Source organism: Pseudoalteromonas mucoides (assembly GCF_049257175.1).
GTDB lineage: Bacteria > Pseudomonadota > Gammaproteobacteria > Enterobacterales > Alteromonadaceae > Pseudoalteromonas.
The window spans coordinates 57,672-115,342 of the sequence record NZ_JBMMUC010000015.1; the positions used below are offsets into that span (position 1 = coordinate 57,672).

Genomic DNA, 57,671 nt, shown 5'->3' on the forward strand with positions numbered 1-57,671 from the left:
ATCTTAATTTACTATCTAAAGCCAAATTGAGTAACGCTAATTGCATCAAGTTGTTTTGAATTTCGATTCGAGTGCGAATACGCCAAATCTCTTCCAGCTTGAAAGGACGTTTCACACCAGTAGCATTGTGATTTAGTTCTGGTTTCATAGTGACCTCCTATTTAAAAGTTACTATGAGGATAGCGAATGTATTAATGATTAGGGTTTGGGCAGTTATGAGTTAGGGTCGACGGGCGGTTCGGTGCCATGAGCAGACTGAAGATCTTTAATGTCTGAAATCAAGATTTGGGTGATGCCAATCATACTCATTGCTAGGTCACAAAAAGTGGAACGCCAAGAAAAGCTCGCATGGATAGTCGCCGGTTTGTTTATTAGTTAGTTTTATTTACTCTTATTTATGTTGATTACACCACTTAAGCCTAATCAAAAATAGTAATTTGGTCTTGTTCGCGTGTTAAATTAGGTTTTGATTAATGGCTTTTATAACGGCCTGAGTGCGGTCTTTTACGTCTAATTTGGCAAGAATTTGTGACACATGATTACGAATAGTCCCCTCAGAGTTATCTAATTTTTTGGCAATCACTTTGTTTGGCATACCTAAAGACAAACACTGCAATACGGTTTGTTCTTTGTCCGTTAAGCTGAGCTGAGGGCTTAGTTGCTTTTTGAGTAAAAAATCAGTCACCGCACTTTGCAATACTCGCTCACCTGCAACGACCTGCTTAATAGCGCTAATGAGTTCTTCAAGTTCAATGTTTTTTAGCACATATCCACGAGCACCTAGATTAAGGGCTTTGACTAATACATCACAATCTTCAAATGTGGTGATGATCAGCACAGGGGTTTTATCACCCTTTTCATGCATTTTTTGCAGCACGCCGAGCCCATCTAAATTCGGCATTCTCATATCGAGTAAAGCAATGTCAAAACTATGCTCAGCTAATAGTGTAAGCGCTTGTAAGCCATCTTCAGCTTGGGCTTCGATATTAATGGCGTTATCAAGGTTAAGTAAATTAGCGAGGCCTAAACGAACTAATGTCTGATCTTCAACTAGTAAGCACTTTATCATGGCTTTTTTCTTCTAAGTTTAGTGGTAGTGTCATGGTATTTATCAGTGTTTCTTGCTCAAGGTGTTGTGAAAATTCACCGCCAAATTGTGCCATTCGCTCATTTAATCCTGCTAATCCGTTCCCTTGTTTTGGTAAATGGGTCTCTGGTTGATTGTGATACGCTTTTGCAACTAACAGCAGCTGTTCGTCAACGTGGGTGACATTTACATGCAAAGTAAAATGGTTTGCTTGGGTATGTTTAAGGGTGTTGCTGATCATCTCTTGGGTAAACCGCAATACACAAAGGGCGTAGTCTTGAGGGAGCTGCTCTGTCTCCTTACTTAGTTGGAGATCACAGTGTAAATTAGGTGTTAGTTCGCAAATGGCCTCAAGAGCTTGCTTAAGTATCGTTTTGTTATTGCGTTGAGTGGAAACGATTTCGCGCACCTCAGCCAATACTTCTTGGCTAAGTTGGTGACAAAGAGAGAGGGTTTCAACGGTGGCTTCATTTGCTGCTCTTTTAGCAAAATCTAAATTAATGCTGAGCGCGGTAAGCTTATGGCCGAGTGAGTCATGGAGCTCGCGTGATATATTTTGTCGCTCTTGCGCTGCATGCATCACCCCCATCATGTGTTGGGTGGCTTTTAACTCTTTGTAGTTTTGGCGGGATTGGTAATGTGTATTTAAACTTTCGACAATCCGGCGACTGACAAACCAATTCATCAAGCAAAAGAAAAACCAAATTGTAAACGTGATCCAAGGAATGCCATTTTCCCAGCGCGAATAATGCGTTAAACCATACACCAGCATGGCGGCCACAACGCAAGCCAGTATTTTAGGAAGCGAAAAATGAGGACTAAAAACCGCGGTAAACATCACTAGGTGGATAAAAACTAAGGATGTTGAACTCAGTTGTATCATTGCCAAAATAAGCAGGAAATAGCCAAGTGCTACGCCGTGAACAAATTTGTTAGGCTGTTTTAACACATACAGCAAAATAGCTAAAATGGAACCACTTACTATGATTTGCAAATATAGCGCTAATTCTGAGTTGGCATAATAGGCACACGCCGATGTCACCCCAAGCCACGATGCCAATGTTGAGAAATGCCAATCGGTTGTATGTCGTATAGTTGATTCCATTACTATGGCCATATTTTTTAGCAATTATTGCAGAACTCGCGATGTAAAAACAGTGACATCTGTCATAGCTCGGGCTATGAGCTTTGTGACTAGTGCCATTATGCCTCATTCATTTATGCTTTATTAATAAAAATTAGTTGGGCACATTAATGAATAAAGACAGTCGATTACATTACATTGATAATTTACGCAGCCTCGCGCTATTGCTTGGCATCGTATTTCATGCCGCTTTAGCCTACAGTCCGTTCTTTAGCAATATTTGGTTTACGGCAGACCCAAGCACACGTGATCTATTTGATTATATTACACATACGCTGCACTTATTTCGGATGCCGTTATTTTTTATTATTGCAGGGTTTTGCAGTGCACTTTTAATAGATAAATCGAGCAACGCGCGCTTTTTACATCATCGCAGTAAACATATTCTACTGCCTTTTATTGTATTTTTACCGTTAAGCTTTGCCGTTTACTACCATGCCTTGAGTTTTGGAGCCGGTATAGCTAATCCAATACCGCCGATTTTTGCTGTGTTTAAAGTTATTAAAGAGCCTGTTGTTAGCACTATGCACTTATGGTTTTTGTGGAACTTATTCCAGTTTTGCTTAATTCATTGGTTGTTGAAAACAACTAACTTATTAGGTAATAAATTCGATGGGCTTAGCGTTCACCCTTTATTTATGTGGCTTGTACTTCCCATCGTGTTAACGCTTTCTTTGATGGGGCAATCTATTCCATTCCCAGCTCCCGATAAACTCACGCCACAGTTATGGTCGTATGGTTTTTACGGCAGTTTTTATTGGTTAGGAGTGGGGCTTTATAAAAAACAGCAGCTCATTTGGTCATATCATAAGTACTTATGGCCTCTTATTTTGGGTGTTGCAATATCACTGACTGGTTACTTTTCTTTATTACCAGCTGCGCCAAGCTTAGATGAAGTGATTGCCGCCGCAACAACAGGTTATTTTGCCGCAGCGGGAGAGCTACATGTATTGCATGTTTTATCACAAGGACTGAGTGTTATTTTATTAACCGCCATAACGTTTTTACTTGGGCATCGTTTTTTAAATCACCAAAATAAGCTCAGCCGCAGCATTTCAAACGCGTCATATTGGGTTTACTTGATACATGTGCCGGTGTTGATCTATATTCAGGTTCCATTGATTAATACTAATTTGCCAGTTTTAGTAAAGTTTATAGTTAGCGTGGTGGTAACATTACTTATAGGTCAAATAAGTTATTTATTATTAGTTAAAAATACGTGGTTGGGCGCATTACTTAACGGGAGGCGAACCAAGAAAAGGTAATACAGTCAGCTAAAATGTCGTCACTTGGTAATGACTTAAAAGCGACAAAACTGACACATTAATAGCTACATAAAGGAATATTATTATGCAAGCAATAACAATCAAATCGACAACCGCCACGATTCAACAAGGGGCGATTAAAGCCGACGGCAAATTTTGGCTAACCAACACTGATATTCATTTTGCACCGTTTAATGCACAATTTGGGTTAGGGCCTTATACGTTTTCACGGCGTGAAATTGTAAAAGTGAGTAAGTGCAATGGTAAAGTTGCGGGTATTTTGCCTTATACACATGATGCAATTGAAGTCGTATTAAAAAATGGCAATAAATATCAATTCATTGTGTCAAACGCAGATGAATGGATTAAATTACTTACTCATAGCGCATAGCGCAATCGCTCTGAGCCTTTGCTTGTGTTGCCACTATTACAAAAGCTCGTGCCCATTAGTTTTGAAAAAGCCAACGAGGATCAAATCTTGACTTCAGACATCAAAACTTTTGATTGACTGCTTCGCTCAAAGTCGACCTATAGAGTATTTACGTTAACTCATAAAGGAGCAAAGGCGAGTTATATTTATAACCCGCCTTTGGACACTCTTTAGCTTTGCGCTAATATGAAAGCGGACTTAGAATCCAAACTTATGATGCAATACACAAAAATTAAAAGGAATAATAATGACTCAGGTTTCAGCCCCACAAAATGACGCAGTAGTTCTTTCTACAGTTCGCATTTTAGCGGGTAAAAAGGGAAGTCCATCAAGCTCAGTTGGTACAGGTTTTTTCTATCGAGCTGACAACGGTAATATTACTAATTCAAGAGTAGTTATAATGACCAATAAGCATGTTGTAGAGGGAAGTGATTATATCAACTTTACAATTACAAGCAGTAATAACTTGTACGAAATGGGCAAAGGAGGGCAACCCGCTAACAGAAATGATTTAACTCACCATGTAGATATAATTCGTAATATTTCCCCAGAGATTGATAACTATTTTCCACATCCAAGCGACGAAATCGATTTATGTGCTATTGATATATCGAGTATTTTTATGTCTCGACTACAGAATAGTTCAAAGGTTAGAGCTCATCTAATTGACAGCAACGACTTAATGACAGAGGACGAAGAGGTTACGGTGGCGCATGTTGAACAAATAATGGTTTGCGGATATCCAACAGGTTTATGGGATAGCACCAACAACATGCCAATTAGCCGAGTTGGTCATACAGCAACTAATATGCTGACAGATTTTAACGGTAAGAGAGAGTTTTTGGTGGATATGCCAATTTTTGGCGGTTCTAGTGGTTCGCCAGTTTTTCGTTATGAAGTGCCAATGTATAAAACTTCCGCTTCCAACTTAAGTCTTGGTGGCCGTATAAAACTTGCAGGCATTATTTGGGGTACTTTAAACAAGACTCAATATGGGGAAATAAAAATATTTGAAGTTCCTACCGGTGAAAAACCAATGGCTGCATATCAAACAAACTTGTCGTTAGGTATTGCGCACCCTGCATCAACTATCAAAGAGCTAGCTTCTATAATTGGAAATCGTATTAACGAGGTACAATCATGTGAACCAAACTTAATCAAGAGATAATTTTGTAGAACTAAAAAACAAATATGAAAGCTGTGATTGTTTCTTCCTCGCTCAAACCCATTTTGGACAAATATGAGTTAGAGTCGACGGGCGGTTCTGTATCAATAGCGGAAGTTGGTTACTAAATATAGAAAGACAGCTTTGATTCGAAAGCGGACATAAACATCAATCATTACAATGTTAATCTCGGCCTGATAAATTCAATAAATGCAGTAACCCTTTCTGCAACCGCTGAAGATTTATAGTAAACAGCATTTACTAATTCACGATCAGTACCAAATAGCCTATATGGCTCCAGAAGCGATATTAGCCGACCTGATGCAATATCGGTATTAACCATAAAGCCAGATAAACAAGTGATACCGCTTCCAGATAAAGCTAGCTGGCGAATGGTTTCTCCATTACTCGCTGTTATAGTCGGATTTACATTATTCAAGCCTTTTATAGGCCATTGATTGAGTGATTTGATATTTGAGAAACCGATTAATTTATGACTTTTAAGGTCATCAGGCGCTTTTGGCAAACCATTTTGTGCAATATATTCAGGTGATGCGACAATAAAAAGCGGGCTTTTTCCTAAGGCGCTAGCATGTAGAGTTGAATCTTCTAGTTTGCCAATTCTTATTGCTACATCAGTGCGTTTTTCAATTAAATCAACGATCCCCTCGTTAGAATTTAGTTCAATCTCTATTTCAGGGTAAGCCTTAGTAAACGCACTCATATGGGGTGTTAATTGGTGAAATATAAAAGGACTCACAGCGTCGACACGCAATTTACCTTTTGGCACTTTTCCTTTAATAATAAGGTCTGACTCCGCACTTTGGATTTTTTGTAAACCTATGCTCACAGCATCAATAAATTTTTTCCCTTCATCTGTCAGCATCACTCGCCTAGTTGTTCTAATTAAAATAGCTGTGTTAAGTGCTTTTTCTATTTTAGTCACTGAGCGTGATATGCGAGCTACCTGAATATTAAGTGCATCTGCTGCGGCAGAAAAGCCACCAAATTCAATGACGGCTAATAAAAGTTCTAAGTCATCAGATCTTGTTTTTAAATTCAAATAAACCTCATTTATTACAAAAGTATTTTGTAAATAGCACTATTTATCACAAAAGTTTATCAGTTAATAATGACTTCAACAAATAAAGGAAGCGATTAGATTTTTCGCCTGACTTTATATCGTTTAAATAAACTTATTTGGAGATAATGATGCCTCTTGCATTGATAGCATTAGCGCTTAGCGCTTTTGCCATAGGAACAACAGAATTCGTGATTGTTGGATTACTTCCAACAATGGCACAAGACCTTAATGTATCAATCCCTTCAGCAGGCTTACTAGTGAGTCTTTATGCTTTAGGAGTAGCTATAGGAGCACCTGTGTTAACAGCGTTAACCAGCAGATGGAATAGAAAACATGTATTGCTATCAGTTATGGGTTTGTTTGTTATTGGAAACTTAGTCGCTTGGCAAGCACCGAGCTTTGAAGCACTGGTAATAGCCCGAATTCTAACAGGGTTAGCACATGGTGTTTTCTTTTCAATAGGGTCGACTATTGCGACAGGTTTAGTTCCTAAGGAAAAAGGCGCAAGTGCTATTGCGATTATGTTTACAGGATTAACAGTAGCTTTAGTCACTGGAGTTCCTCTAGGTACTTATATCGGTCAAGTTTTTGGCTGGGAGGCGACTTTTTTAACTGTGTCTATTTTAGGCTTATTAGCCATGATTGGTAGTGCCATATTAGTTCCTAATAATTTAAAACAAGCTAATCCCACTAACATTACAGCACAGTTAAAAGTATTAACTCACCCTCGATTACTATTAGTTTATGCAATTACGGCTATTGGTTACGGTGGAACTTTCATCGCATTTACTTATTTAGCTCCGATCCTAAATGAAGTTAGTGGCTTTGATTCAAGCTCTGTTGCCTTGATACTTTTAGTTTATGGTGTGTCAGTTGCTATTGGTAATATCTGGGGTGGTAAAATGGCTGATAATTTGGGGCCAATTAAAGCTTTAACAATAATTTTCGCAGGTCTTGCTGGTATATTATTTATGTTGAGTTATACCGCTTACCACCCTATTACAGCTGTGTTTACTATTTTGGTTTGGGGAGCATTTGCCTTTGGGAATGTTCCAGGCTTACAGGTATACGTGGTTAAGTTAGCTGAAAAACACACACCAGATGCAGTAGATGTAGCATCAGGATTAAATATCGCTGCCTTTAATGTTGGTATTGCAATTGGTGCATGGGGTGGAGGGAATATTGTCGCTGAACATGGCTTAATGAATACACCTTGGGTAGGCGCTATTGTTGTTTTAGTTGCGCTTGTATTAACACGTTATAGTGGAATGCTTGATAGAAAAGTACGAATTAAAATTTAGTTAAAATCTATCCCCGCTTTCCGTCTAGGTAAGTAACAACAGAGATTATAAAAGCAGGCTTAGTGAAAAAATTAGGTTTGCTTTTGACTTTGAGTTGCCGCTAGTAACTCATAAGCTAATGACAGCTATTGGCTAGTTGCTGCCATCAAAAGCTTAACGGTTAAAGTCCGCACTTCGGCTCTGTATGTCTCAGCTCAAAAGCAAGCTAGAGCGACAGTCTATACTTCACCATCCTAGTCTCTTAACTTTTACCAAAATCATAAAAGCGCTACCTCAGTAGCAGCGCTCATTTAAGTAATCTATATCAATAATAAACAGTGATATTTATACAAGTTATGAAACGGGACGAAACTTGCCTCCACTCCATAAGTAAATACGTTGCGCTGAGCCTTTTTTAACATTTAGTAAAACAGCTACGGCAGTCCCATGCTCTTTTTTGACCACGTTCATTTCAATTCTTGATTTAGCCAAACTTAAATGTGTTTTATCAATACGCCAATTTTGAGCATCGGTGCTTATTGCTGTGGCAAAAGTAGAAAGGCCTTTGGCATCTTTATAAGTAACTGCTGCGGTGTATTGATCTTGCTCTTTACTTAATACTTCAAGCTTCAAAATATTGGTTATAGTGTTGTTTTTACTATCTACCAAGGTTCTGTTTACAGTGCCTGGCATGGGTTGACTGTGTGTCCACTGTCCATTTTTGAACGATGTTATGCGCCATTCTCTGTATTGCTTGGTCCGTGCTTGGTACGCAACTGCAGGCGTGTTATCACCTAACATTATTGGGGTGGTACTAAATGGTGTTTCTTCTCGTTGTGTTGAGTCAAAGGCCAGTGTCTTTTTGTTCGCTTTCGCTAACGTGATAGGTAATGCTAACTTTTCATTTTGCGCGTTATAAAACGTATCTGTTGTGGTATCGAGCTTCATATAATACGAGTTTATACGACCATAATTAGTTTTGTTGTGAACCTCAAGGAAGTTACATTCGTGCCATAATGAGCTAATAGCAATTTCTGTATCCGACACTTTTTTTGGTGTTATATAAAATGTATCGACGTTGATTGGGTTATGCTCTTGCGGTGTCGGCACAGTAATGGTGACCGGTTTATTAAACGTTTGCTTGCCGTGTTCCATTTTATAATAAACCCAAGGCGATTTGTGTGTTCCAACCCGGGTGAACAGGTATATATCGCCATTGGCCATTTTTTCACTGGCAGTATACGATGCAAACGGTGTAATGTCGTTTACATATACAAACTTACTAATGTCATTTGGTTTTTCTGACATAACATGCAGCATTCTCCCACCAGCATGTGGGGTGTCTATCGCAGACGGATTTAAACCGTCTTCACGCTCTCCTCCATGGCCTCCGTAAATGATATGAAAATAGCCTTTACTGTCTTGCTCAATGATTGGCCGACCATGACTATCAATTTTCCTGTCGCCTTTTGAAAGGGTACTTTCTGCCGCTTTATAAGGCCCATCCCATTGATGAGTGTTAAGATCATAACTGGCGATATAAGGGTCGGTTAGATGCCCTTGATAGGTAATAAATACCTTATCGCCGATAACATCATGCCAGCCCGTATGTGGGTTTCCTTGCAAGTTATCTGTAAAGTAGCCCTCTGGGAGTGATGGCAGTGATGAAGGTAATGCTTTTTTCGGCCCTAGGTCTTCAGGTGGGAGCGTGTAAATTTGGTGAAACGTTTTTCCTTGCGTGTATTTATTATAAATGGCTTGGTATTCTGGGTAAGCACCGTATAAGTATTGATCTATTCTCCAGCGCCAATACTCGCTACTCTCTAGATTATTCGGCTCAACTTGATTTTGCAGTGTTGCAAATACCTTATCTGTTGCAGAGTATTTTTCGATAAGCTCTGCCCTTTCATTCATAAACGATTGCTCGCTAGTCGTAACTGAATTAGATGAACAGGCTGTCGTTAAAATACTGGCGGTTAGAGCTAAATTTAAAATTATTGTTTTTTTACTTAGTTTAATCGCTTTGAAGGATGCTGATAATTGCATAATGTGTGTCTCGGTATGTTGTGTAGATAGTGAGTCGCAATGAAAGTATTTGAATCACACTCACTAGCGTTTCATTGAGTGTGATTCGCTATTGTTACTTATACGAACCACACTCTTTTTTAATGACGAATCATCAAGTTGTTATAATTTCAAATAACCTGATCTTTCATACGAGGTATTAAGTGAGTGATTTTTGTATTTCACGCTTTTACCATGACCTATATACATGTCGACAAGTTGGTTTTGCTCATCTGTAGTGATAACAGCAAACTTACCTTGAAAATAAATACCTAACTTTTTGTCTTCGTATTTATCATTTATATTTTCTTGCACAATGATGTATTGCGTTAGTGGTTTATTATTCACTGAGGCACTTACTTTCACGCCTTTAAATACACCTTTAGAGTAGAGTCTTTCAACAGACGTTAACGCATAATCTTCGCCTTCTGTAATCGATTCATATGCAACAGCAAAAGGGTTACTCCACGTTTCACCTTGGTGGCGCATTACAAGTGTAGGGAGTGGCTTTTTATTATAAGGTGCAGACGCGCCATAAGCTTGCGGTGCTTTTACTGTAGTGAGTTCAATATCAAGCCCTGCAGGGATCAATGCTCGCATTGAGATTGATTTATCTGAAAGCTTAGAGGCTGTGAACGTAGCCTCATATTGTTCTGAAGATGCTTTAGCTGTCTTAACATCTTCAAAGTAATGCCATCCAGGATGTTGATAATCTTTATGTTTCACCCAGGGGATTTCGCTAGAAGCTTGGTAACGCTTTGGCTCTGCAACTAAGTCCACGTTTTGGTTTTCTGATGTTACTGTTAATGAATCACCAATGTTGTGATACACATAATCGTGAAACTCATCGTTATAGCTACTTTTTGCTCTGAAAATATCAAGATAATAACCTTTGGTATCAGAAAGTTTAATTAAAGCTAAAGTACGCTGGTGGTCAGCAGGTGCTACCTTATTAAACTCATCATAGAATGATGAGGTATTGAATGAGTATTTATCTGAAACACCTTCTTCGCCTGCTGTAGGCTCCATAGCAATAGATTGCACGCGGTTAATACCTAAATTGATCCAATCACCGCTAGAAGCAGATGCACCATTACTAATTACTGAATTATGCGCTGCAAATAATCGATAATAGTTTTCATGAATTGGGGTTCTGTAAGTGCCTTTACCACCATCAACGCCAAGTACATGACCTTGACCATATAGCTCCATGTCCATACCTGAAGCATGACCATGAATATATGAACCACCGGCAACAAACGCCATCAAGCTATTTTTAACAGGGTTTTGTGTACTGATATTTCGTTGAATATTCATTCCTGCGTACTCTAGACGCTTAGTTCTAGGACGCGGCGGTGCTACATCTACTTTTTGAGTACTTTGAATTTCTTTTACTGACCATAATAGTTGTAATGGTGTGTAGTACGGGCTAGGTCCGTAAGAGCGATTGTGTAAGTGGCCGCGATCATATGCTCCTGCGCTTATACTTGATGCCAAATAGTTACTAAAGTCATCAATCTGCTTTTCATTATTATTTAATTTTGCCAATAACAGTGACATTTCAAGTGCTGAATACTCTGGTTTATAGGTACGGTGGCCATCACCAATATAAGGGTATTCGTTATTTGGGTATTGCAGATCATAATATGACGTAAATGCTGCAGGAATATTGGTGTATTTTTGTCCCAATTTAAGAGTTGGGTCGTAGCGGTCTAGTAAAGTCATTAAATAAACAGAGAAAGCTGCTACATGTTTAGAGTATTGGAAAGATTCTGGCCAAATATCACCTTCATTTTCAAATTTTCTTGCAACAGTATTTAACGAAGCTTGGTGTTTAGTATCTACATGAGTGTAATACGGTAGCTTTTTAGCTATTTCTTTAGGATCATCTAACGCTAAGATATTGTGTACTAGGCTTGATGATTCTAATACCGGCCAATTCGAATCTAGCAGGCCTTTATTTAGTGCTAACCAAACATAAGTTTTAAACACCTGTTGTGCTTGTGTGAAATCAAACGATACGAGGTTATTTGATTGTAAGTCGTAAACTTTACCACCTGATTTTAGGTATGGATAAACAAAATCATAAATAATTGGTAATTGCGCACCAATAACACGGGCTTCGTAAAGATGATCCCCAGGGAACATCCAACTTGAGTTCATTGCACCTTCTTTATGAACTTTCATTAGCGTTAATGCGTTGGTATATGTATTGAGAATATCGGCACCACAGGCTGCGTATTTATCTTCCTGAGTTAAATAATACATGACACCACAATCAACACCGTCTTGAAGAGCTTTAATAACTTGCGTTAATTGTTCTTTGCTACCGCCACCTTTCACTCGAAATAGTGGCAATATTGGTGCCTGAGACTTATCTTCATTCCAAATTAATGGCAACTCTTTCAGTGGTTTTAAGCGCTCTTCTTTATTAAGAGCAGCGATTGGCTCAACACGATGCTTAAGCTCTTTAAATAGTGACTTAGCCCAAGGCTCTGTTTTTATTTTATTTAAAATCTCTGAACGTTCAGATTTCTTAACCCATATAGATGGGCGCTCTATTTCCTTTGCCGACACTCCAAATGTAATAAGCGTCAGTAAAAAAATAAAACAAATAGCGACTACGTTAGAACTCAAGAAATTACGCAATGGTATTTCCCGTTTAATTTTGCTGTCTATTACAAACATTGTCGGGTGTTCCTAAATAATTGTGTGTTTATTGTTGTAAGCGTATTCATAGTTAAATTGTATTTTTACAACGATTGAGTGCTTCTAAGTAGTAATAATCGCCATAATTTAATGCCGCATTAAGTTCTTTACCTGCTGGGTAATGACCCGTTGCCTGCTTTAACAAAAAGTGGCCATTTTCACCTTTGGCGGCTAAATATTCTGGTGAGCTCAGGCTATGTAACATTTTCATTGCGGCTTTGCGATAACGTGTTGCCTCATCTTTTTCTACATAATTTGCTAACTCTAGCAGCCCACTAGCTAGTAAAGATGCTGCTGAAGAATCTCGATAATTAATCACATCAGGATGTTCAGGCGCGTCGTAATCAAAATATGGGACCAAATCCTCAGGCATGTTTTTATGAGTGAGAAGATAATTAACGATATTACGAGCATGATTCAGAAATTTTTCATCTTTTGTATAGCGATAAACCATTGTATAACCATACGCGCCCCATGCTTGGCCGCGTGACCAAGAAGAATCATCTGTTAGGCCTTGAAAGGTTTGTTTTGACTGTGGCAAGCCGGTATCGCGGCTATAATTAACTAAATGATATGAACTGTAATCATCTCGGAAGTGGTGCTTCATTGTTACTGTGGCGTGGCTTACTGCGGCATCGTAATATTTTTTATCGCCAGTCGCTAATGAAGCATTAAATAACAACTCTAAATTCATCATATTATCAATGATCACTGGGAACTCCCACGTCCCCCAACTCCATGAGAAGGTTGCACCAATATCCGGGTTGTAACGCTCCATCAGTGTTTGCGCTGTACTTACTAAAATAGGACTATAATTTTTATTTCCAGTTAATCTTAACCCGTTGCCAAAGCTATTGTTCATAATAAAACCCACGTCATGCGTTTTACGGTTGAACTGCATATCTTCTAACGCGTTAGTCCAGTGAGTCGCTGTATCTAGCCAACTTTTATCTTGACTGTGCTCGTACATATACCAAAAGCTGCCAGCTACAAAGCCACTCGTCCAACCCATAGGAGTAATAAAGTTAACCTTACCATCACTGAACGAAGTCGGTATTTTATTTGGATTTGTATAAGCTTTTCTAAAGTCGTCTAATTGCAATTTTGCTTTATCGAGTGTGGCGCTACAAAACTGAGCACTTTCATTTAAAAGAGCTGCTTGTTTACTATTTTTTTCAACGGCATCACATGCAGGTAGCGCAAGCAAAATAGCCAAAGCCATAGTGCTTTTAGTTATTATTTTATTCATTAATACCTCTTTTAAAGTCAAACACAAACCACAAATTAACGTATGTGGAGCAGTTAAGTAACGTTTGAATAGAACACCTTAATGATTGATATTGACTCATATTGATTGCTAATGTCAAATAATAAATCATTTAGCTACATTTTTATTACAAGGTGAGGTGAAGTTTTGGTGATTTTTGTCGTTTATAGATTCGGAGCAATCTGATTTGATAAAAAACCTAGCGCCGTTCTTAATGACGCTAGGTTGCATCTATTGCCTATATAAGGCTTTGTTAGATTTAAGTGAATTGATTAATGCATTGTTACGCCACTTGCAAAGAGCATAATATCGTCTGTGACTTCGCTTCGCCCAACATAAATTCCCCAGCGAAAACCAATCTCTTCAGTGCGCTCCCACTGACCGTAACCAACTTTTTTATTATCGATGAATACTTCGTAATCCATGCCATTGTCTCTTACACGGACATCAAACCCTTTTCCATTCATATTCTTCGCTACGATATACTTTTTATTCCCAATTTCAGGCTGCTCTTTACGTGGTACATACCAAATATTACCGTGCTCATCTAAGCGGATCATGACAGACCAATGGTCTACGTTATTGCCTTTAGCCTGAAAAATTGAGCACATATGCGGTAATGCGCATCCAGCCGATTTGATAATAGTGAAACGCCCTGCCCACTCTCGCCAAACACCTTGGGCAGGTGCCCATTTATCTTTCGTACTAAAGCTTTCAATACGTGCTGCATTTTCTCGTTTATTACGAAGGTTTTCTTCGCCCTTAAATAACCGAAACACTTGAGTGTTACCGTCTTCTTGGTACCAGCGTGTCCACCGGTCAAATTGGTCGCGACGAATTGAGGCATGACCAACAGTATGAATGGCCAAATTATCTTGAATTATTGGGTTGTTCGCATAAGGGCCAACTTCTACCAAAGCATTATTAACATCAACTTTTGATCCCTTGTAACCTTTAGTTGTATTTGTGTGATGGGGTTTTAACCCTTCACTGTCTTTAACTGTTTGCCAACTAGGATCATCACCAACCTGTGTATATAGCGGAGCAGCTTTAGTTTCTAATTGCACATTTTGTTTTTGCGCATTACAAGCACAGAGTGTTAAGACTGCCGCGATTGGAATTAATACTTTACGGATAACCATTGTTCATTACCTTTATTTTTTGTGTATGAAATTAATCTTCAGGTTTTGTTCTACTAGTAAATACATCTCAGATAGTGACACTTTACGAATTTAAACACTTTAGTAACGGTAACAAGGTTGTGAAAATACATTCACAACGCTTTTATACCGACACCTATCGAGTATGTTAGTAGTAACTAACGTTTAAACTCAAAGGTATATTTACCCGCCTCAAAAAGCCCTTTCGGCTTATCAGGGAGTGTTACGTAAGCACTGCTGTTATTAGGAATTTCAAAGCTCCATTTGATCAGGCCATCTTTTTGAACCCATTTACTTTTGATTTTTCCATAACCCGTTTGATAGCTAACATCAACCCACTCTAGGTTTTTAGGAAATACTGGGCGAAGTTCAAATACTTGATAACCAGGTTCGTCATCTAAAGGTCGGATCCCACCAAGCCCCTCAAAGAACCAGCCATCATATCCACTATGAAATGGATGATTTAATGAACGCCCAGGCGCATTACGACGCTCTGGATCTAAATCTGGGTCTAACACCCCTTTTCGCTCCCATAGGGTGGTCGCATTTAGCTTTTCAAACTGATATGAATAACCAGGGTAACCATCTTCAGTAAAAATATTAAAGGCCGTATCACCATAGCCAAAATCACTTAAAGCTAAGTACAAATAGGTTTGACCTAGTGCACCTACAGAGCCATGACCATTCCAGTCTTCGACAACATCCATATTAAGTGCATCAGCTATTGATTGACGTAAGTGCACTGGCGCAATACCAAAGCGCAAAGCCATAGCATCTGCTGTTTGGCTACCATAGTGTTTAGTTTCAGGGTTATAGAACTCTTTGTTAAATTGCGCGCTTATTGATTTAAATAAACTGGTGTAGTGTTTTGCTTTTTCAGGCTCATTCACTAGCTCTGCAATTTTACTCATTAAGTCTGAACCGTGAGCAAGTAATGCTGAACTTGTTATGGTTGGTGACGTGTGTTGAGGATTACAGCGCTTTCTGCCCATTCCAGGCTCTAATACTGGATCACACCAATCGCCATAACCTATACGCAATAAACCTTTGTCTATTTTACTTTCAGCTAGCTCCATGTATTCAACTAAGCTAGTAAACTGCCCTTCTAAGACTTGTAAATCACCATGATGACGATAATGCTCCCATGCAATGATGATTTCAGCCACAGCCCAGTCAAACTTGTCGCCATGCGTACGCTTACCTGGAACGACGGCAGGCGCTTCAAACGTTGCAGTTTTAAAGTCACCTAAGTATTTTTGCCAAAAGTTGTCCATATTAAAGTTATAGTTACCAGTGATCAGTGCTGCATGCGCATCACCAGTCCACCCAGCACGCTCACGAATAGGACAATCCATAGGAACGGCCATTAAGTTACTTTCGTAGCTCCATAACGCCATATCATGAATACGGTTTAGAAGCTCATTCGAGCTGTCAAAAGTGCCTGCTATTTCTACATCACTTCTGACTAAGTGAGCAGTGATTGCGTCAATACTCGGCGCTTGATCAAGGCCTGTTATTTCTAAATACCTAAAGCCATGCCAAGTAAATTCAGGTGTCCATGTTGATTCATTGTTATCAGCAGCGATATAACCATCTGCCTGTTTTAATAAAGGCGCTCCGCCACCTGTTTTTTGGCTTATATTGCCATCAATATCAGCCCATTCAGCATATCTAAAATACACAGCCTGTCCCTTGCGCAACCCTAACTTATCTAAGTTAAATGTTGGCACGCCAGTAAAGTTTTGCCCAAAATCGAGTACCCATATGTTTGGTTTAGGCTGAAAGATTTTTTGCACTGTCATTTTTTTAATAGGCCGTATAGGCGGTAAAAGTTGTGGTTCAAGCTTTTCAGTGGGCCACTGTGCAAGGGCTTGTACTGGCTTCCAGCCTGAGAGGTTTTCTGAATTTACATTCCAGCGCTTAACTGCTTTATTTGCATCATATAACTCCCCTGAAAAAACCCCTTCCTTTACCACTGGTGAAGGATGACTTACCCAGTTCTCATTTGATGTTACTAACTGCGTGGAGCCATCATTATAGCTAAGCTCTAATTGTGCAATAAATTTAGGTTGGCCATATGACAATGTTTTTGAGGGGCGGCTTTTTGAGGCATCAGGATTTTTCCAGCGGCTAAAAGCAATGCTTTCATCATACCAACCACTACCTAAATGAACAGCTATCGTGTTATTACCCGGTAACAGGAAGTTAGATACCTCATCGGTATTGTAAAGAATACGCTTATCAAAATCTGTTTGTCCTGGGTCCATAATACGGTCTGAGACTCTCTGACCATTAAGGTAAATCTCGTAATAACCAGCGGCTGTGCTGTGAAGCTTAGCTTTAACTATTTTCTTACTATTTTGGGCTTTAAAAGTATGACGAAATAAACTCGCTGTTGGCTGTGCCTTAACTTGCCCAATAACCAGTTCTTGCGTTTTCTTTTTTTGCTTAGTTAAGGTTGGTACATCCTCAGGGTGAAGGCCTGTGGCGTACAGCGCCCATTGATTAACATGCTCAGTAACAGGTGTGATAACTTGTTGTTGTACTTGCAGCCATTTAGCGTGCCAATCACTTTCATTAAGAAGCCCCACTTCCCAAGTGCTAGGTTTACTCCAAGGACTAGCTCTCTCTATACCAGATTGCCAAACTCTCACGCGCCAATGAGCAGTTTCATCGGTATTTAATGTAGCGCCTTGATACATAATATTTATCGATTTTTTTGCTTTAACCTTCCCGCTATCCCAAAGTAGAGAGTTTGAATCAAACTGGCTGTTCCGGCTTACCTGAATCTGATAGTGGGATTGGCTTTTAATATTTGCATGCCATGATAACTTCGGATGACTATTATGAACATTTAACGCTTGCTCTTTACCTTCAACTAATAAATTACTTGGTTGAAAGATCAAACTTTCTTGGTTTTTCTGGGTATTACATGCTGACAATAGTATTACAAAAAAAAGAGGTATGAATATTTTCATTACTGAGTACTCTCAATAGAGCTCTTCACTTTATCTAGGCCATGCGAATAAAAAAATTCCTATTAATAAATATTATTAATAGGAATAAAACTTAACTCTCAGTTGAGGTAAAGTGAAGGGAATCACATTTTTAAGAAGAGCTTAATCTTCCCATTTAACCATTTCGGAAGCAGCTAAAAGGACAGCCCCAACGCCATATAATTGTGAATCAGTCTTTTTAACTGGGTCGGGTGATTTACCAACATGCTGTACCCAATTAACACGACCACTAGGCTCTACTGCCTCTTCAATTGCATGCCACCCTTTTTCAACAATCTCTTTCGATTTTGCATCAGTTAAAATCCCATTGTTAACGCCCCAAGCGAGGCCAAAGGTAATAAAGCCTGTTGCACTGACTTCAGGAGTTTTAACGATATCAGGGTCCAATAATGATGCAGGCCAATAACCATTATCACGTTGTAGCTTCATTAAACCCGCAGCATTCTTTTTATATAGCTCGATATAACGCTCTCTTGAGGGATGACCAGCAGGTAAATCGTCAATAATCAGTGGAATTGCTGCAAATACCCAACCATTACCTCTTCCCCAAAATACAGGTTTACCATTTTCGTTTTTCATATCGAAATAGCGACTGTCTCGGAAAAACAACCCGTATTTATCAGAAAACAAATAATCTGCACTTGCCCAGAATTCCTTATCTGCGTATTCAAAATACTTCGGGTCACCGGTCACATTGCTTAACTTTAACCACGTTCTTGGTGCCATATATAAGGCATCAGCCCAACACCAACGATCTTGGCAATTTCCTTCAAAGTGAGCACCGTTTTGAGTTGTGCTAGTTTCATCCAGCATTTCTAAGCCAACTTTAGGTTGATTAGCTAAAATCTTATCGAATAATTCTTGTGTTGGCTTATAAGCATCTTTATTACCTGTCTGCTCTGTTAACCACAAATAAGTTTGACCTATTGTGTGATCATCAGCATGGTAAGGGCGATCAAGTAGCAACTCATAGTTTTGCTCTTTCGCCATTTCATCAATGTAACGCAGGTAGTCTTTATTGCTCGTTGTTTCAGCCCAACGAGTCAAACCAATATAAAATGATGCTTGAATCCAAAATTTAGGGTTTTCTGACTTTGCACGATGAGATTCAGGTATATAAGATAGATTACCAAGTTGCTCTAATTGCCAATTGGCGGCACGGTCAGCAACATCTCTTGCAGATACAACAATAGAGTCTGCTTTTACACTTGAGTTAGATTCCAATGTAGCTGCAGCCTCTACAGTCTCTTCTGCAGATGAATCCAATTTTGCTTGAGTAGCACTACCAGATTCTCCGCACCCAGTTAATAGTAGACTGACAGTAAGCGGTATCAATGCTAACTTAATCTTTTTATTCATATTAAATCCTAATTATTATTGTGTGTTCATCACGAAAGCTGTCAGCCTTACGTATTGAAGTGTTGATAAGAAATAAGTCATTCATCATGATTTATCTCTGCACTAACCCTTATTAACGTTGAGGGTACTTATTTATAAAAATTTAACTTATTTGCAGCAACAATAAATCAATGTGACTTAAAATGCAATGTTATGAGTGAAAAAGATTGTTTGTAAATTTTGGGTAGGATTATCAGGGTAATATTCTAGAGTTTTGTGCCGTACAAGGTGCTGTACGACACAATAATTTTCAATATAAGATTTTAATTAATTCTTATATTTTTCAAAAAGCTCAAAAAACTCTTTTTTCATCGACTTATACTTTGATGCTAAGTTTTTGGATTCACTTGGATCTTTAATGATGTTGTAAAGCTCGACCTCAGAATCTATACCATAACGTACAGCCTTAAAGTCTCCTTTACGTGCAGCTTGGAATGTATCACCAATAACACCTGAATTTGGATCACCGACTTGTTTAGCAAACTCCCAGTATAAAACTCTTTCAGGTTGCGGCTCTGGAGAATCTTTCAATAACCCTTTGATTGATACGCCATTGGTTTTAACTCTAGGAACCAAATTAAGATCTACACCGCTGATGTCAGCTAAGGTAGGTAATACATCGGCAAATAGCCAAGGTGTTTCATCTACACGTGGCTGTTTAATTTTATCTGGCCATTGGATTAACATTGGAACATGTATGCCACCATCATAAAGATCACGCTTCTGTCCTTTATACGGAGCAGCCGCTTTAAGGGCTTTAGGATCAGCCCCACCTTCATCATGTGGACCATTATCTGATGTGAATACAATCAGTGTATTATCTAAAATCCCTTTTTTCTCCAGAGTTTTTGTTATTTGACCTACGTAATCATCTAAAGCGCTTACCATACCGGCCAAAACAGCATTTGGTTTTTCCACAGGTTCAGGATAATAAGCGGCATACTTGTCACTCGGCTGACCTGTAGACATGCCTGTATATGGTTTTTCTTTGAAAGAATATTGTTTGCTGTATTTTTCTGGTACTGCTAATTCAGCATGTGGAGAAGAGAACGTTAGCATAACAAAAAACGGGTTTTCACGATCTTGCTCTATATATTCGATTGCTTCATTGGCAAATAATTCCTGAGCATAAGCACCTTTTTTACCACCCTCATTTTCAGTTATGCGTAATTTTTTTCCATCACGCCATAAAATTTGTGGGTACTGTCTATGACCTTCTAAAATAGAATACATGCCATACCAAGTATCAAACCCCATTGCTAATGGGTCAGTTACGCCCATCTGAGAACCAATTGAGTACTTACCAAATAATGCAGTGTCATAACCAGCATGCTTTAATACATGCGCAACGGTAATATCGCTTTCGACTAACTGCACAGTATTCGAGTTATTAGTCATATAGCGACCATCACGCCCAGTGAAAAGTGAAACTCGCGAAGGTGAGCAAACAGTATTACCAGCATAGGCCTGATTAAATCGAATACCTTTATTAGCTATATTATCTAAGTTTGGCGTTTTAATAGGAGTGTTACCGTAGGCACCGACCTGATTAAAACCAAGATCATCTGTAAGTATGAATATCACATTAGGCTTTTCGGATGCGATAGCTGGTTTCATTAAACTTAAGAGTAGTAAGCCAAGAGCCCCTGCTACTTTGTGTGTGTTTTTTATCATTTTTTCCTCGACCTGCGTTTGCAAAATAAGAATGTAGATAAAGAAGGAAGTTCCCTATTCTTCTTTTACATTAAAATCAGTACGTTAAACCCTGCAATAACTGAGCTTATTTATTCGAAGCTATCAATAAGCACTAAATCAGTCATAGCGTTACTATCACTCTACAGCTTTAGGTAAATATTCCGAACAGTATATGCATCACTTTTGTAGCTGAATTACGACAAAAGATTATTATTGAGCGATATTGACGATTTTCACACAAATAACACAATAATGACAAGTAATATTAACTAAACGTTCTAATCCTGGTGTGTAAAAACAGGTTAAACCATTTAAAAACAATAAGATAAGATTATGAATAGGATGTAAAAGCTGAACACTTCGTTAGTAGCAATATATATTAATGTTTCTTAAGCAAATCAAGATCTCTGCTCTGCAAACCTAAATCTAACTTAACTTATTAATAATATAGCTAGTTATAGAATTTAAATTGATTTTATCTAGAGCAGTAATTTAATTTAATAAAGATGTTTAATAGCTTCTACTTCCTTTCATGAATAGTTGACTTAGAAACCAATCAAAACTAATCTTATTAGCTCACAACAAATCAAAACGCACAATAAGTAAAAATATGAAACTTACATTAAGAAAAACTCAGCTGAGTGCTTTAGCTCTCTCTTTAGCAACAATCCTAACAGCTTGTAATTCTCAAGTAACAAAGGAACAAGCTCAAAGCACTGAAAATACAAATCAGCCCGCGCACATAGGTAGCTTTGGTGATCAAGGCGATGGTACTTATATAAACCCTATACTAAATGCCGATTACCCAGATTCTGATATTGAGCAAGTTGGCGATACCTATTACATGATCACATCTAAACAGCATATGTCGCCGGGTATGCCAATTTTAAAATCAAAAGACATGGTTAATTGGACAAATGTAGGTCATGCATTTCCCAAGTTATCTTGGGCTCCAGAGTACAACTGGGACCGTATGAACGGTTATTCATTTGGTACTTGGGCTGGTGACATCGCTTACCATGAGGGGAAATGGTATGTGTATCAGATTGATTATCAACATGGGTTAATGGTAACAACTGCAGACAATATTGAAGGCCCATGGAGTGAGCCTATAATGATGCTACCTAAAGCTGATGTTTTAGATGACCCCGCTGTATATTGGGATAAAGAAACTAGAAAAGCTTATGTGATCATCAATACAGGTAAAAAACAAAAGTCTGCTGATAATAAAATTGAAGGTAACGAAAACCGCATTTATGAAATGAGCTGGGATGGTACAAAAATCCTTGATGAAGGAAAGCTAGTTTATACTGGCATGGGAGCAGAAGCTGCAAAGATCTATAAAATTGATGGAACTTGGTACATCTTCATGGCTCAGTGGACGATGGGTGATAAGTCAACCAAGCCAGGGGTTAAAAACCCTAAAAACGATAGAAAGCAGCTTGTCCTTCGTTCTAAAGAAAGCATTTATGGTCCTTATGAAGTAAAAACAGTTTTAGAGAAAGGATCTGAATTTAATAATCGCAGTGCCAGTCAAGGTGGCTTAATGCAAGCTCCTGATGATTCTTGGTGGTATATGCATCAGTTAATTCAAAATGATGATATTCCTTTTCAAGGCAGACCTCAGGTATTGGAACCTGTAACTTGGGTTGATGGTTGGCCAATTATTGGTATTGACGAAGATAATGATGGCATTGGCGAACCTGTTAAGCGCCATAAAAAGCCTATTAACGGCTACCCTATTACGGCACCAAAAAGTGACGATGATTTTTCATCAACTAAATTAGGCCCGCAATGGGAATGGAACCATAACCCTAGAGATACTCATTGGTCTTTAACTGAGCGTCCGGGTTGGTTACGTCTGAAAGCGAGTAAAGTATTGCCAAATAAGGAAGGTCATGGTCCTAAGATCAATGAGTGGACTAATAATGACGGTTCAGATGGTGACTTTTGGAGAGCAAGTAATACTGTTAGTCAAAGAATGATGGGGATCACTACAGGCACTGCTATCGCTAAGTTTGATATCTCAGGAATGAAACCAAATCAACTAGCTGGTTTTGTTCGATATGGTGGGATTTTTAACTTGCTTGGTGTAGAAATGAATGAACAAGGCGAAAAGCACTTGTTTTACATGAATGGCATGAGTGAAAAAACCATAGGGCCAAAGTTAACTGGTGATGAGCTATATGTAAGAACCTCAAATGCTCGGGATCAAGCGACTTATGAATATAGCTTTGACGGCAAGAGCTTTAAAGCATTTGGGCCAACTTTTACAATTGCCTTTGGTAAGTGGACTGGCGATCGATTAGGGTTCTTTTCATGGAATGAAAAAGAAGACGCAGGCTATATTGATGTAGACTGGTTCACCTATGACTATGATGGTCCAAAAGCAGCTTCAACAAAAACACAGTAATATTAACTAGACTACAGCTCCCTTTATTTTTTAAAGGGAGCTTTTTTACTTCTTCATTTCTTATTTTAAATATTCAAAAGTATGTTTTCCACAATGTGGAATGAAGTAATCCCACCCTGATAGTTGTTGATTTTTTACGTGACTTCAATATTTATTAAGCCCCCCCCTATTTTAATCTCGACTAAAAAGTAACTTTCCTTTATATGAACAACATTGCATTTATATGAAATATAGGAGGAAAAATAAAAAATATATATTGTCCACCTAACTGAGTTTTCGAGGTCGAGTTGTGTAGTTGAGAAATTTCTCTCTTCACTATTATCAAGGAAACGTAATGAAAATATATAAGTTTACCCTCTCTTTAGCCGCTGCAGCTGTACTATCAGCCTGTAGCTTTGATGATAATAAAGATGAAATAAATAGCCTAGAGCAGCAAGTTGCACAATTAGAAGAAAGTCTCGCCGCTGTTAATGCTGAAAACTCATTAAGTGATGAACAAGCATCCGATATGTTATCTCAAATTAATTCTTTAACTGCTCAATTAGATGGTTTAACACATCTGCCTGACGAAGAAGTTGAAGCGTTAAAAAATGAGCTAAACTTATTAGCAACTCAATTAAGTGAAAATAATGAGCTAACTCAATTAGAAAGTGAGTTAATACAAAAAAACATTGCTGACCTTACATTAAAGTTAAACAACAGCATTGCAGCGTCAGATGAAGATGTGACTGCATTAAAAGAAGAAATTGCTGCGTTAACAGAGCAACTAAACTCGCTAACAACAGATTCAGGTTCTGACATAGATGCTCTTCAAGCTAAGATTGACTCGTTAACATCAATCATTGAGCAACTAACTAAGCAAAAGCCTGTTTTAGGGCTGAATAGTACTACTGGCGCGAATATCTTACCTGAAGAGAGCGATAAAGTTTGGCGCTTTGCTATTTTTCCAGATACCCAAGGCCGTGATGACGATAATATGAAAGCCTATGTGTGCGTGGACAAAAATGGCAATGATGTTAGCGTAGATGGTAGCCCTATATGTGAATGGCTAGGTGTTGACTTTAACGGTGATGGTTTCTACGACGCTGGAACTGAAAGCCAATCAGACAGTGTTAAGCCCGGTGATTGGGATGAGGATGGCATTAGTTACTTGGTCAATGTAGGAGACCCCCTCCAACCTTACATTGAAACTGACAGTGCTGGAGCACCAATTGTTGTTAGCCCTGAAGAAAGAAAAGACTTTGGACCGGACTGGAAAATACTACCTGTACCATTAGTGGAAGCTGTTGCAGATAAAATGATTGAGCTTGATGTGGACCTTGTTTTGGCAACTGGTGATATCACTGAATACAGAGCAGAGTCAGATTATGTTCAATGGATGGATAAAGTAGCTTCGCCACTGCAAGACGCTGGAATTGACCTATTCCCAGTACGAGGAAATCACGAGATTGTAAACGGACGTAATTGGCCTGCATGGTTCAAAAATTCCCAGGAGTGGGAACGTCAATCTGTAAACAACGTTTACAATGATATCAACCCTTATGAAGGTAAAAACCAAGTAGATTTTGATCAGGGTTATGCTTTATACCAAGCTTATACAGGGAAAATTATACGAGGTCACTTAGAGCAAGGTGTTATAACTGGCTACCCAGGGTTAGAAGATCTGGTTTATTACTTTGTAAAAGATAACACGCTATTTATTGGATTGGACTTTTACTTTGCAGATATCCACAACAGCACTTTCAAAGGTACATGGTTAACTTTATATAAATGGCTACAAGAAGTAATTACAGCAAATGCTGAAAACGTTGATCACATTGTAGCATTTGGCCATGAGCCTCTTTCAACTAAAAAGCGCCCACAAACTTACCAAGTAGAACAATATGAAGCTTATGAAGCGACTGAAAGAGTACTCCAAACGGCTGCAGATCTTGCTCAAGCAAACTATGATGTAGCAGTGGCTAATAATGCAGAAGAAGCAGAATTAACTCGCTTATCAGCAATTTTAGAAGAAGCCGTTAGTGCATTAGAAGAAAACCAAGAACCTAATGTTGACGGTTATGATATTGGACAATTAGGTTACTTGTTACTTCAAGATGACTCTGCACCAGGTTTAGCAAATGATGTATTAACTCTATTTAATGACTATCAAGTGACTTATATTTCAGGGCACGATCACCAATATACGCGTAGCCTTATTCATACAGACAAATCTCATAAAGATACTTCAAATGGTTTTACACAAATTGTCGGTGGCAGCGCCTCATGGAAATCCTATGAAAACCTCTACGGTAGTCAAGATGAATATGAAACAAGCTTATATATTGATAACTTCGTTCGTGAAGATACAGTTCAAAGTTATGTGAATAGTAATGGTTTGAAATATGCTGAGTCTACAAATGGTTTAGCCGCAGGCATCTCTTTTGTTGTCGTTGAAATAAACGGCCGTCAAATGAAGACAACTAACTATTATGCTAATCATAATTTATCTGAAGTAGATATGAACTTAGGCGCTCATTACGATAAGGACACAAATCAATGGTGTCATTATGAGGGTGATTTCATGGTGAAAGGCTCTGTAGAAACCACCAAAGTATGTGAAGACATACAGTGGGTAGCCGTAGATGAAGCCTCATATACAAAAGATGCAACTAAACGCGTTGTAGAGCCTAATGAAAACTACTTTTTACACAGTAAAGCCCCTTCTGAGGAAGGCTATATTGGCACTGAAGCAACTATCATTGATGGCTACAATATGACGTACAATACCTCATATGCTGCAAACATTGACCGTGTTGAAATGTTAAGAGAGCTTGTAACTCTTAGCTGGTTTACTGATACAAGTGACGTCACTTTATCTGATATTTTATATATCAGCGGTAACCAAAACCAGGATGGTACTAAATTTAACGAGTTTGGTACTATCGATTCAGCCGCACCAGAGTCACTTACCTACATTAATCGCAGTGGTTGTGAAGTATTAAACGCTACACACGTCTCTCGTGATGGTGTACTTAATAAAGGCCGTGATCTGGAAGCTTCATTAAGTGGTGATACTAGCAGCAGTGACTATCAAGCTGGCTGTAGTAATAGCGATTCATGGGACAATAGATATAATAACGATAACCTAGATTTTGCAGATGCGATGGCGATCAGTATAGTTGCACCACAAGGTAAAGAGTTAGAAACATTAACTCTTGGCAGATATGACAGTGAAATCAATCAGTGGGTACCGACATTTAGCCCAGAGTGTTACGTTGAAACAGGTTATTCTGACCATTATTCTGTTCACTATAGACTTGCTGAGCAACATCCAGAAGGTAGTTATGCTATTAATGGCTGCCAGCAACGCTACTGGGGATACTCTAAAAATGCTAATGTGATTTGGGGTTTCATCCATACAGATGGTAAGTTTGCCGTAATTGAAAAGTAAAATAATAAAGCCCTGGAGTCAGCTTCAGGGCTTTATTCACTCACCAAAACCGGTTTTATTTGTAAATATACCTAAAGCCTAAATAAACACTTCTTCCACTCGTTGTCGTATTATAAGCGCGGTAATTCGAGTTACTGTATTGTCGAACTTCTTCGTTGGTTAAGTTAAATGCACTAAAATTTATTTCCCAGTTATCAATAAACGAATAACTAAAAAAAGCATTGAAATAAGTCGTTGGTAAAAACCCTGTTTCATCTTCATCTATTAATATTTCGCCAGCTCTTTCTATATAACTACCGCGATAGAGAGAAGATAGCTTAAACAATGTCTTAGGACTGTCATAAAAAATTGTTCCTGATGCCGTTACGTCTGACAAATAAGGAAGTTGCTTTTTAAAAAGCGGTAACCCGGTTGCAGGGTTGTAATATGTTACTTTTCCTTCGTTATAAGAGCCATTTATACTAAAACCCCAATAAGTATTTTGTAGCAAATACTTAAAACTAACCTCACTCCCCCATTGGTAGGCACGCTCTGCATTATCATGCCAAATAAGAGTTTCGGAACTGCTGCTATAGTCCTGCCTGTTATCATCACTTATTAATGTTGTAACAATGTAATCTTTTATATCTTTGTAAAAAAGTGAAATGCCCAATGTTTTATTAGCACCAATTTGTCCGTTAAAAGATATATCTGTGTTATTAGAAATATAAGGCTTAAGATCAGGATTAAACACATACTTTGAATGTTCTGTTAAGTGGGCATTACCATAAAAATCTAAGGATTCTAACGTTGGTTTTGAATAGTTTTTTGAGTAACCTACATAAATCTGCCAATCATCATTGATCGCATAGGCCATATTAACACTTGGTAAAAACACCCCATAAGTTATTGGCGTATCCGGTGCCTTAATGGAAGTTATTTGATCAGATTGGTAACGAAAGCCAACATCGGTCTTCCAGTTTTCCAGTGAAATATTTAACGATGAATATAAGCCTTGGCTGTATTCTGTGACAGCCTCATTTTCATAACTGGTTTGACCTATATTTTGGTCAATGCGGTAAGGGTCAAGCCCAAAAAACTGCAATGTATCATTGGTATGTAGTTTCAACCATTTAAGCTTTTTATGTGGGTTTTGAGTATTAATAAAAGCACTGGGAACTTCATTTAAATTGAAAGGAGAACCTGACTCCCCATCAAACGCAATATCGTTTAATTTTTCATTTGCAACTTTGCTCTTATGTGCAGCCCAATCAGCGCCAAATTGGATCTCATAAGAGTTGTTTACAAGAAAATTGAAATCTACTTGAGCAAAGAAGTATTTATTACTTGAGCTGTATGATTCCAAGTCACCATGGTCGAATACCCACATATCTAATGATTCTAAGTTTTCACTATATTGAATATCTGCGTAATAAGGGTTGCTTCTATAGTCTATAGCAACATCGCTTACCCCTCGGGTATAAACCTTATTGCTATAAGGGATGTTATATTTTGATAACTCAACACCTAAAAGAGCATTCATTTTCAATTTGTTTGTTAAGATTTTACTTATAGAAAGGGTACTTTGTTCATACGTGGTTTCAATTGACTGAGCTCTGTTTTCGGTTGAAACGTTTGCCTGCTCGTAATTAGCATACACAAGCTCGTTATACTCATTTACTTCAACATCGGTGATCACTGATAAATTATTAATAACAGGCGTTGAATTTTCACCTCTAGGGTAAACGTGAAACTCATATCTATTACCTTTCAGATAACCAGTAAGAATATCTAAATCAATATGAGTATCTTCATTAATATATTCTAAGGATAAGTTAGCACCGAGCCGTTCATGGTTTGCCTGCCATACAGAGTAACGGTTGCCTCTAGGAATTATATAATCCCCGTTTAATAAATTATCACTATCATGTTGTGACAACGCTGATAAATCTACATCCTTAAAGGCTATATTTCGCCACCGAAAAGTGTTTGCGCCCTGCTCTTCTGAGCTTCGGTCTGAATAAGTAATGCTTGCGAGCACCCCCCAATTTTCCCATGAGTTAGAGATAATAGAAGAGATATTTTTAGCCAGTTCAGTAGAGTAATCATTAAAACCAATTTGTGGTGCAATAGAGAAATAGAAATCGTCCAAATCAGACGGATTAATCAAATCAAGCTCTATCGTTCCAGAAATACCGCCAGGTAAAGATGGTGCAGAATACGCTTTTTGCACACTCACAGATCTAAACAACTCTGCAGGTAAAATATTTAAATCAAAACTGCGATCTTTTTCTTTTTGGATACGGCTATCCATAGGTGAATCATTATTGGCTAAGACCGGCATACCATTTAATGTAGTTAAACTAAAATCAGGGGTGCCACCACGAATTGATGTTTTTTTGCCTTCACCTAGTTCACGAGTAATTGTAACTCCCGACATCTGCTGTATAGCCTCAGCTAAATTGGTACTAGGGCTTCGCATAATCTCCTTAAATGAAAGGTTTTCAGTAATATTTTTGGGGGCGAGAGTTAATTCTTTACTAATTTGATTAAAGCTACTGGTAACTGTTATTTCTTCAATAAAGGGCTGTACTGATTTGCTAGGTTTTTTATAAAGAATAAAACCACTACTTTTAAGCTCATATGCAATGTTATGTTCAGATAAAATTAGCTTTAGTGACTCTTCTAATGTATAGCGTCCATTTAGCAAAACGTTGGACTTCCCCTTAACCAAAGCGGGAGCGTAACTAAACGAAACTCCATATTTAATAGCAATTTCTTGTAATACTTGATCAAGTTTTCCAGTGGGGATATATATTGATTTGGTGTTTGCATCTGTAGAGTAAGAGATCAGTGCCCACAACAAGAAAAAATAGATCTTACAAAACCCTTTAATTTTATAATCCATTTTCAGTCTCTTAAAGAGCCATTTTATGATGCTTTATGAAGATTTGATGTAAATATGATTATCATCTTCTGACACAGACCAATTATAAGTTGCTGCAACTAATAATATGCTTTCATATGGGGTATCTAGCTTAAATCGTCCACTAACTAGCAATTTATTCAATTGGCTATTAATAATTATTTTTTTAGCACTGTAACTTTGTAGTTTATCAATAAGAGTAGAAAGAGGTTGTTGGTTTAATTCAAACCATCCCGTTCTCCAAGTAGGTAATTGGTTCAATATGAGATTATTTTTTATAATTATTTCACTGCCTTTAACTATGGCCTGCTGTGGGGGAACTAGAGTAATTTCTTTCTCTGCTGTTACCGAAACTTTACCTTCATAAACTGTGATGATGGTAGTTTCATCAGCTTTTTCAACATCAAAAGATGTACCTAATACTTTAATAGTTGCTTTATTTGACTCTATTATGAATGGCCGTTTAGAATCTTTTGCGATATCAAAAAAAACTTGTCCTTTATTAAATTCTACGTATCTCGAGGTTTTTTTTAATGTAACGCTTATGTCACTATCTGCGTTTAGATGTACAAAAGATCCGTCTTCTAATAGTGTTGATTTTCTTTCGCCTAGCTTAGAGTTAACGACAGTACTTTGTTCTATGGTATTTAAAGCTGATACTGATTGATTTTTTAAGGTATGTTGTTCAGGAGTAAGGGATAAATAAGAAATTACTGTTAACGCAGCGACACATGCAGCAAGTCCAATTCTCACAGGTAATGTACTGGATTGTGATTTTAATCTTTTTTTGTTGGTTTTACTTTCCACAGAATAAATATGTAAAGCGTTTTTTATTTCATCATCTCCAAAGACTTTAGCAATTTTATCGAAAGCGATTTTATTATCTTTATTCTGTAACCAAATGGTTAATTCCTGTTTTTCATCATTATCTAATTCATGCAGTCTATCAATCCAGTTAGCTGCTTCTTCTAAATTATTTTTCTTCATCGCTAGAGGTCCATTATGATTCATTGTATGTATGCCTAGCTTAATTATATCTATCAACATGCAATGTAATCAGTGCCATTGCTCTAGTTATATGTTTTTTTATAGCATCTTGGCTTATCTCAAGCTGCTCACTTATTTCATCATAACTTAAGCCTTCAACACGACGTAATATAAATACTTTTCGTCTAAGTTCAGGTAGCGAGTCTAATACACTGTGCAACTGTATAATTTTCTGTTGATTTATTGCAATTAATTCTGGATTTTCATTATTACTAACTAGCAGATCAGTACACTCTATGGTTTCTTGTTCCTTTGTGCGTTCCCAGTTATCACAAATAACTGATTTAGCTACTTGGTTTATATAAGCATTAATGTTTTCAATTTCTGTGGTTTTTTTTCTACTTAATGCTTTAACCATTGTTTCTTGAACAAGGTCCTCAGTATTACTAACATTTGAGCTTTTATGTGTGATGAATCTTTTTATACGATCCATCATGCTCTTATCGATGATTTCTTGAAATGATAGGTTAGAGTTGAATGACATGAAATTTCATTATTTTTATAGTTAGACTAAAATCTACATTATTAATTTTAGCCTTAAAATATGAACTTTTAATGACACTTTAATCTATCCGTTAAGTAACGGTCGGAGAATTAATTAGTATAGTCTTTTTGTTTTTTGGCCTATGTCAGTATTAGCAAAGTAAGATGCTAGCTATATCGAATGAAGTATTTATACGTGGTTAAACCTGAGTGGATGTAGTTACTAACATATCCACACACTCTATAAATTCTATTATTAATATAAAGAACTATAAATAGTATTAGATCTATAGGGTTTATAACGTATTGATTTAAAATAACTTAAACGCCTTTTTAGATCACATTTATGGCGTTGTTGATCACAAAACTAGTGTTTTAGATCATTTTACTGGTCAAGTTGATCATAATGTTGGTGTTATTGATCAGCAAATTGGTATTAAGATAACACCTTTATGGTGTAATTTAATACTCTATATCTTTTGTTAATTGCATTATTGATGCTAACTCGTCTTTAACACCCTTCTCTTCTTCATATTCCTCAAATTCAGGTTCTGATTTTTGAAATGCTTGCAGTGCTTTCTCAACTCTATCAGCTTCTTCATCTTGGCCTAAATACCTATACGCCAACATTAATTGCGTTAACTCAGCTGGTGAAAGCTTTTGTTTGCTGGTCACTTGTTTAGAAATAAGCTCTTTAACTATTTTTAATGCATCATGTGTATTAAGCTCTTCTATAGTTCCCTTGTCTACCCAGCGAACTAAAAACTTAATTTCTGATATTTTTTTACCCTGAGTCCTTAACTCATACCCTACTTCGTTGTTTTCACTATTTAAAAATAAAAACTCTTTTCTGGCTATAGGGTGATTACTCAGTTTTTCAATACTATCTCTAATACAACGTTTCATAAATACGCCGTTATTAGCGAATGAAGCTTTGTTTTTCTTTAATTTACCTTTCTCATCGAGTAGCCCAAACAGTCCCTTAAGCTCTTCAATTTTAATGAAATGCATCTCGTAGCCATCTTTCTTAAAGCGGCTTAGAATCTCATACAGGCGCTTTGCATACTCTTGTTTAATATCCAGGTATGTTTTTGTTGTTATCAATGCAAAGCCTTGTCGATATTCGATATACTCACTTTCCAGCATATCGTTTGGTACCATTGTCAGTAGCCCTTTTTTATACCTAATACGTTTAAATAAGGGTTTGTAATCAAAGTCTTCGTCGCCACCTTCGTTTTCGACTTTAATACCTATCTTATAGCTAGAAAGGCGTTCAGCAGCTGGTGATAGAATCGAACCAACATGCTTTGAATCGATATTGAGCCATTCAGATAACTGACTTGCAGTAAATGTATATTGTGGTGTTGTATTTGCCCAGTCGCCGCTTTTCATTTGAGCCATCATTAACGCAAACAAGTCAGCTTCACGTTGAGATAGATCTTTACGACTAAACACGAGTTTATGGCCCTGTTTGATATGTTTTGGCAGGTTATTTCGTGAAATTGGCTTATTACTTAACTGTTTGGTCATCCGGCTATCACCACAAATCTGTATTCATAATTATTGAGTGTACACAATACTGGTTTTTTTCACCAGAAATATGTAAGCACAAAGCTTATGAATACACTTTTATGGTGTTTTTTATGTTGTGAACACATAAAAGTGGTGATCCACACCATAAATATGTAATGAAACCTTATTTACACCATAAATATGTCATTATACTCGGTTGAGAACATGATTCTAATAAGCAATTTTATTGAGTTAGATAGTTTTAAAGCTCTATTTTTACTGTAGTATATTGTTTTTATTGTGAAATGTAATTATTGTGAGCAACGGCATTCTGGTTTTTATGTTTACATTAAAGTGGTGTTCTATGCCAGTTTTATGTAAATTAAACGCACCTATAAAGCCCTCCTATAACCTTTTTAAGCTAATAGAAGGTAATGTTTATCGAATTAAATATATTAGCGATGACAGATTTATGGTGTTCCAGACCAGAATAGTGTTGTTTATATAGTTGTAATTACATATTTATGGTGTTTTTCATCATTTTACTTGGTTTATTTCCCTATTTCTGACTAGCTTATAATGAAAACCAGCCTTAAATGACACTATTCTGGCTTTTAGGTTGTTTTAGATTACATAAATCTGGTGTGAAATCTTAAGTTCTATTGAGCTTAATGTGCTTTTAATAACACGATTATGGTGTTTACCCTTCTCAGATAACCTTATTCTGGTATTTAAACCAGTTTTATGTCATTTGAATGCAAGTATGTATAGTTTGGAAAGCTATAAATAACACAATTCTGGTTTACTGCTTACTCAAATAACTTAGAACTGGTGTTTTTAAGCTGGATAGACTGTATTGCTCACCTTTAGCTACTCTTTTCTGGTACTTGATAACAGCATTCTGGTATTTTTAATCGTAAATAACTCAAAACTGGTGTTAAACACCAGATTTGAGGTATCTGAAAAGTAAAAATACATAATTATGGTGTTTGATGAGGTTAATCGATGCACTCACTTTAAATTTATAGTTGTAATGTGTTGAATGAATTAGCAGATTTTCTAAGATAACAGTATTCTGGTGTAGCACACCAGAATACTGTTATCTTGAAGCATGGGGAAGTAATTATTAGGCATATTTAGGTTTACATACATTGTCACGCTGCAAATATTTTTTGTACAGAGGCAGTTGAAGCTAAAACCAGTTAAGTGATTCCACAATGTGGAAAGCTTATTTATAGCTCGATAGTTTAGGCCCCCTCCCCTATTTTTAAATTTTACCCATAGAGTGTTATTCAGCTAATGGTTGTTAGTTTCTGCATAGCGCTAATTGTTACAAATTTTAGATTAAGCTAACTGAATTCCACAATGTGGAACAAAGGGCCTCGTTAATAACCTGGGTTTTGTAATTAGTGATGAGTATTAATATAGTCAGGTATTTAATTATTAAAGCGGTTAACTATAAGAGGAATTAATGTAGGTTAATTTAAGCGCCCTACTCTAACTAACTCAATTTAGGCTTTCCCTAGTGTGAATTGTAAATCCAGATGCATTTATATAAGAACTAAGATTGTGAAGTGTAGATTTTAGAGCTCTAGAGTTTTAGATAGAGCCGAAGGTCGCGAGCGAAAAATCAGCAGCCTAGCAAATTCGTTTATGGGCAATTATGAGTTAGTGTCGACGGGCGGCTCTGTGCCATAAACGGTCAATCAAACGTAACTCGTTTCTGCCCCAAAATGAGTTAGATTTTTAGTCTTAAAGTTAACAACCTGCTTAATTTGAGCTAATGTCTGTAGCATGTAATTAGATGTTTATTTATTCCGTCTAGGGGAAGTCATGGAAGAAAGCGTTATAATTGATAATGCAGCTATCAGTATGTTTGAATATAGAGCAGATGAGTTGATTCTTTCAAATAGTCGAGATGAACTTATCGACTTTGTTTTAGCTATCGATAAGCCTCATTTTGTATTCGATGACGGGTTTATTGAAGTAAGATATTTCTACACATTAGCTAACTGTTATTCAACAGCTCATAAATATCATAATACTGATTGGTACTCTGATGATTTAACCAAAGCTATAATTAACTATCGGAAAGCCCTTCATATCATAAAATCTAATCCTTACCCAGATATTAACCATCTAAATCTACGCAGCCGTATCGAGACTAATCTAGCTAACTGGCTTAGCTCTCAGGGGCGTGGCCTGTGCTGTATTCCTCATTGGGACACTGCAATTGAACTTGATAACAACCCCGTTGCACTAACCTGTAAAGCCGAAAACGAGCTTTTTATTGCTCAACACCTCTATGATGAGTCACATGTCTACTATCACTATTTTCAAGCTTATCAGCTCATCTGTTTGGGTTTAAAGAATATTGATTTACTACATGATGAACAAAAAATTGCTTACGCAGAAGATGGTAAGTTCTTGGGTTTTAAAGCTTGGTTTGAATCGAATTTTAAGTTATCTGATTTTGATGGCTATAAAACTTTCAAAGAAGAAACTGAAACACGTAAACAACGTGATTATTTAAAATGGTGTGGTGATAATCGCTTATTTCTTAATGATTTAAATGATGTGTGTACAAACGAAATTGTTTATCAAGACATACTCACAATGCCTAGCTTTGCGCAAATGATTAATCAGTCATTGGCTATGCATGAAGAGCTAATATACCACGGCAACTTTGATGAAATAAAAAATGACTATTGCTATGCTCGTTATTTAATTTTTTCCGCTAAAGACATACCTAATTATCAAGAGCATTTTTTCAATAAAACATATCCACACATTGATGACTCAGCTCATACAATAACCAATTTAAAAGTGAATCATTATAAAAGTGCTTTCAGAATCTTATATTCAATTTTTGATAAAATTGCTTATTTGCTAAATTCATTTTTTAATCTAAATGAAGTTGATGCAAAAATATATTTTCATAATGTTTTTGGTGAATTGAAAAAAGGTAAACTGAAACCACACAAGAAGCTTATTGATAGTCAAAACTGCTTTTTACACGCACTGTTCTATATTCTAAAAGACATTAGAGACTCTAACCAAAAAGATGTGAATTACGATACAGCATCAAGGTGGTTAGATCCTGACGCTAAATCTTTTTCAGAGGTAAGAAATGCAATGGAGCATCGTTCTCTAAAGATCGTTGATGAGTTTGGTCATACCCTCACACAGAGTGATATTGAATTTCATAAACCTCTAGTAGAAGAGCTTAAACATGAAGTTGAACTACTCCAATATAAACTAGAAGAGCTTTATATCGAGATCGCTAAGGCTAAGAGTGTGGATGACACCGTATTAAAAGCTAAACTGGAAAAACAAAAAGAGCACCTAGAAAACAAGCTGGAACGTGTTAGAAATATGCTTAATGAAAAACACAAGCGTTCTAGTTATTCCTTGCTCATTACTGATGCTGAGTTTGAGTCTCGCCTATTCACACTGATAAAACTTGTTAGAAACTCTATCATGTACCTCTCATTTGCAGTTCATCTAGATCAGTGTAACAAATCTAATGACGGAGCTTTGATGATGACAAGGAATGTCCCGTTAAAAGAGGACTGGTAAGAATATCCTTACCAGAAATTACAGTGACACCCATTCTAAATTTGCACCAGATAGAGCTCCTAGATTCTAATTGGAAGTGCAAAATTTAGGATGGGTGTCAATTATCTTTTTGGTTTTGATATGTGTAAACTAATATGCTGTTGAAGATAGTCGTTTCAAAAAAGTCCATTTGCTGATAAATGGGTAATGAGCTAGAAGCATTAGCAATATCTGACAAATGAAGGTCCTGAGCCAAAAATTGAGCATTAAAAGAGATTTACGGATGAAGATGAAAGAAATAATTGATGGTTTATTCAACGAAAATACTAATTATGCAACACCAGATCAAGCGACAAACCAAGCAAGCTCTTTAGTATCTTTATCAACAGATTTATATACGGATTCAAAACGCTTTATCTACGAGCTTTTACAAAATGCAGATGATTCAGCAGAGCCAGGAAATACTGTAAAAGTTTGGATTAGGATATTCGGAGACTCTCTAGTTGTTGCTCACTCAGGTCGAGAGTTTAGTCCTCGCGATATAAGAGGGATTTGTAACGTTAATAATGGAACTAAAAAAGAAGATTCAAGCAAAACGGGCTATAAAGGTATAGGGTTTAAATCAGTTTTTGGACAATCTGATAAAGTTACGATTTTTACAGATAATGAATATTTTAGGTTTGATGCATCCTATCCATTTGATTGGATATGGGATGGTACAAAAGATGAGTGGGAAGCAAAAAGTGATAGGGAGTTTGTTAATCCTTGGCAGATAACTCCTATATACACCAAAGCAAGAGAAGGGATTTTAAAGCCTATAGATCTATACCTAAATACAATAAAAGCTAATGTAGCGACAATTATTGAATTAAATGACAAAGCCGATACTCTTTTGGCTCTTAAAGAGTTGTCAGAAGATGTCAATATGTACCTGTTTCTGAAAAGTATTTCATCAATTAATTTTGACATAGATAATAGAAATCATATAGAAATAGATCGCTCAGAAAGTAACTGTATAGTTTTAAAAGATGGTCAACGCGGTCAAACCAAGTGGTTGTCTAGCTCTATAACCTTGAACGTACCTAGCAGTCTAAAAGTCGCTCTTCAAGATGAAAGGAATATACCCGACAAGCTATTAAATGCAGATACTATTGAGTTAACTCTTGCTGCAAAAACAGGTGCTGATGGAATAATAAAGTTGTCTCCGAATGAAAGACGAATATATTCCTATTTACCTACAGAAGAAACTAAGTACTCACTACCTGTTTTAGTTAATACTAGTTTTCTTACCAACGCAAACCGAGAACAGCTTCATACAGACGCAAAGTGGAATCAATGGCTGTTTAAGTGTATTTCGGTTGAAATATTCAAATGGATTGCACACTTGGTTGAAACAGAATATCAGTATCAAGCTTATAAGTTAATTCCAGATAGAATACACAATGATGAATTGGGAGCACAATTCAATATAGGTAGGCATGAAGCTATCGAAACTGTTGCTTTTGTGCGAGAGAAACCGAATTCATTAGTTAAAATTAAAGACTCAATAGTCGATTTTACCTTCCTATCGAGAAAGTCATTTATCGGTGAGAAAGCGATAAAATCATTCATTGACGGTCCTGAATCAAAAGGGAAAGAAAGTACTAAAGTCTTTGTCGAAAACACTGGATTTGGTAAGGAGTTTAAAGCATTAGGAGCGAGTGCTTTTGAATGGAAATTTTTACCTGAATTCGTTAAATCAAAAGGCTTTATAGATGATCATTCAATAGAAAATAACATTGAGTTAATAAAGCACCTTAAATATCTTTCTGAAAAAGAAACTTTTGAAAGCCTTACTAAGGTACAACTTAGTAAGTTAGCTTTTATTTGGGATCATAAAGAGGCTTTAAACGCACCATATAACATTTATTTTCCAACAAGTGAGGACACGAACTGGGATGTAAAAGATAGTGAATTATCTTTTATTAACCAAAGGCTGCAAGATTGGCTCTCAACTGAAATTGATATCAGGTCGTGGCTCGGGGATCTTGGGGTGGTTGAAAAGACAGATATCAGTTTTATTACTAAAACAATAATCCCTAATGCAGAAAGTTATATTACAGAAGAAAATGCAATTAAAACAATGCAAGACCTCTTTAGCTTATACAAAAAAGGGGAATTAACACCAAGTGTTCTATCAAATTTATCTTGCCTAAAATTATTAACCGCTCAAGGTAGTCTGCTAAAAGCAAATGAATGTTTCTTATCAAATATATATTCACCACGCCTAGAAATAGAAGGAATTCTCAATAAAGATATATTTGTTAGTGAAAAGTACTTAACTACAAAAGAAGATACAGATGAATGGAAGAGGTTTTTTAAGTTTCTTGGCGTTCAAGATGGAATTACTTGTATAACAATTGAAGATAAAACAAGCCGAACAGAGTTGGTGACACAAGGTTATTTAAATGGTTATTTTGATGGGAGTGATAAAAAATTCAGACCCTGGCAAAAAACGTTTACAGCTGATGTTTATAGTAAAATATCTACTCTTCAGTATATTAACGACTCAATTGATAATTACCAATTCTCTGTACAGTTTTGGAGAGATATTATTGAAAATTGCTCTACTACTGATCTAATTTCATTTCCAATAACATTCTGGGGGAACTCTGGTAGGCCTGGTAGAACAAGTGGTGACGAAGTTGCTGGCTATATCTCATGGTTTATTAAAAACCTTAAGTGTATTCCTGTTATTACCAAAGAATGTGAATCATCAGATAAAGTGCTTCTTAATACAGAAGAAATGACGAAAATTGCAGGTAATTACCTACCCATATTTGATGGTGTTCAATTAACACCAAATTGGCTCTCATTCTTTGATTTTAAAACTTCTTTAGAAATTACTGATTATTTGGAAGTTCTCAAAAAAATATCGACCGATGTCACTGAAAAAGGTGTTATAAAAAAGAGCAATATAAAAAGAGTACAGTCTGTTTACAAAGAGTTATTGAGTCAATGTGCTAATTGGGATGAGCAAGAATTAAAACAAGTTGAAGAGTGGGCTAAGAGCTCCCAGTTGCAAAATTCTAATGGCATCCCCGTAAATTGCAATTCTCTAAAGTATTTCTTAGATGGAAATAGTAATGTATTTCATGATGAGTATGATTTTTTAGAATTGAACGCAGAAAACAAAAATAATCCAAATTTAAAATCATTTTTAAATGCACTCAATATCAAGGTATTAAAACAAAGTGATTTTGAGCTCATTGAAACAACTCCTCAAAAATCTAACGACTTAATAACTAAGCTATCAAACATAATTCCATACTTTAAGGTTTGGATTATTAATGAATGTAGTGATGATCCAACTAAAGAAAATATCGCAAAGTTAGATGATAAATTGTTGCAATTAGAAGCTATTGAAGCAGATTCATTGCAAATTAAGTATGGTGATATCAACTTCATAAGAAATGTTAATGTACATTTTGATGAGAACAAACTTTATGTGACAAAGCCGTGGAATGCGAATCGAGTATTAATAGAACTTTCTGATAAGTTATGTAATTATTTTGAGTTTCTCGGTCACGATAAGAAACTAGACTTTCTTCTTAGGTCCGAAAACAGCGAAATAAATGAGCACTTTAAGGAATTGTGCATTGAAATACCTGAGCATGAATTATTTACTAATGAGAAAATGTCGGTATCAGATGAAACTATTCAAAAATCATTGGCCAGTAAAACTATTCGCTCATTTGAGGATCTCGAAGAAGAAGTAGAGAAAAAAGGAATTTCGCCTGATTTTTTTCACATCCCTTCTTCAGATTATAAACGACTAAGGTATGTACAAGGATTAATAACAAGGGCAGTAAAGAACATTATCCACTACTTAAGTTCTTTACCCGAGTATGATTGCACCAATCACTATGAGATAGCCAAAAGTATTATCGGAGGTATTACAAAGAATGGAAAGGATGTCACAATAGTCGCTAGACCTTCAGATAATGATGAAGTTCTGCTTTATTATACTGCTGAGTTTGATGTGCTGGAGTATGTAGATGCTGAGTTATGGTGTGAAGATGGTAAAAATACGCCTCAAAAGATCACTTTGGGACAATTTCTTAAGTTAACAGAAATAAATAAAATTCCTGTAACAAGATTAGCTATTTCAAGCACTGAAGTAACCGAGTTATGTGACAAACCAAAATCTTTACAGCATGAATTTAATGCTGTTCCGTTAGCTCCTTTTCAAGTTGCTAAAGTCATAGCATCATTCGCAAATACAGAAGGCGGTACTTTAGTATTTGGAATCAATGAGGTTACTTCAAATAAGAATGAAACTGTTGGTTTAAGTTCTGATTACCGAATAGGAGAAATCATGACTGAAGCAATTTCATTTCTATCATCGAAACCTGAGGTTATTTGTGATTGGATAGATAGTAATGCTAAACGTCTTTTTGTTATCAAGACCGAAAAGTCCAAAGATACAATATTCCTAGGTGATGAAATATATGTAAGAGAAGGAAGCGAAAATAAACTGAAACATGAGATACCTCCTCAAGCAGATAAAACTCTATCAAAGCCAAGTTTTGAAAAAACAGTAGCACTGATCATTGGTATTGAAAATTACGCTCCAAAAGAACAAAATCAGGTTCCTCCGGTAAAATATGCAGAGAATGATGCTCGCTTATTTAAGCAAGTTTTAATTAATGAATTAGATGTAGAAGAAGAAAATATTCATTTAATTCTTAATGAAGAAGCATTGCAAAACAGCTTGCAGTATGACCTACAAGGCCTTTTCTATGGATTATCCTCAAAAGATCGCCTTATTTTTTATTATGTTGGTCACGGCTTTCATAATGGTGTAACTAATTACTTATCTACTTACGATATGCATCCAATGAATGTCGATAAAACTGCAATTTCACTTCGCGATGTTTTATTAGATCCACTGTCTAAGTCGGAGTGCAATTCTGCGATGATTTTTATTGATGCTTGTGCACAGTCATTTGTATGTGCCAATAGCAGGAATACACTGTCTAATATTGATGTTGATGAAATAAAGATCATATTAAGTGATAGTAACTACTTGGCATCATATTTTTCGTGTCAACCAGGACAAAGCTCGTATTCATGTGACAACTTAAAGCAAGGGATTTGGACATATCACTTATCTCAAGCTATGAAAGGTGAAAAACCTGATGCTGTTTTATCAAAAAAATACGTAACAGATAGATCTTTGAGTGATTATTTGGCTAAATCAGTAACTACCTATGTTAAAGACGAGCTTGGATATGTTCAAAATCCGAAGTCAATCTTAGATGCTGATAGCGAAAATGTATTAGTTCAAATTCCATAAGGCCGAGACCAAGCTATAAACTTTCACCTGAGAAAATGCCTATGCTGATATCTTGAATAAAATAAAGTACTGGCATTGTAGGATGGTTTCTAACTAAGAACACACTCAAGACAATTTATTCAAAATAGTTTTTCATAGTATGGGCAACAAGCCGTCCTCAGTCCGTAACTCATTTTTGTCCAAAAATGATTTTGATCGACCTTCTGCTTTTCGTTCAAAGCCGACCTATAAAGTATTTGCGATAACTCATATAGGGGCACAAACAAGTTATGCTTGAATGTCCGATTCATGGACTGACCCGAATTTCAGCAAAGAATAAATGTGAGGTTATCAATGTTGGCTAATGGTTATATTCGCCTGTTTATACATCTGTTATTTGAAATTCCACAATGTGGAATAGCACTGTTCATTTGCAACCAATTTAAAAGTAATCTTATCTTTCCACAATGTGGAATTTAAATTTTGTTCAACATTTTATCTGATCGCTTTACTACTGTTATATGAGGCTTGCAGGTAGTGTAGGGGTTGGTAACCTTCATGTATTTATAAGATTAGAGGTATTGATCACGAAAAAGTGTTTCGCTTTTTACTAAAGTTAAGTCACAAACTTTCAGCTCTTATGTTTTTACTTGAGCAAAATAGTACTCTAGAAACCTCCTGTTTTCTTTTCACTAGTTATACCTTTAAGGCTCGTTAACACTTCAAGTCGCAAGCCAGCGTTTGCTTTCGTAAACCTAGCTAGTAGAAAACATAAATCATGAGTTGGTTTGTTAAATTCCACATTGTGGAATATCCATCCTTTACTTAATTTTGAAATAAATAAAAACCTATTTTCCACATTGTGGAAAGCAATAGTTACTTTAAGCAGCCTTTACTAGCGGAAGAGTAAAATACAGTTTTAGTTTGAGCTGCTTTTTTTTAGATAGGTGAACTTATGGGAATATGTGTAGGCAGGGGAGGGGGCGTTCCTTTAATTATTTATACAGCTGCTTGTTAATTTTTACTATGGGCTCTGTATAGAGTTGTCCGTGTGTGTATTACATTAAACTTTAAATATTCGATTCACTGCAGAATATAAAATGATGTTTTAGGTACGGTGCGGTTGAGTCATTTTCAATCACGAAGGAAGTGATTGATAGTTAACCCTCATGTTTTTATCTACTTAGTCTTTATTTATTAGTGATATATAAGTAATTGATGACATTAAGTGATAATTTGATGATTGAAAATGATTTAAAATGCTTGACTATGTTGGTTGTGGATGTAGTATTACATGCAATGTATTTAAAAGTTATTAAAAAATAATTAACAGCTGGAGTTAAACAAAAGATGCCAAGCAAAAGTAATGAATATAAACATGTAAATTATAGCTGGGACGATGCTGCAGTCGATAATTTATCCCCAGTAGAAAGCCTCATTTATCGCTCAAATATTCTAGGCGCTGATCAAAGAATTACTAATACTGGTGGTGGTAACACTTCTGCGAAAGCAATGGAAGTTGATCCTCTTACTGGTGAAAGCGTTGAAGTATTATGGGTTAAAGGTTCTGGTGGTGATTTAAGAACATCAAAGCCTGAGAATTTTTCTTCTTTATACATGAGCAAATTAATTTCGCTTCAAGATATTTATCATAGCGCAGATGAGGTTGGTGTTAAGACACAAATTGAAGATGACATGGTTGATATGTATCGTCATGCTACATTTAACTTAAACCCTCGTGCGACTTCAATTGATACGCCTTTACACGCATTTATTCCATATAATCATGTCGATCACATGCACCCAAATTCAGTAATTGCAGTGGCGGCTAGTAAGAATAGTAAAGAGTTAACCAAGAAAATCTTTGGCGATGAGTTGGTTTGGACTGAATGGCAGCGTCCGGGGTTTGATCTTGGTTTGAAACTACAAACTATTTGTAAAGATTACCCTAATGCGAAAGGTGCTATCTTAGCAGGCCATGGTGTTATTAACTGGGCTAATGATAACAAAGAGTGTTATGACTTGAGCCTTGATATCATCGAAAAAGCGGCTCGATATATAGAAGAACATGACAAAGGTGAAATGACTTTTGGTGGTCAAAAGTACGCTAAATTAGATGATGCTAAGCGTGAAGAAGTATTAGGTGAAGTATTACCTTATTTACGTGGTTTAGTTTCAGGTGAGAAGAAGATGATTGGTACAGTCCAGTCTGATGATACTGTTTTACGTTTTGTAAATAGTGCAGATGCACCACGTCTGGCTGACTTAGGCACATCTTGCCCTGATCACTTTTTAAGAACTAAGATTAAACCTCTTTATGTTGACTGGAACCCTGAAACAGATAGCGTTGAGCAACTGAAAACATTATTGTCAGCAGGTGTTGAACAATACAAGTCAGATTATAGTGATTATTACGAGCAATGTAAGCGTCACAACTCACCAGCTCAAAGAGCCTCGTCTCCATCTGTATGTTTAATCCCAGGTGTTGGTATGGTTGCATGGGGTAAAAATAAATCTGAATCAAGAGTAACAGCTGAATTCTATAACTGTGCAATTGAAGTTATGCGTGGCGCTGAAGCAATTGATGAGTATGCAGCTTTACCTCAACAAGAAGCATTCGATATCGAGTACTGGTTACTTGAAGAAGCTAAATTGCAACGTATGCCAAAAGAAGCACCATTAGCGCGTGACGTAGTGGTTGTGATTGGTGCTGGTGATGGAATTGGTAAAGAAACAGCATTTAGAGTAGCTAAAGAAGGTGCTCATGTTGTATGTGCTGACTTACGCGTTGAAGCTGCGCAACAAACTGCTGATGAATTAACTGCTATCTATGGCCAAGGTATTGGTGTGGCTGGTACTGGGATCTCAAGCTGTGGTCCTGCTATTGCTCAAGGTGTTGATATTACTGATCGCGAAAGCGTAAAGAACATGTTCAAAAATGTCACTTTGGCATATGGCGGCATTGATAAAGTAATAGTAACAGCAGGGGTGTTCTTAGCACCTGGTCAAGCTGGTATGACTAATGACCAACAATTTGATGTTAGCTTTGCTGTTAATGTTAAAGGAGGTTATATCGTAGGTACTGAAGCGAATGAGATCTGGAAAGCACAAGGCTTTAAAGGTTCATTAGTTCTTACTACGAGTGTAAATGCTGCAGTGTCTAAGAAAGGCTCACTTGCTTATGACACATCAAAAGCTGCGGCTAATCACCTTGTTCGTGAGTTAGCAGTTGAGCTATCTCCGCTAGTTAATGTAAATGGTTTAGCTCCTGCAACTGTTGTTAAAGGTAGCACCATGTTCCCACGTGACCGTGTGAAGGCATCTTTAACTAAATATAATGTTGAATTTACTGAGCAAGATTCAGATGATGAACTTCGCGATAAGCTTGCTAATTTCTATGCCCAGCGAACACTAACTAAACAACCTATTACTCCAGAAGATCAAGCTGAAGCTGCTTACTTGATGGTTTCAGGTCAGTTAAGTAAAACTACTGGTCAGATTATTAGTGTTGATGGTGGTCTTCACGAAGCTTTCTTACGCTAAGATAATAATAAATAGGATTAATGAATATGACACAACGTATTGAAAAAGCTCTAATTGATGATGAAAATGCAAAGTTATTGAGCGACTTAAATGAAGATTACCAAGCGTTAGGTAATAAACTTGCGCGTAATGATATTAATATCGAAGAAATTACAGAGAAAGCTCAAGCTTTCCAAATTGCAGTTCCATCGTGGGGTACTGGTACGGGCGGAACACGTTTTGCTCGTTTCCCTGGTGAAGGCGAGCCGCGTAATATCTTTGAAAAATTAGAAGACAGTGCAGTTATTAACGATTTATCTCAGTGTACAGAGCGTGTTTCACCTCACTTCCCTTGGGATAAAGTTGATGATTTTACAGAGCTAAAGCAATTTTCAGATGATTTAAATTTAAGCTGGGATTCAATCAACTCAAATACGTTCCAAGATCAACCAGGACAAGAGCATAGCTTCAAATATGGTAGCCTGAGCAATACTAGCGCAGCTTCTCGTGATCTAGCGATTGCACATAACCTTGATTGTATTGAGTGGGGTAAAGCACTCGGCTCTAAAACATTAACTGTTTGGGTTGGCGATGGTTCTAACCACCCAGGTCAACAACACTTCCAAAGTGCTTTTGAGCGTTATTTAGAAAGTATGAAAACAATTTATGCAGGCCTTCCGAGCGATTGGGAATTACATATCGAACACAAAATGTTTGAGCCTGCATTTTACTCAACCATAATTCAAGATTGGGGTAGTAATATCCTTGCTGCTATGGAACTTGGTCCTCAAGCTAAGTCTTTAGTTGATTTAGGTCACCACGCGCCAAACGTAAATATTGAAATGATTGTGTCTCGCTTAATTCAATTTAAAAAATTGGGTGGTTTCCACTTCAATGATAGTAAATATGGTGATGATGATCTTGATAGCGGTAGTTTGCACCCTTATCAGCAGTTCTTGATTTTTAATGAGCTAGTTGATGCGCAATACCGTAACCAAGAAGGTTTTAACCCTAACTACATGCTAGACCAATCACATAATGTGACTGATCCGATTGAAAGCTTAATGAACTCTGCAGCAAGTGTTCAGCGCTCTTTTGTATCGGCGTTATTGGTTGACCGTGAAAAGTTATCAGAATACCAACAAAGCAATGATGCATTGATGGCAAGTAACACACTCAAAAATGCATTTAATACTGATGTTAGCCCTATCTTAGCGATGGCTCGTTTACGTAAAGGTGGTGCAATTGACCCTATTGCGACTTATCGAAAAGCTAACTATCGTTCAGCAGTAGCTGTTAAGCGTCCATCAAGCGGCGGAAACGGTTCAGGTATCGTATAAAAACGATACTTTTAATCGTAAAAATAAACATGCAGAGGTATTGAACCGCCTTTGCATGTTTTTTAGCTTGAAAACACACACAAAAATAAAGAACGTCGATTAATTTGTCATAAAAAGAACAAAAATTGACGCATTGGAGGCAACATGTCGACAGCAGAAGAATTTGAAACGCAACCCGTTTCTCCCAATAAATTACAATCAGCAAACACGTTTGCTGGCAGCTATGCCGGTGAGCATGTGGCGGGTACTGAGTTTGTAATAGGTGCTTTGTTTGTATCATGGGGAGTAGGGGCCAGTGATATATTATTAGGCTTATTACTAGGTAACTTATTAGCGGTTTTAACTTGGGGTTTGATCACAGCACCAATAGCCACAGATACTCGATTAACTCTCTACGCCTACCTTGAGAAAATTGCTGGGCCAGGCACTATAAAACTTTACAGTGTAATAAACGGTATATTATTTTGCGTGTTAGCTGGCGCAATGATAACAGTATCAGCATCAGCTGTTCGTGTTCTTTTTGATATCCCTCCTCAAGTAGATTGGTATCCAACAGATTTAAGGTTTGTGCTTGTAGCTCTTGGTGTAGGCGCCGTGGTTGTTTTTATGGCGGTGAAAGGGTTTGAAAAATTAGCGGCATTTGCAGAAATATGTGCACCTTGGATGATTCTAATGTTTATTGTCGGTGCCTTAGTGTTATTACCAACAATTGTTTCAGCTACCAATGGTGTTAATTCAATTAGTAGTTTCACCGATTTTTTAAATATTGCTAGTCAGTCAATCTGGGTTGATACAGGCAGTGGAATAGGCTTTTGGCATGTAGCCGCTTTTGCTTGGGTTGCTAACTTAGCAATGCATGGCGGTATGGGTGATATGACTCTATTACGCTTTGCTCGTTATTCTCGTTATGGTTACTTCTCGGCTCTGGGTATGTTTATTGGTCACTATTTAGCGTGGATTTGTGCCGGTATTATGGGCGCAGGTGCAGCTATTTTACTTAATACGACTATTGTGGCTTTAGACCCAGGTTCAGTTGCTTATCAAGCACTAGGAACTTGCGGGATTATCGCTGTAATTATTGCTGGTTGGACAACGTCTAACCCAACTATTTACCGTGCAGGCCTAGCATTTAGTTCACTAAACCATAAATGGGGGCGTACAAAGGTAACAGTTGTTGTGGGTATCGTTACGACAATTATTGCTTGTTTCCCGTTTGTGTTTTCTCAATTGCTAGGATTTGTCGGCATAATGGGACTAATGATGGCGCCAGTTGGTGCTGTGATTGTTGCTGAACATTGGCTTTTCCCACGTATTGGCTTCACTCGTTATTGGTCAAAATACAAAGGTAATACTACTAATTATGCAGCTATTATCACGTGGTTAAGCTCTCTTGTGGTTAGTTACTTTCTTGAGGCATCAGGTACTTTACACCTATTCTTCATCTTAATCCCGATCTGGATTTTTGCGACGTTGTTGTATAGCGGATTAGCTTATTTAATGGGGGCAAAAAAATCATATTCAGAGCAAGCTGCTGCAGAAAGTGCAGAGGCTGAACGTAAGTCGATAGAAGCAGCTTACTTGAAAAAGTTTGAAAGTGATAAGGGATCACAGCACAGGGAAACTTTACCAATGATGACTCGCGCCGCTTGTATGGTGTCATATTTAGCGTTACTAGTATGTGCAGGTCTTGGTATATTTTCTTACGTTAATCAAGATATTGAGCTGGTGAGATCATGGTTACTTGTGCCTACACTGATTTACTTTGTGACAGCCACATTTGCTTACTTACAAAAAAGTAAAGTAACTCAAGAAGAGCCGTCACCAGATGGCCTCGAGCAAGAATTGGCTACATCTAAATAAGATGTAAGCCATTTAAAAAACTAAGCTACCCAGACTAATTTAACATGCTCTGTGTAGCTTTTTTAATACTTAAAATTAATTTCATAGTTAACTAATAGGAGTTTTAATGACTGATTTACGTGACCTAGTACCACCTGGAGTTGTTAACGCAAGCCAGATGAAAGTGTTATTCGATTATGCGAGAGAGAATAACTTTGCTTATCCTGCGGTCAATGTTGTTAGCACTAACTCAATTAATGCAGCACTTGAATCAGCAAAAGAATGCAACTCTCCTATTATTATTCAACTGTCATATAGTGGTTCGGCTTTTTTTGTTGGAAAAGGAGTTGGATTATCAGGACATGAACCATCTATTGCAGGGGCAATTGCTGCTGCACATTATGTACATGGTGTGGCTAAGTTTTATGGAATTCCTGTTATTTTACACACTGATCACGCTGCTAAAAAGCTTCTTCCATGGATTGATGGCCTATTAGATGAAGGCGAGTCGTATTATAACGCTACAGGAAAGCCGTTATTTAGTTCGCATATGCTCGACTTATCAGAAGAAAGCCTGGAAGAAAATACGGCAACGTGTAAAGAATATCTAGCTCGCATGATTAAGTTAGACATGGGTATTGAAATAGAGTTAGGTTGTACTGGCGGTGAAGAAGACGGCGTAGATAACTCTGGTATAGATAGCTCGCTACTTTATACACAACCAGAAGATGTTGCTTATGCCTATGAACATTTGTCTGAGGTCAGTGATGCATTCACGATTGCCGCCTCATTTGGTAATGTACATGGGGTATATAAACCAGGAAATGTAAAGCTAACTCCACTTATTCTCAAAAACTCACAGGCATATGTTCAAGATAAATATGAGCTGGCACATAATAGCTTAAACTTTGTTTTTCATGGTGGCTCAGGGTCTTCAGCTGCAGAAATCAAAGAAGCTATTAGTTACGGTGTTATAAAGATGAACATAGATACCGATACTCAGTGGGCTTGTTGGCAAGGTGTGCATAAATACTATCAAGATAATATTGATTATTTGCAGTCCCAAATAGGGTCCCCGAGTGATCCTGACTCACCAAACAAAAAATACTACGATCCGCGAGTATGGTTGCGTCAAATTGAGCTATCTATGGCTAAAAGGCTGCGCCTAACTTTTGAAGAGCTTAATTGCATCAATCGATACTGAACACTCGTTTTGAGCAATGGAATAAATACTTGGATAACTACAGCTAATCAGCGAGTGATTTAAATATTTTTTCAATATATCTAGAGACCGTCAGTAGACTGACGGTCTTATAAGGTATAGAGAAACGTTGGCTTAAGATTGGATTACTGAGGCACTTGCAATGGGGACTGAGGGGAATACATGTGCTAGCTGTTGAGGTGTTAACTTCCAGTGCTCATTGAGGGTACGAGCAATCCACGAAAACGTATTTGAAGTTGGCATTAAATCCCGGTTTTTAAAAAGCTGTTCATCAGCAAGACCGGGCCATTGGCCAGCAATTTGTCCACCTTTGACTTTTCCACCAGCGATAAACATAGCACTAGCTGTCCCATGATCTGTGCCTAAGGTACCATTTTCTTTAACTGTGCGGCCAAACTCCGTGGCTACTATCACAACCGTGTTTTGCCATTGTCTTCCAAGCCCTTGTTTAAGAGCGTGCAAGCCGTTATCTAGTTCTTCTAGTTGCCTTGCTAAGCGGTTGTTTTGGTTGCTATGTGTGTCCCACCCACCAAGTTCTAGCATGGCGCAGTCAACGTTGCTTTTTGGGTCAATCATTAACTTGGCACATGCTTTATTTAAATCTACAAATTTACCGGTGCTTTTGTTTGATTCTTGTTGCGTGAGTCCTTGTAATGTGAGGCCTTGGTTTAGACGATCTAGTAACAATTTATCATCAGCATACATAGTTGATAATGCCTGATACACATCACTGTCAGCATCTTTCAATCTACTGGGGTACCAGGTATTTGCTTTTGGTGTATTACGTAAGCTAATAGGGGTTGAGCGTGCAAGGGCAATGGCATTAACATTCTTTTGAGATATAGCCCTTGCTAGCCAGCCTGAGTCATGATCAATATTAGCTAAGCCACTTTCCAAATAATCTTGACCATCAAAATGAGAGCGTTCTTCATAGCCAGATGAAACAGCAATAACTGGTAAAAGCTGCTTATCTTTATACCACTGATGCAGGTTCGCTAGTGCAGGGTGAAAACCAAAACCATTATCCAGTGGTAATAGCTGTTCTTTGATACTCTTTGCGAGTTTTGGCCGTTGCTTTAATAGATTTGCGTCAAATGCAGGAACTACAGTACCCAGTGAGTCCATAGCTCCACGCAATATCACCCACACAAATTTTGCTGGTTGCGCACTAGTTGGCTGCTTCGTTTCTAAACTCATTGCGAATGAAGGGGTTTGAAACACCACTAAACTTGCGCCTAACGCTTTGATAAAATCTCGACGTTGCATCATTATCTCCTTAAAAACTCTGGGCTCATTAAAAACAATGTCAGCGCTTGCTTACGGCTTTCTGCTCTAGAGATGGTTTGATAGCTTAATTGACTAATAGACTCTGAAAAACTATTTTTTATGATGGCTTCAATCTGTACTTTTTTGGCTCTAGCTGCAATTGTGGATGCCCAGTTAACCCTTGAAATTAAAGCACTAGCGCCATTCCAGTCATCTTGTTTATCACTGTAACCAGCTGGAGATCCTGCTTTAAATGGTTGCTGACCAAGAGTTACCAGCGATGAATATAGTTGTCGATTATTGGTTTTTAAATCCAACGCTCTAAGCGATGAAATTACAAATTCGCGAGGGGTTTTAAATTTTAGCTTCTCTGCGTGCCATGATTCATCTGCGTTAATCATTGTGGTCATGACTTCCTTGAGATCACCATTTGTAGTCAACCAACTATCAGTCATTTTATTTACTAGGCTTGCTGGAGGAGCATCACTAATGAAGTGATGGGCTAGCTTATAGCTAATATGCTTAGCTGTTGCTGGATGTATAGCTAAATCGCGGAGCATACTTTTGCCTTGCTCACTATCTTTTTGTGAATATGTCTTATTTAATAGAGTACGTACTCCAAGTTCATGTCCTGAACGACGATACTTAAAGCCCTGCTCTTTATCTTTAAGTGGATTAGCTACGCTCCAACCAGTAATTCCTTTTGCTAATTCAATTACATCTTTTTGGCTGTAGCCACTGCCGACACCTAATGTATGCAGCTCTAAAATTTCACGGGCTAAGTTTTCGTTTAAACCTCGGCCATTCTTTTTAGCAACTTTTGAATTAGGACCAAATGATTTCTCGTTATTCAAATAAATTAACATGGCAGGGTGTTGTATAACACCAATAAGCAAATCATCAAATCGGCCCAATAAGTTAGGAGCAATGGCTTCGCGCTCTAGCGTTGGCGCCAATGCGGTCATCACAGGGCCGGCACTACTCACACTAAAATGATTAGAGAAAAAGTCTAACAGTCGCCAATTTAAACTATGGTCTGAGTTAATAGCATGTTCAAGCGTATCTATACTAAGCTTGAGGTAAGTTTGTCGTTGGTAACTAACTTTAGGTGCTTTAGTCTGCGGTTTCTCAGATGGTTTATTACTTTTGAGATTATTTTTATCAGATTTCTTTTGTTCACGTAGTTCAGCCAACTTCTGCATGATTTCATTTGAATTGGCTACATTCGAGTTAAAGTGGATTGCAGGTTTAAGTTGCAATTGACTAATAAGCCATTGCTTAGGGTCTTTATTAGCGACTATGAGCTCAGAGGGTTTTGCTCCCAAACCAAAACGATTTATCGCAATAGTAGCTTGAACTGTCATACTGACCTCTAACGGTTGTCTTTGTTATTGAAAATAAACCCTTCAGCTCTAATCGCAATTTAATTTACATATCTTTACTCACATTTAGTCATATTTACTCAACTTTACTCAGTGTTTTTCTGGGTAGACTAAATATATTCAACAAATCATCATCGGGTAAAAATCACCCTATTTGGATAGTTGTTGTTGCAAATTTAAGGGGTTGTAACTTTGGTTTTGCAAAGCAATACGCAAATGTGAGTGGTCCAACTCTTCCAATGAGCATGAGTAAAATAATGATTAATTGGCTAGGAGTAGTCAAACTTCCTGTAAAATCACGGGAAAGTCCAACGGTGCTTAAAGCAGAAATCACTTCAAATGTTATATTTAAAAGTGACGTTTGTTCAATTTTGCTGATTATCAAAATGGCTACGAAAGCTGTAAATAAGTACAAAATGACTACGCTCAGTGCTTTAATAACGAGTTTATCGTTCAACTGTCTATTAAAAACGGTTACTTCTGGCTTTTGACGTAAATAGTTATGCATAGCGAGCAGTAAAATAACAAAAGTACCTATTTTAATTCCGCTGGCGGTGCTGACAGAGCCACCTCCAATTACCATCAATAACAATGTAAGTAATGTTGAGTCATTTGTTAAGTGGCTAATAGCTAAGGTGTTAAAGCCTGCTGTTCGAGGAGTAACCGCCTGAAACCATGCTGCAGTTAATTGTTCAGATAGAGGAAGGTTAGCAATTGTTGCTGGGTTAGAGTATTCAAATAAAAATATTAGTAAAAATGCACTAACGTTAATAATAGCACTGGCAATGAGTACAATACGTGTATTGGTTGCCAATTTATGCCAGTAGCGCTGTTGATGTAAATCAATGAGAACAGTAAAGCCTAAGCCACCAATTATAAATAGTGCACTAATAAGCAAATTGATGGTTATATCATTTTTGAACGCCATTAAACTATTGCTATCAAGTGCAAACCCCGCATTATTAAATGCCGAAATAGTATAAAAAAGGCTTCGATATGCTCCACCAGCAATCCCATAATTATCGACCCAACTAATAAAGAGTAAAATAAATGCGATACTTTCTATAATTAGTGAATAAGTAATTACACACTTAGCTATATGTATAATGCCATTCAAGTCGCTAGTGTCGAATGCCTGACTTGCTAATAAACGTTGTTTTAAACCTAAGTTTTTACCAATACTTAAAAACGAAATAACAGCAACAGTCATAAAACCAATACCGCCAATTTGAATAAGCACCATCACAACACATTGTCCAAACGTGGTTAATGCTGAGGATGTATCCACTACCACTAAGCCAGTAACGGTTACAGCCGAGGTTGCCGTAAAAAAAGCCTGCATAAAGCTAAGTGAGTCAACACTTGAAAATGGCAGTAGTAATAGAGCCGTACCTAAGAGAATAAGCGCAAGAAAACCCGCAGTTAAAATTAAAGGTGGATTAATAGGATGTTTTGATTTTCCTACAGTACGGATAAATTGTTTTGGTAGTACGTTTGCTTGCCATTTGATCATAAGGCTTTGAACCGCTTTGTTAATTTAGTGAGGTAATGTTTTGAACCTAATAACACAAGGCTATCGCCATGGCGCAGTTCGGTATCGAGTGTTAAATCTGTGTTGAAGGTATCGTCTCGGCGCAGGGTAAGAGATTTGATATCTGAGTGTCTTTCTTTTAATAGCCAACCAATAGTTCGGCCTGATAAATGTAAATCAATAGAAAGCTCTACAATAAAAGTCGATTGGGTGAGTGCGAAATATTGATTAACCATGGGATAGTTAAGTGCATGCGCCACTCGTACACCCATTTCTTCTTCTGGGTGAATTATACGAGATACACCAAGCTTACTTAAAATTTGATGATGACTTTTGGTGCATGCTTTAACCCATATTTGTTTGACACCAAGATTTTTTAAATGCAACACGCATAGAATGCTCGCTTCTATGTTTTCGCCTATCGCTACTAAAACGGCTTGGCAACTAGCTAAGTCTAGTCGAGCTAGTTGAGCTTCGTCGCTGGCATCTAAAATGACTGTGTAATTTAACTGATTAGCAAATGCGTTAATAGTACTTTCATTTATATCGGCAGCATAAACATGATGCCCTTGATTTACTAGTTCTAGTGAAGCGGTAACACCAAAACTACCTAGCCCGATCACTGCAAACTGTGCCATGTGAATTCCTATTAAAAATGTGTGACACAGCAAAGAGTATGTCTTTTTGAAAAAGAATCACCCTTTGGGTATTAAGCTTTATAAAGATTTAATACTCTTTATAAGAATCTTTATAAAAACTTTATACACAAACCATAAAAAGCCAGTAACCTATAGAAAGGAAACTTCACGGGGTTGCACAATGAGTATTAAGAAGTGGTTAAAACCGTTGTTATTAACAACAGTTGCCCCTATTTGTATTGTTTTAGCTATTTTTCCTGTACGCGAGTGGCTAACGACTACTGATATTGTCATGTTGCAGCTACTTTGGATTGCATGGGTTGCTGTACGGCAAAATGCGACATTAGCTGCGATTACTACCTTGATAAGTGTGGCGTGTACAGACTGGTTTTTTGTATTACCGTATTTTACTTTTCATATCGAAAAAATTGAGTACTTAGTGACTTTTATCGTCATGCTTCTTGTTGGGCTAATGATCAGTAAATTAGCCGGAGAACTGAGTAAAAATATCCGAGATACGAAATTGCACGCTAATAACACTCGTTGCTTATACGAGTTAGCGAAAGTACTTAATGGCCTTGATGATATCAATGCGCAGCGCAAAGTATTTATAAATGCAATTGAAAGCCACCTAGGTATCAGGCTCAATTGGCAAAGGCATAAAGCAGCTAGTGGGGAATATTTTAACATTAAGCACAATATACAGTGGGGTGGCTTTCATACTTATGTAAAGCTTAGCTCTGAAGAACGTGCATTTATAAATACAGCACTTTCTCTATTGTTCCAGTTTCATGAAAATTCAACACTCAGAAGTCAATCAGCTTCAATGGCAGTACAAGCAGAATTAGAGCGTGCTAAAAACGCATTACTAAGAAGTTTATCTCATGATTTGCGCACCCCGTTGGCGACAATTATGGGTGCATCAAGCATGTTAGCTGACGAAAACATTGAACTCAGTGAAGCATTAATTGCTGAACAAGCAAATAATATTTATGAGCAAAGTGAAATATTAAATCAGCACTTTAATAAAGTTATGGAGCTTAGCCGTGTCAATAAGATAGGTGAACAACTAGTTTGGCAAACAATTAATGTTCATACGCTTGTTACAGAAGCAAAGGGGCGCAGACAACAGCTGCTAGGTGATTTCAATTTAGAATTACACTTAGATAAAACGCAGAGCTGCTTAGGTGATATAACTTTATTGGAAATTGCGCTTGCTAATATCTTTGAAAATGCTGCACGTTATGGCAATGGCATTGCTATAGTGCATTTTGATGCGAAAGATATCGAAGGTGCTAAACATTACAAAATAACGGTTAAGAATACAGTGATTAATAAGCAAAGTAGTGCTGATGAAGGTGTTGGGCTTGGCAGTGTAATTTGTGATGTGGTAGCAAAGTTTCACCAAGGTGAATTTGTATTTGAAATAGATGAGCAAACGCGAACAGCAGCAGCGATACTTAGTTGGAGAGAAAGTCATGACTAATATATTGGTGCTCGAAGATTCACCACCACTACAAAGCTTTTTAAAAACACTATTAGGTGCTAGTGGTTATAAAGTGTCGATTAGTGCAAGAGGATTAGATGGCTTTTCACTCATGAGTGAGCAAAGTTTTGACTTAGTGTTACTTGACCTAGGACTACTTGATATGGATGGCCAAGCTTGGTTACTTGAAGTGCGGCAATGGAGTCAAATACCGATACTCGTTTTATCGGCACGCGATGGCGAAGTAGAAAAAGTAACAGCTCTTGATAACGGTGCTAACGATTATATTACTAAACCATTTAGTTCAAATGAATTGCTGGCTAGAATGCGAGTATTATTGAGAGCAAATACACAACCGAGTATGGTTTTACAGTGTGGTAACATAAATATCGACCCTCACAAGCACATTGTTTTGCTTAATAACAATGATGTAAAACTCACTAAGAAAGAGTACAAAATTCTCCTTCTGATGTTTCAAAACAAAGACAAAGTATTAACCCATAATGCTATTTTAAGCCAAGTTTGGGGCGAACAATATATTAACCGACCAGAATATGTGCGCGTACATATAGCGCAACTTAGGCAAAAACTTGAAGTAAATCCTGCAAACCCCACCCATATTTTAACAGAGCCTGCTGTTGGCTATAGGTTAGTTGGTTAGTGTCAATATTATTACATCTATTTAAGAAACAGTGTTTTTTATTATTGCTGATATACAACTAATGATAACTCAAGTAAATTGAAATAAGTCCATCTGATTACATGTTTTATTGGAAACAAAATGATTATTTCAGCTTCTACAGATTATCGCAAAGCCGCTAAAGCAAAGTTACCGCCATTCCTTTTTCATTACATTGATGGTGGTTCTTATAAAGAACATACTTTAAAAAGAAATGTACAAGACTTGTCTGATATTGCCTTGAGACAGCGTGTATTAAAGGATATGTCTGACTTAGATTTAAGTACGGAGTTATTTGGCGAAAAATTGGACTTACCTTTAATTTTAGCGCCAGTGGGTTTAACTGGCATGTATGCAAGGCGAGGAGAAGTGCAAGCTGCTAAAGCTGCTGAAAATAAGGGCATTCCTTTCACTATGTCCACAGTATCAGTGTGCCCAATTGAAGAAGTAACCCCGAATATTGATCGCGCAATGTGGTTCCAGTTATACGTATTAAGAGACAGGGGCTTCATGAAAAATGCGCTTGAAAGAGCGAAAGCTGCAGGAGTAAAAACACTTGTATTTACAGTTGATATGCCTGTACCTGGTGCACGATACAGAGATATGCATTCTGGAATGAGTGGACCTTTTGCAGCTTCTAAAAGAATTCTACAGGCTATGACTCATCCTCGATGGGCTGTAGATGTTGGTTTATTTGGAAAGCCTCATGATCTTGGTAATATATCTGCTTATCGTAATGAGAAAACGTCGTTAGTTGATTATATCGGCTGGTTAGGAAACAATTTTGATCCATCAATTAGCTGGAAAGACCTAGAGTGGATCAGAGAGTTTTGGGACGGCCCGATGATCATAAAAGGTATCCTCGATGAAGAAGATGCTAAAGATGCAGTTCGATTCGGCGCTGACGGAATTGTTGTATCAAATCATGGTGGCCGACAACTCGATGGCGTTTTATCATCCGCAAGGGCATTACCGAAAATAGCTGATGCTGTGAAAGGTGATATTAAAATCTTAGTAGACTCAGGTATTCGAAACGGACTTGATGTTGTAAGAATGTTGGCTTTAGGTGCTGATTCAGCAATGTTAGGGCGCTCTTATATTTATGCCCTAGCTGCAAATGGCCAAAAAGGCGTCGAACATTTATTAGACCTTTATGACAAAGAAATGAGAGTAGCCATGACATTAACTGGCGCTAAATCAATAAGTGATTTAGGTTCACATTCTTTGGTTTCGTATTAAGCTGGGCACGCTTACTGTTTTAACCGTTAACTTGTTGAATGTAAATTATAAAGCCCAGTGCGTATCGCGAAGCGATTGTGTGCTGGGTTATACT

33 protein-coding genes and 1 pseudogene (1 of these 34 only partly in view) are annotated in these 57,671 nt (G+C 37.3%); 15 read left to right on the forward strand and 19 right to left on the reverse strand.

The window, feature by feature from the left end:
- From AAEU30_RS16220 to AAEU30_RS16230, 3 genes and pseudogenes are all read right to left on the reverse strand, one after another.
- A pseudogene (locus AAEU30_RS16220) lies at positions 1-148 on the reverse strand (tyrosine-type recombinase/integrase); it reaches 448 nt to the left of the window's first position.
- Between the two features lie 306 nt (positions 149-454).
- Positions 455-1,069, reverse strand: a complete 615-nt coding sequence (locus AAEU30_RS16225; protein ID WP_421961392.1) for a response regulator — start codon at positions 1,067-1,069, stop codon at positions 455-457.
- Positions 1,047-2,192, reverse strand: coding sequence for a sensor histidine kinase (locus AAEU30_RS16230; protein ID WP_421961393.1), 1,146 nt, complete (start codon positions 2,190-2,192; stop codon positions 1,047-1,049). Before AAEU30_RS16230 ends, AAEU30_RS16225 begins: the two co-directional genes overlap by 23 nt.
- A gap of 149 nt (positions 2,193-2,341) precedes the next feature.
- Between AAEU30_RS16230 and AAEU30_RS16235 the strand changes: the two genes are divergently transcribed.
- The 3 genes from AAEU30_RS16235 (at position 2,342) to AAEU30_RS16245 (ending at position 5,094) form a co-directional block, all read left to right on the forward strand.
- Positions 2,342-3,496, forward strand: a complete 1,155-nt coding sequence (locus AAEU30_RS16235) for an acyltransferase family protein (RefSeq protein ID WP_421961394.1) — start codon at positions 2,342-2,344, stop codon at positions 3,494-3,496.
- 85 nt (positions 3,497-3,581) lie between these two features.
- On the forward strand, positions 3,582-3,887 hold the full coding sequence (locus AAEU30_RS16240) for a hypothetical protein (protein ID WP_421961395.1): 306 nt from the start codon (positions 3,582-3,584) through the stop codon (positions 3,885-3,887).
- Between the two features lie 286 nt (positions 3,888-4,173).
- On the forward strand, positions 4,174-5,094 hold the full coding sequence (locus AAEU30_RS16245) for a S1 family peptidase (protein WP_421961396.1): 921 nt from the start codon (positions 4,174-4,176) through the stop codon (positions 5,092-5,094).
- Positions 5,095-5,266: 172 nt separating this feature from the next.
- Here the strand turns inward: AAEU30_RS16245 and AAEU30_RS16250 are convergent, their stop codons facing one another.
- Entirely contained in the window at positions 5,267-6,154 is an 888-nt protein-coding gene (locus AAEU30_RS16250) for a LysR family transcriptional regulator (protein WP_421961397.1), read from the reverse strand.
- 149 nt (positions 6,155-6,303) lie between these two features.
- On the opposite strand from AAEU30_RS16250, the gene AAEU30_RS16255 reads away from it, so the two are divergent.
- Complete coding sequence (locus AAEU30_RS16255) at positions 6,304-7,476, forward strand: MFS transporter (protein ID WP_421961459.1); 1,173 nt, start codon at positions 6,304-6,306, stop codon at positions 7,474-7,476.
- Positions 7,477-7,809: 333 nt separating this feature from the next.
- Here the strand turns inward: AAEU30_RS16255 and AAEU30_RS16260 are convergent, their stop codons facing one another.
- The 7 genes from AAEU30_RS16260 to AAEU30_RS16290 form a co-directional block, all read right to left on the reverse strand.
- Positions 7,810-9,501 carry a hypothetical protein gene (locus tag AAEU30_RS16260; RefSeq protein ID WP_421961398.1) on the reverse strand — a complete coding sequence of 564 codons (1,692 nt, stop codon included), beginning with the start codon at positions 9,499-9,501 and terminating at the stop codon, positions 7,810-7,812.
- 141 nt (positions 9,502-9,642) lie between these two features.
- Positions 9,643-12,207: an endo-acting ulvan lysase-like protein gene (locus AAEU30_RS16265; RefSeq protein ID WP_421961399.1), complete on the reverse strand. Its 2,565-nt coding sequence runs from the start codon at positions 12,205-12,207 to the stop codon at positions 9,643-9,645.
- A gap of 52 nt (positions 12,208-12,259) precedes the next feature.
- Positions 12,260-13,477 (reverse strand): glycoside hydrolase family 88 protein, encoded by a 1,218-nt coding sequence (locus tag AAEU30_RS16270; RefSeq protein ID WP_421961400.1) that lies wholly within the window; start codon positions 13,475-13,477, stop codon positions 12,260-12,262.
- 290 nt (positions 13,478-13,767) lie between these two features.
- Positions 13,768-14,637: a hypothetical protein gene (locus AAEU30_RS16275; RefSeq protein WP_421961401.1), complete on the reverse strand. Its 870-nt coding sequence runs from the start codon at positions 14,635-14,637 to the stop codon at positions 13,768-13,770.
- A gap of 176 nt (positions 14,638-14,813) precedes the next feature.
- A complete protein-coding gene (locus tag AAEU30_RS16280) occupies positions 14,814-17,633 on the reverse strand; it encodes a family 78 glycoside hydrolase catalytic domain (protein ID WP_421961402.1) in 2,820 nt (939 codons plus the stop codon).
- Positions 17,634-17,774: 141 nt separating this feature from the next.
- Entirely contained in the window at positions 17,775-19,031 is a 1,257-nt protein-coding gene (locus AAEU30_RS16285; protein ID WP_421961403.1) for a glycoside hydrolase family 88/105 protein, read from the reverse strand.
- Between the two features lie 306 nt (positions 19,032-19,337).
- Positions 19,338-20,744 carry a sulfatase-like hydrolase/transferase gene (locus tag AAEU30_RS16290; RefSeq protein WP_421961404.1) on the reverse strand — a complete coding sequence of 469 codons (1,407 nt, stop codon included), beginning with the start codon at positions 20,742-20,744 and terminating at the stop codon, positions 19,338-19,340.
- A 631-nt stretch (positions 20,745-21,375) separates the two neighbouring features.
- Between AAEU30_RS16290 and AAEU30_RS16295 the strand changes: the two genes are divergently transcribed.
- Both AAEU30_RS16295 and AAEU30_RS16300 read left to right on the forward strand, forming a co-directional pair.
- Positions 21,376-23,178 (forward strand): glycoside hydrolase family 43 protein, encoded by a 1,803-nt coding sequence (locus AAEU30_RS16295; RefSeq protein ID WP_421961405.1) that lies wholly within the window; start codon positions 21,376-21,378, stop codon positions 23,176-23,178.
- A 334-nt stretch (positions 23,179-23,512) separates the two neighbouring features.
- On the forward strand, positions 23,513-26,611 hold the full coding sequence (locus AAEU30_RS16300) for a metallophosphoesterase (protein ID WP_421961406.1): 3,099 nt from the start codon (positions 23,513-23,515) through the stop codon (positions 26,609-26,611).
- Positions 26,612-26,666: 55 nt separating this feature from the next.
- Here the strand turns inward: AAEU30_RS16300 and AAEU30_RS16305 are convergent, their stop codons facing one another.
- From AAEU30_RS16305 to AAEU30_RS16320, 4 genes are all read right to left on the reverse strand, one after another.
- Complete coding sequence (locus tag AAEU30_RS16305; RefSeq protein WP_421961407.1) at positions 26,667-29,498, reverse strand: TonB-dependent receptor; 2,832 nt, start codon at positions 29,496-29,498, stop codon at positions 26,667-26,669.
- A 33-nt stretch (positions 29,499-29,531) separates the two neighbouring features.
- Positions 29,532-30,527, reverse strand: a complete 996-nt coding sequence (locus tag AAEU30_RS16310) for a FecR family protein (RefSeq protein WP_421961408.1) — start codon at positions 30,525-30,527, stop codon at positions 29,532-29,534.
- Between the two features lie 16 nt (positions 30,528-30,543).
- Positions 30,544-31,047 carry an RNA polymerase sigma factor gene (locus AAEU30_RS16315; protein WP_421961409.1) on the reverse strand — a complete coding sequence of 168 codons (504 nt, stop codon included), beginning with the start codon at positions 31,045-31,047 and terminating at the stop codon, positions 30,544-30,546.
- 461 nt (positions 31,048-31,508) lie between these two features.
- Positions 31,509-32,576 carry a replication initiation protein gene (locus tag AAEU30_RS16320; protein ID WP_087532951.1) on the reverse strand — a complete coding sequence of 356 codons (1,068 nt, stop codon included), beginning with the start codon at positions 32,574-32,576 and terminating at the stop codon, positions 31,509-31,511.
- 1,815 nt (positions 32,577-34,391) lie between these two features.
- Between AAEU30_RS16320 and AAEU30_RS16325 the strand changes: the two genes are divergently transcribed.
- The 6 genes from AAEU30_RS16325 (at position 34,392) to fbaA (ending at position 49,338) form a co-directional block, all read left to right on the forward strand.
- Positions 34,392-36,137: an LA2681 family HEPN domain-containing protein gene (locus AAEU30_RS16325; protein WP_421961410.1), complete on the forward strand. Its 1,746-nt coding sequence runs from the start codon at positions 34,392-34,394 to the stop codon at positions 36,135-36,137.
- Between the two features lie 262 nt (positions 36,138-36,399).
- Positions 36,400-41,454: a sacsin N-terminal ATP-binding-like domain-containing protein gene (locus tag AAEU30_RS16330; RefSeq protein WP_421961411.1), complete on the forward strand. Its 5,055-nt coding sequence runs from the start codon at positions 36,400-36,402 to the stop codon at positions 41,452-41,454.
- 1,329 nt (positions 41,455-42,783) lie between these two features.
- Positions 42,784-44,976, forward strand: a complete 2,193-nt coding sequence (locus AAEU30_RS16335) for a bifunctional rhamnulose-1-phosphate aldolase/short-chain dehydrogenase (RefSeq protein ID WP_421961412.1) — start codon at positions 42,784-42,786, stop codon at positions 44,974-44,976.
- A gap of 26 nt (positions 44,977-45,002) precedes the next feature.
- Positions 45,003-46,295: an L-rhamnose catabolism isomerase gene (rhaI, locus tag AAEU30_RS16340; protein ID WP_421961413.1), complete on the forward strand. Its 1,293-nt coding sequence runs from the start codon at positions 45,003-45,005 to the stop codon at positions 46,293-46,295.
- Between the two features lie 144 nt (positions 46,296-46,439).
- Complete coding sequence (locus tag AAEU30_RS16345; protein ID WP_421961414.1) at positions 46,440-48,155, forward strand: purine-cytosine permease family protein; 1,716 nt, start codon at positions 46,440-46,442, stop codon at positions 48,153-48,155.
- A gap of 106 nt (positions 48,156-48,261) precedes the next feature.
- Entirely contained in the window at positions 48,262-49,338 is a 1,077-nt protein-coding gene (gene fbaA, locus AAEU30_RS16350) for a class II fructose-bisphosphate aldolase (RefSeq protein ID WP_421961415.1), read from the forward strand.
- 132 nt (positions 49,339-49,470) lie between these two features.
- On the opposite strand, the gene AAEU30_RS16355 is transcribed toward fbaA, so the two are convergent.
- From AAEU30_RS16355 to AAEU30_RS16370, 4 genes are all read right to left on the reverse strand, one after another.
- Positions 49,471-50,625 carry a DUF1501 domain-containing protein gene (locus AAEU30_RS16355; protein ID WP_421961416.1) on the reverse strand — a complete coding sequence of 385 codons (1,155 nt, stop codon included), beginning with the start codon at positions 50,623-50,625 and terminating at the stop codon, positions 49,471-49,473.
- Positions 50,625-51,986 carry a DUF1800 domain-containing protein gene (locus tag AAEU30_RS16360; RefSeq protein ID WP_421961417.1) on the reverse strand — a complete coding sequence of 454 codons (1,362 nt, stop codon included), beginning with the start codon at positions 51,984-51,986 and terminating at the stop codon, positions 50,625-50,627. The genes AAEU30_RS16355 and AAEU30_RS16360 overlap by 1 nt, the downstream gene beginning before the upstream one ends.
- 163 nt (positions 51,987-52,149) lie before the next feature.
- Complete coding sequence (locus AAEU30_RS16365) at positions 52,150-53,517, reverse strand: TrkH family potassium uptake protein (RefSeq protein ID WP_421961418.1); 1,368 nt, start codon at positions 53,515-53,517, stop codon at positions 52,150-52,152.
- Positions 53,514-54,173 carry a potassium channel family protein gene (locus AAEU30_RS16370; RefSeq protein WP_421961419.1) on the reverse strand — a complete coding sequence of 220 codons (660 nt, stop codon included), beginning with the start codon at positions 54,171-54,173 and terminating at the stop codon, positions 53,514-53,516. Before AAEU30_RS16370 ends, AAEU30_RS16365 begins: the two co-directional genes overlap by 4 nt.
- Positions 54,174-54,354: 181 nt before the next feature.
- On the opposite strand from AAEU30_RS16370, the gene AAEU30_RS16375 reads away from it, so the two are divergent.
- The 3 genes from AAEU30_RS16375 to lldD all read left to right on the forward strand — a co-directional run bounded on the left by AAEU30_RS16375 (position 54,355) and on the right by lldD (position 57,577).
- A complete protein-coding gene (locus tag AAEU30_RS16375; protein ID WP_421961420.1) occupies positions 54,355-55,659 on the forward strand; it encodes a DUF4118 domain-containing protein in 1,305 nt (434 codons plus the stop codon).
- Positions 55,652-56,320, forward strand: a complete 669-nt coding sequence (locus AAEU30_RS16380; RefSeq protein ID WP_421961421.1) for a response regulator — start codon at positions 55,652-55,654, stop codon at positions 56,318-56,320. Before AAEU30_RS16375 ends, AAEU30_RS16380 begins: the two co-directional genes overlap by 8 nt.
- Positions 56,321-56,440: 120 nt before the next feature.
- A complete protein-coding gene (gene lldD / locus AAEU30_RS16385; protein WP_421961422.1) occupies positions 56,441-57,577 on the forward strand; it encodes an FMN-dependent L-lactate dehydrogenase LldD in 1,137 nt (378 codons plus the stop codon).
- The last annotated feature ends 94 nt before the right edge of the window (positions 57,578-57,671 follow it).

Coding starts and splice junctions, on each gene's coding strand:
- AAEU30_RS16225 (WP_421961392.1), bottom strand. CDS start 1,069: ATGATAAAGTGCTTACTAGTTGAAGATCAGACATTAGTTCGTTTAGGC.
- AAEU30_RS16230 (WP_421961393.1), bottom strand. CDS start 2,192: ATGGAATCAACTATACGACATACAACCGATTGGCATTTCTCAACATTG.
- AAEU30_RS16235 (WP_421961394.1), top strand. CDS start 2,342: ATGAATAAAGACAGTCGATTACATTACATTGATAATTTACGCAGCCTC.
- AAEU30_RS16240 (WP_421961395.1), top strand. CDS start 3,582: ATGCAAGCAATAACAATCAAATCGACAACCGCCACGATTCAACAAGGG.
- AAEU30_RS16245 (WP_421961396.1), top strand. CDS start 4,174: ATGACTCAGGTTTCAGCCCCACAAAATGACGCAGTAGTTCTTTCTACA.
- AAEU30_RS16255 (WP_421961459.1), top strand. CDS start 6,304: ATGCCTCTTGCATTGATAGCATTAGCGCTTAGCGCTTTTGCCATAGGA.
- AAEU30_RS16260 (WP_421961398.1), bottom strand. CDS start 9,501: ATGCAATTATCAGCATCCTTCAAAGCGATTAAACTAAGTAAAAAAACA.
- AAEU30_RS16265 (WP_421961399.1), bottom strand. CDS start 12,207: ATGTTTGTAATAGACAGCAAAATTAAACGGGAAATACCATTGCGTAAT.
- AAEU30_RS16270 (WP_421961400.1), bottom strand. CDS start 13,477: ATGAATAAAATAATAACTAAAAGCACTATGGCTTTGGCTATTTTGCTT.
- AAEU30_RS16275 (WP_421961401.1), bottom strand. CDS start 14,637: ATGGTTATCCGTAAAGTATTAATTCCAATCGCGGCAGTCTTAACACTC.
- AAEU30_RS16280 (WP_421961402.1), bottom strand. CDS start 17,633: ATGAAAATATTCATACCTCTTTTTTTTGTAATACTATTGTCAGCATGT.
- AAEU30_RS16285 (WP_421961403.1), bottom strand. CDS start 19,031: ATGAATAAAAAGATTAAGTTAGCATTGATACCGCTTACTGTCAGTCTA.
- AAEU30_RS16290 (WP_421961404.1), bottom strand. CDS start 20,744: ATGATAAAAAACACACACAAAGTAGCAGGGGCTCTTGGCTTACTACTC.
- AAEU30_RS16295 (WP_421961405.1), top strand. CDS start 21,376: ATGAAACTTACATTAAGAAAAACTCAGCTGAGTGCTTTAGCTCTCTCT.
- AAEU30_RS16300 (WP_421961406.1), top strand. CDS start 23,513: ATGAAAATATATAAGTTTACCCTCTCTTTAGCCGCTGCAGCTGTACTA.
- AAEU30_RS16305 (WP_421961407.1), bottom strand. CDS start 29,498: ATGGATTATAAAATTAAAGGGTTTTGTAAGATCTATTTTTTCTTGTTG.
- AAEU30_RS16310 (WP_421961408.1), bottom strand. CDS start 30,527: ATGAATCATAATGGACCTCTAGCGATGAAGAAAAATAATTTAGAAGAA.
- AAEU30_RS16315 (WP_421961409.1), bottom strand. CDS start 31,047: ATGTCATTCAACTCTAACCTATCATTTCAAGAAATCATCGATAAGAGC.
- AAEU30_RS16320 (WP_087532951.1), bottom strand. CDS start 32,576: ATGACCAAACAGTTAAGTAATAAGCCAATTTCACGAAATAACCTGCCA.
- AAEU30_RS16325 (WP_421961410.1), top strand. CDS start 34,392: ATGGAAGAAAGCGTTATAATTGATAATGCAGCTATCAGTATGTTTGAA.
- AAEU30_RS16330 (WP_421961411.1), top strand. CDS start 36,400: ATGAAGATGAAAGAAATAATTGATGGTTTATTCAACGAAAATACTAAT.
- AAEU30_RS16335 (WP_421961412.1), top strand. CDS start 42,784: ATGCCAAGCAAAAGTAATGAATATAAACATGTAAATTATAGCTGGGAC.
- rhaI (WP_421961413.1), top strand. CDS start 45,003: ATGACACAACGTATTGAAAAAGCTCTAATTGATGATGAAAATGCAAAG.
- AAEU30_RS16345 (WP_421961414.1), top strand. CDS start 46,440: ATGTCGACAGCAGAAGAATTTGAAACGCAACCCGTTTCTCCCAATAAA.
- fbaA (WP_421961415.1), top strand. CDS start 48,262: ATGACTGATTTACGTGACCTAGTACCACCTGGAGTTGTTAACGCAAGC.
- AAEU30_RS16355 (WP_421961416.1), bottom strand. CDS start 50,625: ATGATGCAACGTCGAGATTTTATCAAAGCGTTAGGCGCAAGTTTAGTG.
- AAEU30_RS16360 (WP_421961417.1), bottom strand. CDS start 51,986: ATGACAGTTCAAGCTACTATTGCGATAAATCGTTTTGGTTTGGGAGCA.
- AAEU30_RS16365 (WP_421961418.1), bottom strand. CDS start 53,517: ATGATCAAATGGCAAGCAAACGTACTACCAAAACAATTTATCCGTACT.
- AAEU30_RS16370 (WP_421961419.1), bottom strand. CDS start 54,173: ATGGCACAGTTTGCAGTGATCGGGCTAGGTAGTTTTGGTGTTACCGCT.
- AAEU30_RS16375 (WP_421961420.1), top strand. CDS start 54,355: ATGAGTATTAAGAAGTGGTTAAAACCGTTGTTATTAACAACAGTTGCC.
- AAEU30_RS16380 (WP_421961421.1), top strand. CDS start 55,652: ATGACTAATATATTGGTGCTCGAAGATTCACCACCACTACAAAGCTTT.
- lldD (WP_421961422.1), top strand. CDS start 56,441: ATGATTATTTCAGCTTCTACAGATTATCGCAAAGCCGCTAAAGCAAAG.